Raw genomic sequence first — 56,646 nt, 5'->3', positions numbered from 1 at the left:
CGCGGCCGGCTGCCGTACCAGTTCATCGACCAGCCCGGCATGGTCGCGATCCAGACGCGGCAGGGCGCCAAGACGCCTGTCGAGGTGTCGGCCGAGATCCTGGCCACGCTGCGTTTCCGCGCCGAAGACACCTTCAATGACGATGTGTTTGGCGCCGTGATCACTGTGCCGGCGTATTTCGACGACGCCCAGCGCCAAGCCACCAAGGACGCGGCCCAGCTCGCGGGCCTGAACGTGCTGCGGCTGATCAACGAGCCCACTGCGGCCGCGGTCGCGTACGGGTTGGACCACGGCAGCGAAGGCCTCTACGCCGTCTACGACCTGGGCGGCGGCACCTTCGACATCTCGCTGCTGCGCCTGACGCGCGGCGTGTTCGAGGTGGTCGGCACCGGGGGGGACGCTGCGCTGGGCGGCGACGATTTCGACCATGCGATTGCCGACTGGGCCGTGGCCCAGGCTGGCCTGACGCTCGCCAGCGCGCATGACAAACGCAGCCTGCTGGTCGCCAGCCGCGCTGCCAAGGAAGCGCTGACCGATGCGGCTGAGACCACGCTGCGGGTCGTGCTGTCTGGCACCGAGCTGACGCTGCCGCTGAGCCGCGAGCAGTTCGAGGCACTGACCAGGCCGCTGCTGGACCGCACGCTGTCTGCGGTGCGCAAGGTGCTGCGCGATGCCAAGCTGAGCCGGGACGAGGTGCAAGGCGTCGTGCTGGTGGGCGGTGCCACGCGCATGCCGGCGGTGCGCGAAGCCGTCGGCGCGCATTTCGGCCGCCCGCCGCTGGTCGACCTGAACCCTGACGAAGTGGTCGCGCTGGGCGCCGCGATCCAGGCCAATGCGCTGGCCGGCAATGCCCGGGACGGTGACGAGCTGCTGCTGCTGGACGTGATTCCGCTGTCGCTGGGCCTGGAGACCATGGGCGGCCTGACCGAGCGCATCATCGAGCGCAACACCACCATTCCCGTGGCCAAGGCGCAGGACTTCACCACCTTCAAGGACGGCCAGACCGCGATGGCGCTGCACGTGGTGCAGGGCGAGCGCGAATTGGTCTCCGAATGCCGCTCGCTGGCCCGCTTCGAGTTGCGCGGCATTCCGCCCATGGTGGCCGGCGCGGCGCGCATCCGCGTGACCTTCCAGGTCGATGCGGACGGGCTGCTGGGCGTCAGCGCGAAGGAGTTGATCTCCGGTGTCGAAGCGGCTGTGCAGGTCAAGCCCAGCTATGGCCTGGCCGACGACCAGATCGCGAAGATGCTGCAGGACGGCTTTGCCAGCGCCGAGACCGACATGCGCGCCCGTGCGCTGCGCGAGGCCAAGGTCGAGGCCGAGCGCATGCGCCTGGCCACGCTGGCCGCGATGGCGGCCGATGGCGACCTGCTGAGCCAGGCAGAAGGCGCCGAACTGCAGCGGCTGCTGGCTGCCTTGGCCGAAATCGCCGCTGGCGACGATGCTGACCGCATCACCCAGGCCGTCGAGGCGCTGGCCGAAGGCACCGAGGCATTTGCCGCTGCGCGCATGAACCGCGGCATCCAGGCCGCGTTGACTGGCCGCAGCCTGGACACGCTCTGAACACCGCGCAGCACCGCCGGCTGAACACTTTCAAGACACCATGCCCATCATCCGCATCCTTCCTCACGCCGAGCTGTGCCCGCAGGGCGCCGAGATCACCGCGCCCGAAGGCACCTCGATCTGCGAAGCCTTGCTGGACCATGACATCGAGATCGAGCATGCCTGCGAGATGAGTGCCGCCTGCACCACCTGCCACGTGGTCGTGAAACAGGGCTTCAACTCGCTGGGCGAGATCGACGAGATCGAGGAGGACCTGCTGGACAAGGCCTGGGGCCTGCAGCCGACCTCGCGACTGTCCTGCCAGGCGATGCTGGCCAAGGAAGACGTGACGATCGAGATTCCGAAGTACACGATCAACCATGCACGCGAACGGCACTGAGCCGACAGGCGTGATGGCGGCGCTTGAGTCGCCGCGAACGCCGGCATTGCGCCAGCGCGGCGACTGAGCGGTTCGGATCAAAAAGGACGCTGGCCGGGCAGGGCGTCATGCCCTTCGGCGAAAGTCCTCAGCTGACGCGGCTGTGCCCGATGTGGAAGGGCCAGCTCACTTTCCAGCGGCTGGGCTTGGGCGGCTCGGCTTCCCGGTCTTCCAGCAATTCGCGGGATTGCAGGTACTGCAGCAGGTTTCGCACTTCCGTGGTCGACACGCCGCTGCACTTCTGCAGGTGCGGCTCGGTCACATGGCGCTGTGACAGCTCGCTCACCATGCGGCGGTAAGCGGTGCGACGAAATTCGGCCGGAAGATCCGGCCAAGCAACAAGCTTGTATTCCTTCATGGCCCCAACAACCTTTGTTTTTGAATCTGCAACGACGTGCGCACTTATGGTGCGGCGCTGACCATTCTCTACAAACTTCGTGAAAATGCACAGTCCCGCGCCAGATCATCTGAAAAATATTTCTGTCTCGACTGAGGCTTGCCGTGTCCATCACCATCCTGGGTTTTGAATCCTCCTGCGACGAAACCGGTGTCGCCTTGGTGACTTGTTCGCCAGGGCAGGTGCCGGTGCTGCGGGCCCACGCCTTGTACAGCCAGGTGCAAATGCATCAGGCTTATGGCGGCGTGGTTCCGGAACTGGCGTCGCGCGACCATGTGCGGCGTGCATTGCCGCTGGCGCGCGAAGTGCTGGCCAAGGCCGGGGCCGAGCTGGCTGAGGTGGACATCGTGGCCTACACGCAAGGGCCAGGCTTGGCGGGGGCTTTGCTGGTGGGTGCTGGCGTGGCCAGCGCGCTGGGCGCGGCGCTGGGCAAGCCGACGCTGGGTGTGCACCATCTGGAAGGCCACCTGTTGTCGCCCTTCCTGTCGGCCGATCCGCCGGAATTTCCCTTTGTGGCCTTGCTGGTTTCAGGTGGCCATACGCAATTGATGCGGGTGGATGGCGTCGGTCAGTATGGCTTGCTGGGCGAAACCATTGACGACGCAGCCGGCGAGGCCTTCGACAAATCCGCCAAGCTGCTGGGCCTGGGTTACCCCGGGGGGCCGGCCTTGTCTCGGCTGGCACAGCAAGGCGATGACCAGGCCTTTGACCTGCCGCGGCCTTTGCTGCACCAGCCCAACCTGGACTTTTCGTTTGCCGGGCTGAAGACGGCGGTGATGATCGCGCTGCGCAAGCTCGGGCCAGTACCCAGCGAACAGCAAAAGGCGGATCTGGCGGCCAGCACCGAGGCGGCCATCGTCGAGGTGCTGGTGCGCAAGTCGCTGCGGGCGCTGAAGGAAAGCGGGCTGCAGCGGCTGGTGGTGGCAGGTGGCGTGGGCGCCAATTCGCGCTTGCGGCGCGATCTGAACGCCGTGGCCATGCGCCGCGGGCTGCGCGTGCACTACCCGGAGCTGGAACTGTGCACCGACAACGGCGCGATGATCGCAATGGCCGCGGCGATGCGTCTGCAGGCCGGGCTGGCCCGGCCCAACTGCGACTATCGCTTCGAGGTCAGGCCGCGCTGGGAACTCGGCGCAGCCTGAGGATCCTCAAATTCAGCTGACGGTCAGCTGCGAGGCTTCGGTCGGCTGGCGCTTTTGCAGCGTCAGGGTCAACACGCCGGCCTCCAGCTTGGCTTGCGAGCTGGTCTGGTCGATCTCGACCGGCAGCACAAAGCTGCGCGCAAAGTTGGCCAGGGTGCGCTCGCGGTAGATCACGCGCACACCTTCTTCGGCCGCAGGCGCGGCCGGCAGCGGCGCTTCGATGCGCACGCGGCGGCCTTCGACGGCGATCTTGATGTCTTCCTTGCGCACGCCGGGCAGGTCCAGCTGCACGCTGTAGGCCTTGTCGGATTCGCTCACGTCCAGCGCTGGGCTGAGGGTGTTGTCCTGGTTTTGTGTCGTCATGCCCAGCAGGCGGTTCAAGGTGTCATCGACCACGCGGTCAATGCCGCGGCCCAGTGGCGAGGTGCGGGCGGTGGTGCGGGTCAGCGGAACGAGCAGCATGTGAAACTCCTGAAAGATCAATGAAATTCGGGCTGTCTGGCTGCGCCGGGAATCGGCGGGCTCACGTCCCTTGTGGCTGCAGTTGGCAGCGGCCGAATGCATTTCAAGGCCTTGCACGGCGCGGCAAAAATATGCCGCCAACCAGCTTGAAACAAGGCCTTGCGCCGCCATCGCGAGCCGATCGGGGCGCCCTGGACGCCAGGTGCCCGGCTGGCAAGTGCGAACACGCTTGCGGTGTCCCATCGGGCGGGAAATCGTTTCGGGCTATAATCTTTGGCTTCCGCCTTTTGTGGCGACTGACGTGCAAAGCTTTGGGGCTGAAGTCGTTGGTTGCCGGAGGACCGGATGCATCGCACGGCGTGGGTCGGTTTCACCCGCGACCGCAAGTTAAAACCGGAAACCGTTGATCTGCTTCGCGATTGATCGAAGGCAGCGGCGGCATTCCAAAACAAAGGAAATCGCCATGTCCGTGGTTGAAATGAAGAAGTCTGACATCGTCCAGGCCCATGCTCGCGGCCCAGCCGACACCGGCTCGCCTGAAGTCCAGGTGGCCCTGCTGACTGCTCGCATCAACGAGCTGACTCCCCACTTCAAGACCCACGCGAAAGACCATCATGGCCGCCGTGGCCTGCTGAAGATGGTCAATTCGCGCAAGAGCCTGCTGGCCTACCTGAAGGCCAAGGACGCCGACCGTTACACCGCGCTGATCCAGAAGCTGGGCCTGCGCAAGTAATCTCCCATCAGTGACCAAGAGCCTGTCTGGAACCATCGCCAGCACAGGCTCTTTGTTTTTGGAGCCAACCGGAATCGGGGCATTGCTGTGTCATTCCAACAGGCGGCTGCAGTCCGCCGCCCGTTGGAATGGCATCCCGCCCGACGCCGTCTGACTCCCGGTCCAAAAGCGCCACCGAAAGCGTGCTAGTCCCTCTCAAGGAGACCAATAACATGAGTCTGTTCAACAAAGTCACCAAGACCTTCCAGTGGGGCCAACACCAGGTCATCATGGAAACCGGTGAAGTCGCGCGCCAATCCACCGGCGCCGTGCTGGTCAACATCGAAGACACCGTGGTACTTGCCACCGTGGTCGCCAAGAACGATCCGAAGCCGGGCCAGGATTTCTTCCCGCTGACCGTCGACTACATCGAGAAGACCTACGCTGCCGGCAAGATCCCGGGCAGCTTCTTCAAGCGTGAAGGCCGTCCGAGCGAACTCGAGACCCTGACCAGCCGCCTGATCGACCGTCCGATCCGCCCGCTGTTCCCGGAAGGCTTCTTCAACGAAGTCCAGGTCGTCATCCATGTGCTGAGCCTGAACCCTGAAGTCCAGGCCGACATCGCCGCACTGATCGCGACCAGCGCCGCACTGTCGATCTCCGGCATTCCGTTCAATGGCCCAATCGGCGCTGCACGCGTGGGCTACATCAACGGCGAATACGTGCTGAACCCGGGTCAGACCCAGTTGACCGAGTCCAAGATGGACCTGGTCGTGGCCGGCACCGAAGCCGCCGTGCTGATGGTCGAGTCCGAAGCCGACCAACTGGCCGAAGACGTGATGCTGGGTGCCGTGGTGTTTGGCCATGAGCAAAGCCAGGTCGCGATCAACGCAATCCATGCCTTGGTGCGCGAAGCCGGCAAGCCGGTGTGGAACTGGCAAGCCCCGGCGAAGAACGAGCCGTTCATCGCCAAGATCAACGAACTGGCCGAAGGTCCGCTGCGCGCCGCCTACCAGATCCGCTCCAAGCAGGCCCGCACCCAGGCTTGCCGCGACGTCACCAGCAACGTGCTGGCTTCGCTGAAGGCCGACGGCCTGGAGTTCGACAAGGTTGAAGTCGAAGGCCTGCTGTTCGAGATCGAGGCCCGCATCGTGCGCGGCCAGATCCTGGCCGGCGAGCCGCGCATCGACGGCCGCGACACCCGCACCGTGCGCGCCATCGAGATCCGCAACAGCGTGCTGCCGCGCGTGCACGGCTCTGCGCTGTTCACCCGTGGTGAAACCCAGGCGCTGGTCGCGGCCACGCTCGGCACCGAGCGTGATTCGCAGACCATCGACGCGCTGGCTGGCGAGTACAGCGAACGCTTCATGCTGCACTACAACATGCCCCCGTTCGCCACCGGCGAAACCGGCCGCGTGGGCAGCCCGAAGCGCCGCGAAATCGGCCACGGTCGCCTGGCCAAGCGCGCGCTGGTCGCCGTGCTGCCGAACAAGGAAGACTTCCCGTACACCATTCGCGTGGTCTCGGAAATCACCGAGTCCAACGGCTCCTCGTCGATGGCTTCGGTCTGCGGCGGCTGCCTGTCGATGATGGATGCGGGTGTGCCGCTGAAGGCGCACGTGGCTGGCATCGCCATGGGCCTGATCAAGGACGGCAGCCGCTTCGCGGTGCTGACCGACATCCTGGGCGATGAAGATCACCTCGGCGACATGGACTTCAAGGTGGCCGGCACGACCACTGGTGTCACTGCGCTGCAGATGGACATCAAGATCCAGGGCATCACCAAGGAAATCATGCAGGTTGCATTGGCCCAGGCCAAGGAAGCCCGCATGCACATCCTCGGCAAGATGGTCGAGGCCATGGGCACCGCCAAGACCGAGCTGTCGGAATTCGCACCGCGCCTGTACACGATGAAGATCAATCCGGAGAAGATCCGTGACGTGATCGGCAAGGGCGGCGCCACCATCCGTGCGCTGACCGAAGAGACCGGCTGCCAGATCAGCATCGAGGAAGATGGCACCATCACCATCGCCTCGACCGATGGCGACAAGGCGGCCCACGCCAAGAAGCGCATCGAAGAGATCACGGCCGAAGCCGAAATCGGCAAGGTCTACGAAGGCGCGGTCACCAAGATTCTCGACTTCGGTGCACTGATCAACATCCTGCCGGGCAAGGATGGCCTGCTGCACATCAGCCAGATCGCGCACCAGCGCGTCGAGAAGGTCACCGACTTCCTGACCGAAGGCCAAGTGGTCAAGGTCAAGGTGCTGGAGACTGACGAGAAGGGCCGCATCAAGCTGTCGATGAAGGCGCTGCAGGAACGTCCGGAAGGCATGGAAGAAGAGCGCTTTGAGCGTGCTCCGCGCCGTGAATACGGCGACCGTCCGCCGCGCAGCGACCGTGGCGACCGGCCTGACCGTCCGCGCCGCGAGCGCGCCGAGCAGCGCCCGGATGCCGTGCCCGCCGAAGGTGGCGAGGGCGAAGCCCAGCAACAACAGCAGCAACAGCAGTAAGCCAAGGCTGATGCGCGCCATCGCAATCCAAGGCTTCGGCGGCCCGGAAGTGCTGGTCGAGACCACGCGTCCCGACCCGCAGCCGGCGGCTGGTGAGTTGCTGCTGCGCGTCGGCGCATCCGGCATCAATCGACCGGACGTGCTGCAACGCAAGGGCGCTTATGCGCCACCTGCGGGCGCGTCCGACCTGCCTGGCTTGGAGGTCGCAGGCAGCATCGTCGGCGGCGACGCGGCCGAGCTGGCTGCCGCTGGCTGGCGTCTGGGTGATCGGGTTTGCGCGCTGGTGGCGGGTGGTGGTTATGCCGAGCTGTGCGTCGTGCCCATCGCGCAGTGCCTGCCGGTCCCGGCGGGCCTGAGCGACATCGAGGCGGCCACGCTGCCCGAGACCTTCTTCACCGTCTGGTCCAACGTGTTCGACCGGGCCGGCCTGCAGCCGGGCGAAAGCCTGCTGGTACAGGGCGGCACGAGCGGCATTGGCGTGACGGCGATCCAGCTGGCCAAAGCCCTGGGGGCGAAGGTGCTGGTGACGGCGGGCAGCGACGACAAGTGCGCCGCCTGCCTGAAGCTGGGTGCTGACCATGCGATCAACTACCGCACTTCCGACTTTGCAGCTGAAGCGCGGCGCCTGACCGATGGCCGTGGCGTGGACGTGGTGCTGGACATGGTGGCGGGCGACTACGTCGCGCGCGAGATCTCCTGCCTGGCCGACGATGGTCGCATTGCGATCATCGCGGTGCAGGGTGGCGTGAAGGCCGAGTTCAACGCCGGCGCCTTGCTGAGCCGGCGCCTGACCATCACCGGCTCGACGCTGCGGCCACGCTCGGTGGCCTTCAAGGGCCGCATTGCCGCGGCGCTGCGCGAACGGGTTTGGCCTCTGATCGAGGCGGGGCATGTTCGACCCGTGATCGAGAAGGTGTTCCCGGCAGCCCAGGCGGCTGCGGCGCACGCGCTGATGGAGTCTGGTCAGCACGTGGGCAAGATCGTGTTGGACTGGTCGGCCTGAGGGCCGCCTTTCCTTGAGCAACAGAGAGACGAACACACAATGCGACGCAAACTCGTGGTGGGCAACTGGAAGATGCACGGCAGCCATCAGGCCAATGCCGAACTGCTGGCCGGCATCCGTGCTGCCGGGCCGTTCGGCTGCGACCTGGCGGTCTGCGTGCCGTTTCCGTACCTGTCCGAAACCGCGGTGACGCTGGCCGCCAGCGACCTTCGCTGGGGCGCGCAGGATTGCTCGGCGCATGCGCAGGGTGCCTACACCGGCGAAGTGTCTGCGGCCATGCTGCACGAGTTCGGTTGCCGCTACGTGATCGTTGGCCACTCCGAGCGCCGCGGCTATCACGCCGAGGGCGACCAACTTGTGGCCGACAAAGCCAAGGCAGCGCTGGCGCATGGCATCACGCCCATCGTCTGCGTGGGCGAGACCCTGGCGCAGCGCGAGGCTGGCGAAACCGATGCGGTGGTCAAGCGCCAGCTGTCGGCCGTGATCCACACGCTGGGCCACTGCGCTGGCGAGATGGTCGTGGCTTACGAGCCGGTCTGGGCGATCGGCACCGGCCGCACCGCCACGCCGGAACAGGCCCAGGCGGTGCATGCGCTGCTACGCACCCAGTTGCAGGCTGCCACTGCGCATGCCGACACGATGACGCTGCTGTACGGCGGCAGCGTCAAGCCTGACAACGCCAGCACGCTGTTCGGCCAGCCGGACATCGACGGCGGGCTGATCGGCGGCGCTGCGCTGAAGGCTGCCGACTTTGTCGCCATCTGCCGTGCGGCGGGCTGACCCGGCACAAGCCCGGCCCACGCTGAAGAAGAATCAAGTCATTCCTGGAGTTTTTCCCAAATGCATATCTGGTTGAACCTGTTGGTGGTGTTGCAGATGGTTGCCGCCATCGTGATGATCGGTCTGGTGCTGGTGCAGCACGGCAAGGGTGCCGACATGGGCGCATCGTTCGGCTCCGGCGCGTCCGGCAGCCTGTTTGGTGCGACCGGCAGTGCGAACTTCCTGTCGCGCACCACGGCCGTCTGCGCCTCGGTCTTCTTTGTCGCCACGCTTGGCCTGGCCTTCATGTCCAACAGCGTGGGCCGTGCCACCCCGGTGGAGGGTGCCAGCGTACTGGAGCGTGCTGCACCCGCCGCACCGAGCGCGCCGCAGATCCCGACGGGCGAGTCTTCGGCCAGCGTGCCTGCTGCGGCAGCACCGGCCAGCGTGGCTGCCAGCGGCGCGAACTGAGTTGGTGCGAAGCAGGCGAAAACCCTAGGAAGCCCTTTTATTTCGGGCTAGAATCTGAGGCTGGTCAAGGCGCTATTCCTCACGCGCAGTGATCAATGAATCAGGCTTTGGGCATTCGTTCTCGGGCTGTGGTTCAGAAGAAGTTTCAGGGCTGCTGGGCCAGCAGCACTTGGCCTGAAAGGGCCGGGTGAGCAAGTCCGAAAGCTGCCGGTGGTGCGCAACAGACAGTTGACTGGCTGTTAAGCGCCGCGGTGACGAACAAGATGTGCCGACGTGGTGAAATTGGTAGACACGCTATCTTGAGGGGGTAGTGGCGAAAGCTGTGCGAGTTCGAGTCTCGCCGTCGGCACCAAGAAGTTTTTCGGCAAGGCCTTCATCCGGCGCCTTGCCGGGCGCCCTGGTAAAACAGGGGACAAACTGGGCGCGCTAGGTTCTGCTTTTCTGGTTCTTGCCAGAGGGCGAGAGCGGCGCGCTTTTTTGTTGCCGGATGAGACTTTTGATGACTGCTGGGAACCCGCCGACCATGGACCTGCAACCGTATTTGCCCGTCATCCTTTTCATTCTGGTCGGAGTCGGCGTCGGCGTTGCGCCGCAGCTGCTCGGCTTCCTGCTCGGGCCCAACCGCCCGGACGCGGAGAAAAACTCGCCCTACGAGTGCGGCTTCGAGGCCTTCGAAGACGCCCGCATGAAGTTCGACGTGCGCTACTACCTGGTGGCCATCCTCTTCATCCTGTTTGACCTGGAAATTGCCTTCCTGTTCCCGTGGGCGGTGTCGCTGCGCGACATCGGCGCGTCAGGCTTCTGGGCCATGATGGTCTTCCTGACCATCCTGGTCGTGGGCTTTGCCTACGAATGGAAAAAAGGCGCCCTCGATTGGGAATGAGGGGCACCACCCCTGGCCAGTTTTTTGGGGCAGGGCGCGTGGCGCCGCTGACCTCGCTGCGAGAGGCACACAAGCATGGGTATTGAAGGCGTTTTCAAAGAGGGCTTTGTCACCACCTCGGTGGACACCCTCGTCAACTGGTCCAAGACCGGTTCCTTGTGGCCGATGACCTTTGGTCTGGCCTGCTGCGCCGTGGAAATGATGCACGCCGGTGCGGCGCGCTACGACATCGACCGCTTCGGCATGCTGTTCCGGCCCAGCCCGCGGCAGTCCGACCTGATGATCGTCGCCGGCACGCTGTGCAACAAGATGGCACCGGCGCTGCGCAAGGTCTATGACCAGATGGCCGAGCCGCGCTGGGTGCTCTCGATGGGTTCCTGCGCCAACGGCGGCGGCTACTACCACTACAGCTACTCGGTCGTGCGCGGCTGCGATCGCATCGTGCCGGTCGACGTCTACGTGCCGGGCTGCCCGCCCACGGCCGAGGCACTGCTCTACGGCATCCTGCAACTGCAGGCCAAGATCCGCCGCGAAAACACCATCGCCCGCTGAAGTCAGCAGGCAAGGCATCCCATGACGCAGAAACTCGATACCCTGCAAGCGGCGCTCGAATCGGTGCTGGGCGGGCGCATTGCGCGCCTCCAGCGCGAGCGCGGCGAGCTGACCCTCACCGTCAAGGCGGCAGACTACGCCGACGTGGCCACCACGCTGCGCGACCATCCGCAACTGAAGTTCGAACAACTGATCGACCTGTGCGGCCTGGACATGTCCTCGTACAAGGACCTGCCTTGGGACGGCCTGCGCTACTGCACCGTCTCGCACCTGCTGTCGGTCACGCTGAACTGGCGCCTGCGCCTGAAGGTTTACGCGCCTGACGACGACGTGCCGGTGGTGGCTTCGCTGACGCCGATCTGGAGCTCGGCGAACTGGTTCGAGCGCGAGTCCTTCGACATGTACGGGATCATCTACGAAGGTCACAACGACTTGCGTCGCATCCTGACCGACTATGGCTTCATCGGCCACCCGATGCGCAAGGACTTCCCGGTGTCGGGCCATGTCGAGATGCGCTACGACGCCGAGAGCCGCCGCGTGATCTACCAGCCGGTCACGATCGAGCCACGCGAAATCACGCCCCGCGTGATCCGTGAAGACAACTACGGCGGCCTGCACTGAGTCCGGGAACGTCATGGCAGAAATCAAGAACTACACCCTGAACTTCGGTCCGCAGCATCCATCCGCCCACGGCGTGTTGCGCCTGGTGCTGGAGCTGGACGGCGAAGTCATCCAGCGCGCCGACCCGCACATCGGCCTGCTGCACCGTGCCACCGAGAAGCTGGCCGAGACCAAGACCTTCATCCAGTCCTTGCCCTACATGGACCGGCTGGACTACGTCTCGATGATGTGCAACGAGCACTCGTATTGCCTGGCGATCGAGAAGCTGATGGGCATTGATGTGCCGATCCGTGCGCAGTACATCCGCGTGATGTTCGACGAGATCACGCGGCTGCTGAACCACCTGATGTGGCTGGGCGCGCACGGCATGGACTGCGGTGCGATGAACATGCTGATCTACTGCTTCCGCGAGCGGGAAGATCTGTTCGACATGTACGAGGCCGTCTCCGGTGCGCGCATGCACGCGGCCTACTACCGGCCGGGTGGCGTCTACCGCGACCTGCCGGACAGCATGCCGCAGTACAAGGTCAGCAAGATCAAGAACGAGCGTGCCATCAAGGCGCTGAACGAGAACCGCCAAGGCTCGTTGCTCGACTTCATCGACGACTTCTGCAAGCGTTTCCCGAAGAACGTCGATGACTACGAAACCCTGCTGACCGACAACCGGATCTGGAAGCAGCGCACGGTCGGCATCGGCATCGTCACGCCCGAGCGCGCGATGAACCTCGGCTTCTCCGGCCCGATGCTGCGGGGTTCGGGCATCGCCTGGGACTTGCGCAAGAAGCAGCCGTACGACGCCTACGCCAAGATGGATTTCGACATCCCCGTTGGCGTCAACGGCGACACCTACGACCGCTACCTGGTGCGCGTGGCCGAGATGCGCCAGTCCAACCGCATCATCCAGCAGTGCGTGGAATGGCTGCGCAAGAACCCTGGCCCTGTCATCACCGACAACCACAAGGTCGCGCCGCCTTCGCGCCTGGACATGAAGTCCAGCATGGAAGAGTTGATCCACCACTTCAAGCTCTTTACCGAAGGCTTCCACGTGCCCGAAGGCGAGGCGTATGCCGCTGTCGAGCACCCGAAGGGCGAGTTCGGCATCTACCTGGTGAGTGACGGCGCGAACAAGCCCTACCGCCTGAAGATTCGCGCGCCCGGCTTCCCGCACCTGGCGGCACTGGACGAAATGGCCCGTGGCCACATGATTGCCGACGCCGTTGCGGTGATCGGCACCATGGACATCGTGTTTGGCGAGATCGATCGATGATGACTGACACCGTCACCCACCAGGCGTCTGCGGCTTCGCTGAGCGAAGCGACGCAGGCGCGATTCGCGCGTGAAGTCGCGAAGTACCCGAAGGAACAGGCGCAGTCGGCCGTGATGGCCTGCCTGTCCATCGTGCAGCAGGAGCAGGGCTGGGTTTCGACCGAGGCCGAGGCGGCGATCGCTGTCTACCTGGGCATGCCTGCGATGGCGGTGCACGAGGTCACGACCTTCTACAACATGTACAACCAGCAGCCGGTGGGGAAGTTCAAGCTGAACGTCTGCACCAACCTGCCGTGCCAGCTGCGCAACGGCCAGGGCGCGCTGGAGCATCTGTGCAAGTCGCTGAACGTCGAGGACGGTGGCACCACTGCCGACGGCCTGTTCACCGTGGCCAAGTGCGAATGCCTGGGCGCCTGCGCCGACGCGCCGGTGATGCTGGTCAACGACCGGCAGATGCTGAGCTACATGAGCAACGACAAGCTCGACGAAATGGTCGCGATGATGCGCACCGAAGCTGGAAAGGCGGCCTGAACCATGGCACTCGATCTTTCCCGTTTCCAGACCACCGGCAGTGCGACCTGCTTCCATGACCGCCACATTGGCGCCCAGATCTATGCCGGCCTGAACGGCAGCAACTGGGGCCTGGCGGACTACCAGGCACGCGGCGGCTACCAGGCCTTGCGCAAGATCCTTGGCGTGGACGGCGGCGAGCCGATGACCCAGGACCAGGTGATCGCCGAGGTCAAGGGTTCCGGCCTGCGCGGCCGTGGCGGCGCGGGTTTCCCGACCGGCCTGAAGTGGAGCTTCATGCCGCGCGCGTTCCCGGGCCAGAAGTACCTGGTCTGCAACTCGGACGAAGGCGAGCCGGGGACCTGCAAGGACCGCGACATCCTGATGTACAACCCCCACATCGTCATCGAAGGCATGGCGATTGCTGCCTACGCGATGGGCATCTCGGTGGGCTACAACTACATCCACGGCGAGATCTTCGAGGTCTACGACCGCTTCGAAGCCGCGCTGGAAGAAGCTCGCGCCGCTGGCCTGCTGGGCGACAACATCCTGGGCAGCAAGCACAGCTTCCAGCTGCATGCTTTCCACGGCTTTGGTGCCTACATCTGCGGCGAGGAAACTGCGCTGCTGGAGTCGCTGGAAGGCAAGAAGGGCCAGCCGCGCTTCAAGCCGCCGTTCCCGGCCAGCTTCGGTCTGTACGGCAAGCCGACCACGATCAACAACACCGAGACTTTCGCAGCGGTGCCCTGGATCATCCGCAATGGCGGCCAGGCCTACCTCGAATGCGGCAAGCCGAACAACGGCGGCACCAAGATCTACTCGATGGTCGGCGACGTCGAACGTCCCGGCAACTACGAGATCCCCATGGGCACGCCGTTCTCCAAGCTGCTGGAGCTTGCCGGTGGCGTCAAGGGCGGCAAGAAGCTGAAGGCCGTGATTCCCGGTGGGTCGTCGGCCCCGGTGCTGCCGGCTCACATCATGATGGAGTGCACGATGGACTATGACTCCATCGCCAAGGCCGGCTCGATGCTGGGCTCGGGGGCAGTCATCGTGATGGACGAGACCCGCTGCATGGTCAAGAGCCTGGAGCGCCTGGCCTACTTCTACGCCCACGAGTCTTGCGGCCAGTGCACGCCGTGCCGCGAAGGCACCGGTTGGCTGCACCGCCTGGTCCACCGCGTGGAACATGGCGAGGGCAGGGCCGATGACCTGGCGCTGCTGGACAACGTGGCCGAGAACATCATGGGCCGCACCATCTGCGCGCTCGGCGATGCGGCTGCCATGCCGGTGCGCGGCATGCTCAAGCACTTCCGGGACGAATTCGTCCACCACGTCGACCACAAGACCTGCACGGTCCCGTCCTACGTCTGACCGGGGCAAACCCAACATGCTCGAAATCGAACTCGACGGCAAGAAGGTCTCGGTGCCGGAAGGCAGCATGGTGATGCATGCAGCCGACGCTGCCGGCACCTACATCCCGCACTTCTGCTACCACAAGAAACTGTCCATCGCGGCCAACTGCCGCATGTGCCTGGTGGACGTGGAGAAGGCGCCCAAGCCGATGCCGGCCTGCGCCACGCCAGTCACGCAAGGCATGATTGTCCGCACCAAGAGCGACAAGGCCCTGAAGGCCCAGCGCTCGGTGATGGAGTTCCTGCTGATCAACCATCCGCTGGACTGCCCCATCTGCGACCAGGGCGGCGAATGCCAGCTGCAGGACCTGGCCGTCGGCTACGGCGGTTCTTCCTCGCGCTACGAGGAAGAGAAGCGCGTCGTCTTCCCGAAGGACGTCGGCCCGCTGATCTCGATGGCCGAGATGAGCCGCTGCATCCACTGCACTCGCTGCGTGCGCTTCGGCCAGGAAATGGCCGGCGTGATGGAGCTGGGCATGCAGCATCGCGGCGAGCATTCGGAAATCACGACCTTCGTCGGCCAGACGATCGACTCCGAGCTGTCGGGCAACATGATCGACATCTGCCCGGTCGGCGCGCTGACCAGCAAGCCTTTCCGCTACAGCGCCCGGACCTGGGAACTGTCGCGCCGCAAGAGCGTCAGCCCACATGACTCCACCGGTGCCAACCTGATCGTCCAGGTCAAGAACCACCAGGTGCTGCGCATCGTGCCGCTGGAGAACGACGACGTCAACGAATGCTGGATCGCCGACCGCGACCGCTTCAGCTACGAGGCTGTCAACAGCCCGTCGCGCCTGACCACGCCGATGATCAAGCAAGGCGGCGAGTGGGTCAGCGTCGACTGGAATACCGCGCTGGGTTACGTCGCCGACGGCCTGAAGCGCGTGAAGGGTGAGTTCGGCGTGTCCGGCATCGGCGCGCTCGGCTCGGCCCACAGCACCGTCGAAGAGCTGCATCTGCTGGCCAAGCTGGTCCGCGGCCTGGGCAGCGACAACATCGACCACCGCCTGCGCCATGCCGACTTCACGGCAGGCGAGGGCACGCGCTGGCTCGGTGCCTCGATTGCCTCACTGTCCTCGCTGGACCGCGTGCTGGTCGTCGGCTCCTTCCTGCGCAAGGACCATCCGCTGTTCGCGCAGCGCATCCGCCAGGCCGCGCGCCGCGGCGCGCAGGTGTTCAGCCTGAATGCCGCGCAGGACGACTGGGCGCTGACGCTGACCGGCCGCCTGGCCGCCGCGCCTGATGCCTGGGCCCAGTCGCTGGCCGACATTGCCGGCTACATCGCCAGCGCCAATGGCGTGGCGGCTCCGGCCAACGCAATGGTCTCGGCCGAAGCCGAAGCGATTGCGCAGGCCTTGCTGACCGGGTCGCAAAAAGCCATTTTGCTGGGCAACGCCGCCGCGCAGCACCCGCAAGCGGCCACGCTGCTGTCGCTGGCCAACTGGATTGCCGCGCAAACCGGCGCCAGCGTCGGCTACCTGGGCGAGGCCGCGAACAGTGTCGGCGCGCAGCTGGTGGGCGCGCAGCCGCGCAACGGCGGCCTGAACGCCGGCCAGATGCTGTCGCAACCGATGAAGGCGCTGCTGCTGCTGAACGTCGAGCCGGTGCTGGACGCGGCCGATGCAGCCGCTGCCCGTGCCGCGATGCAGGCCTCCGGCCTTGTCGTGGCACTGACGCCGTTCAAGGACGCCGCGGTCGACAACGCCGACGTGCTGCTGCCGATCTCGCCGTTCACCGAAACCGCCGGCAGCTACGTCAACGCCGAAGGACGCCTGCAGGCCTTCCACGGCGTCGTCAAATCGCTGGGCGACAGCCGGCCGGGCTGGAAGGTGTTGCGCGTGCTGGGCAACCTGCTGGGCCTGGAAGGTTTCTCCCAGGAGACGGTCGAGGAAGTGCGCCACGAAGCGCTGGGCAATGTGGCCTCGCTGGCGGAGCGCCTGTCCAACGCCAGCAAGGCATCTGCCACGCCGCTCGCACCCGCTGCGGCCGGCCTGCAGCGCCTGGCTGACGTGCCGATCTACAGCACCGACAGCTTGGTGCGCCGTGCCACCTCACTGCAGCTGACGGCTGACGCCAAGCCGCCGGTTGCCAGCCTGCCCGCCGCGCTGTGGGCCGAGCTCGGCCTGCGCGAGGGCGCCAAGGTGCGCGTGACGCAGGGCAGCGCCTCGGTGCTGCTGCCGGCCAAGCTGGACGCCAGCCTCGCCGCAGGCACGGTGCGCGTGCCGGCAGGCCATCCGGACACGGCCGGCCTCGGCGCGATGTTCGGCTCCCTCACGGTCGCCGCGGCCTGAAAGCCACGCAGGAACCAACGCTCATGATCGACAACTTCAACCAAGCCGGACTGGCGCTGATGGGCGGCGTGCTCTGGCCCATCGTCTGGTCCCTGATCAAGATCATCGTGGTGATGCTGCCGCTGCTCGGCTGCGTCGCCTACCTGACGCTGTGGGAGCGCAAGGCCATTGGCTGGACGCAGATCCGTCCGGGCCCGAACCGGGTGGGCCCGTTCGGCCTGCTGACGCCGATTGCCGACGCGGTCAAGCTGATCTTCAAGGAAATCATCCGCCCGACGGCGGCCAGCAAGGGCCTGTTCTTCATCGGCCCCATCATGACCATCATGCCGGCGCTGGCCGCATGGGCCGTGGTGCCGTTCGGTCCGGAAGTGGTGCTGGCCGACGTCAATGCTGGCCTGTTGTTCCTGATGGCCATCACCTCGATGGAGGTCTATGGCGTGATCATCGCCGGCTGGGCCTCGAACTCGAAGTACGCCTTCCTCGGCGCGCTGCGCGCTTCAGCGCAGATGGTGTCCTATGAAATCGCGATGGGCTTCGCGCTGGTCATCGTGCTGATGGTCTCGGGCAGCCTGAACATGACCGACATCGTGATGCAGCAGGGCCGTGGCCGCATGGCAGACATGGGCGTCGGCTTCCTGTCGTGGAACTGGTTGCCGCTGCTGCCGGTGTTCTTCGTGTACTTCATCTCCGGCCTGGCCGAGACCAACCGCCACCCGTTCGACGTGGTGGAGGGCGAGTCGGAAATCGTCGCCGGCCACATGATCGAGTACTCGGGCATGTCGTTCGCGATGTTCTTCCTGGCGGAATACGCGAACATGATCCTGGTCTCGATGCTGACCGTGCTGCTGTTCCTCGGCGGCTGGCTCAGCCCGGTGAGCTTCTTGCCCAACGGCTGGGGCTGGCTGGCCGTCAAGGTCTTCGTGGTCGTCACGATGTTCCTCTGGGTCCGCTCCACCTTCCCGCGCTTCCGCTACGACCAGATCATGCGTCTGGGCTGGAAGATCTTCATCCCTGTCACGCTGGTGTGGCTGGTCGTCGTGGGTCTGTGGATCCAGTCGCCGCTGAACATCTGGCCATAAAGGGAGCGAGCACACATGTCTACTTTTGCCGCCATCAAGGACCTCTTCACCAGCTTCCTGCTGCTGGAGTTGTGGAAAGGCCTGGCCGTCACCGGCCGGCACTTCTTCTCGCGCAACATCACGGTGCAGTTTCCCGAGGAAAAGACCCCGGCCTCGCCACGTTTCCGCGGCCTGCATGCGCTGCGCCGCTATGAGAACGGCGAAGAGCGCTGCATTGCCTGCAAGCTCTGCGAAGCCGTTTGCCCGGCGATGGCCATCACCATCGAGTCCGACGTGCGCGCCGACGGCAGCCGCCGCACCACGCGCTACGACATCGACCTGACCAAGTGCATCTTCTGCGGCTTCTGCGAAGAGAGCTGTCCGGTGGACTCCATCGTCGAGACGCACATCTTCGAATACCACGGCGAAAAGCGCGGCGACCTGTACTTCACCAAGGACATGCTGCTGGCCGTGGGCGACCGCTACGAAAAAGAGATCGCCGCCAACAAGGAGGCCGACGCCAAGTACCGCTGAGCCCGGCAGCCGGTTTCGTCCGGCCTGCGGGTTCGGCGTGCCCTCACGGCGCGCAACAACATGAACACCACCTCCGCCCTGTTCTACCTCTTCTCAGCCGTGCTGCTGGTGTCGGCCTTCATGGTCATCACCGCACGCAGCACCGTGCATTCGGCCCTCTACCTGGTGCTCGCCTTCTTCAACGCTTCGTGCGTGTGGATGCTGCTGCGCGCCGAGTTCCTGGCCATCACGCTGGTGCTGGTCTACGTCGGTGCCGTGATGGTGCTGTTCCTCTTCGTCGTGATGATGCTGGACATCAGCACCGACAAGCTGCGCGAAGGGTTCTGGAGCCACTTCCCGCTGGCCGGCTTTGTCGGCGTGCTGATCGCGCTCGAGATGTACCTGGTGATGAAGAGCGGCTTCAACCTGCCGGCCGCCAAGGCCATGCCTGAAGCGGTGATGAAGCTGGGCAACACCCGCGCACTGGGCGTCGAGATCTACACCCAGTACCTGTACCCGCTGCAGGTCGCCGCAGTGCTGCTGCTGGTGGCCATGATCGCCGCCATCGCGCTGACCATGCGCCAGCGCAAGGACAGCCGTTCGCAGAACCCGTCGGAGCAGGTGCGCGTCAAGGCCGCAGACCGCTTCCGAATTGTCAAGATGGACGCGGTCATCGAAGCACCGTCGGTTCCCAAGACGCCTGAAGGAGACAAGGCATGAGCGCCGGCATCACGCTGTACCACTACCTGACGCTGGGCGGCTTCCTGTTCGCGCTGTCGGTCGTGGGCATCTTCATGAACCGTCGCAACCTGATCGTGCTGCTGATGGCGATCGAGCTGATGCTGCTGGCGGTGAACATGAACTTCGTCGCCTTCTCGCACTACCTTGGCAACATGGACGGCCAGGTCTTCGTGTTCTTCATCCTCACCGTCGCGGCGGCCGAGTCGGCCATCGGCCTGGCCATCCTCGTCGTGCTGTTCCGCAACCGCTCCACCATCGCGGTGGACGAACTGGACACCCTGAAGGGTTGAGTCGCACCACGGAGTCCAGAAGAACATGTCAACACAACTCTCACAGAACCTGCTGCTGGCGGTGCCACTGGCGCCGCTGGTCGGCTCCATCATTGCCGGCCTGTTCGGCAAGGCCGTCGGCCGGCGTGGCTCGCACGTCCTGACCATCCTCGGCGTGCTGGTCGCTTTCCTGATCTCGGCCAGCGTGCTGAAGTCGGTGGCGATCGACGGTGCCCGCTTCAACGCGACGATCTACGAGTGGATGAACGTCGGTGGCCTGAAGATGGAAGTCGGCTTCCTGATCGACGGCCTGACCGCGATGATGATGTGCGTGGTGACCTTCGTGTCGCTGATGGTGCACATCTACACCATCGGCTACATGGAAGAGGATCCGGGCTACCAGCGCTTCTTCTCGTACATCTCGCTGTTCACCTTCTCGATGCTCATGCTGGTGATGAGCAACAACTTCCTGCAGCTGTTCTTCGGCTGGGAAGCGGTGGGCCTGGTGTCGTACCTGCTGATCGGCTTCTGGTTCAAGAAGCCCACGGCCGTGTTCGCCAACATGAAGGCCTTCCTGGTCAACCGCGTGGGCGACTTCGGCTTCATCCTGGGCATTGGCCTGCTGCTGGCCTATGGCGGCTCGCTGAACTATGCCGAGGTGTTCGCCAAGTCCGGCGAGCTGGCCAAGCTGGGCTTCCCCGGTACCGACTGGGGCATGCTGACGGTCGCCTGCATCTGCCTGTTCATCGGCGCGATGGGCAAGTCTGCGCAGTTCCCGCTGCACGTCTGGCTGCCGGACTCGATGGAAGGCCCGACCCCGATCTCGGCGCTGATCCACGCGGCCACGATGGTGACCGCCGGCATCTTCATGGTCACGCGCATGTCGCCGCTGTTCGAGCTGTCGGACACCGCGCTGAATTTCGTGCTGGTCATCGGCTCGATCACCGCGCTGTTCATGGGCTTCCTGGGCATCATCCAGACCGACATCAAGCGCGTCGTTGCGTACTCCACGCTTTCACAGCTGGGCTACATGACGGTGGCGCTGGGCGTCTCGGCCTACAACGTGGCGGTCTTCCACCTGATGACGCATGCCTTCTTCAAGGCACTGCTATTCCTCGGCGCCGGTTCGGTGATCATCGGCATGCACCATGACCAGGACATCCGCAACATGGGCGGCCTGCGCAAGTACATGCCCATCACCTGGATCACCTCGCTGCTGGGTTCGCTGGCGCTGATCGGCACGCCGTTCTTCGCCGGCTTCTACTCGAAGGATTCGATCATCGAGGCGGTGGCCGCGAGCCACCTGCCCGGTGCAGGCTTCGCGCAGTTCGCCGTGACTGCCGGTGTGTTCGTCACCGCCTTCTACAGCTTCCGGATGTACTTCCTGGTTTTCCATGGCAAGGAACACTTCCACCACAAGCCGTTCCCCGGCGAACACGATCACCACGACGAGCATGACGACCATGGCCACGGCCATGCGCACACGCCGCATGAGTCGCCGTGGGTCGTCACCGCGCCGCTGGTGCTGCTGGCCATCCCGTCGGTGGTGATCGGGTGGATGACCATCCAGCCGATGCTGTATGGCGACTTCCTGAAGGATGCGATCTTCGTGAATCCCGAGGCGCACCATGCGATGGAGTCGCTGGCCGAGGAATTCCACGGCGCTGCGGCCATGGGCGTGCATGCCTTCACCTCGCTGCCGTTCTGGCTGGCGCTGGCCGGTGTGGTGACGGCCTATGTTTTCTACATGGTCAGCCCAGCCATTCCGGCGGCGATCGGCCGGGCACTGTCGCCGGTCATCCGCGTGCTGGAGAACAAGTACTACATGGACTGGTTCAACGAGAACGTGCTGGCCGCGGGCGCCCGCCTGCTGGGCGTGGGCCTGTGGAAGGGCGGCGACATCGCGCTGATCGATGGCGTGCTGGTCAACGGCTCGGCGCGTGCGGTGGGCGGCTTTGCCTCCATCGTGCGCACGGTGCAAACGGGCTACCTTTCCTGGTATGCCCTGGTGATGGTCCTGGGCGTCTTCGGTCTGATGACCTGGCAGCTGTGGCCCTATCTGATGAGCCTGATCGGCCATTGAACGAGGGCGGAGAACAAGAATGGGTCTTTTGAGCGTTGCCATCTGGCTGCCGATTGCTTTCGGCGCCTTGTTGTTGGCTGTGGGGCGGGAGCAGAACGCGAATGCGGCGCGTTGGATCGCGCTGGTCGGTGCGATCCTGAGCTTCCTGGTCACGCTGCCGCTGATCACCGGCTTCGACACCGGCACTGCAGCGATGCAGTTCGTCGAGAACGCCGGCTGGATCGAGCGTTTCCACGTTCGCTACCACCTGAGTGTCGACGGCCTGTCGGTCTGGTTCGTGCTGCTGACGGCTTTCATCACCATCATCGTGGTGATCGCAGCCTGGGAGGTCATCACCGAACGGGCGCACCAGTACCTGGGTGCCTTCCTGATCCTGTCCGGCCTGATGGTCGGCGTGTTCAGCGCAATGGACGGCTTGCTGTTCTACGTGTTCTTCGAGGCCACGCTGATCCCGATGTACATCATCATCGGCATCTGGGGCGGCCCGCGGCGCGTCTACGCAGCCTTCAAGTTCTTCCTCTACACGCTGCTCGGTTCGCTGTTGATGCTGATCGCGCTGACCTACCTTTACTTCCAGTCGGGTGGCAGCTTCGAGATCCAGCAATGGCACAAGCTGCCGCTGCCGATGGACGCGCAGACGCTGCTGTTCTTCGCCTTCTTCGCGGCTTTCTCGGTCAAGGTGCCGATGTGGCCGGTGCACACCTGGCTGCCGGACGCCCACGTGGAGGCGCCGACCGGTGGTTCCGTGGTGCTGGCCGCCATCATGCTGAAGCTGGGTGCCTACGGCTTCCTGCGCTTCTCGCTGCCCATCGCCCCTGACGCCGCACATCACTACGCCTGGCTGATGATCGCGCTGTCGTTGATCGCGGTGATCTACATCGGCCTGGTGGCGATGGTCCAGCAGGACATGAAGAAGCTGGTCGCCTATTCGTCCATCGCCCACATGGGCTTCGTCACGCTGGGCTTCTTCATCTTCAACGAGCTGGGTGTCTCCGGCGCCATCGTGCAGATGATCTCGCACGGCTTCGTGTCTGGCGCGATGTTCCTGTGCATTGGCGTTTTGTACGACCGTGTGCACTCGCGGGAGATCGCCGCCTACGGTGGCGTGGTCAACACGATGCCGAAGTTCGCCGCCTTTGCGCTGCTGTTTGCCATGGCCAACTGCGGCCTGCCCGGCACGGCGGGCTTCATCGGCGAGTGGATGGTGATCCTGGGCGCCGTGGGCTTCAACTTCTGGATCGGCGCACTGTCTGCCACGGCGCTGATCTTCGGTGCGGCCTACACGCTGTGGATGTACAAGCGCGTCTACTTCGGCGAAGTGGCCAACGACCACGTGCGCGAACTGACCGACATCAATGCCCGCGAATTCCTGATGCTGGCGCTGCTGGCCGTGGCCGTGCTGGCCATGGGCCTGTACCCCAAGCCCTTCACCGACGTGATGCATGTCTCCGTGACCGAGCTGCTCAAGCACGTGGCTGTCTCCAAACTGCCTTGATGCGCCGGGAATGCACACCATGACTCAAATGAACTGGCTCGTCGTCTACCCTGAAATCCTGCTGCTGATTGCGGCTTGCGTGGTCGCGCTGGTGGACCTCGGCGTCACCGAGCCACGCCGGCGGCTGACCTTCTGGCTGACCCAGGCCTCGCTGGCCGGCGTGGCAGTGATGCACGCGGTGGCCCTGAAGAACGGCCTGGGCACTGAAGGTGCCGCGGCTTCGGTCTACGCGATGCAAGGCCTGGTCGTGTCCGACCCGATGGGCCATTTGCTGGCCCTGTGCGCGGCGCTGGCCATGATGCTGACCATTGCCTACGCCCAGCCCTACAACGGCTCGCGCGAACTGCAGAAGGGCGAGTTCTTCTCGCTGTCGATGTTCGTGCTGCTGGGCATCTCGGTGATGATCTCGGCCAACAACTTCCTGGTCATCTACGTGGGCCTGGAACTGATGAGCCTGTCGTTGTATGCGCTGGCCGCCTTGCGGCGTGACCACGGCGTGTCCACCGAAGCCGCAATGAAGTACTTCGTGCTCGGCGCGCTGGCCAGCGGTTTCCTGCTGTACGGCATGTCGATGATGTACGGCGCCACCGGCTCGCTGCAGATCGACGAAGTCTTCGACGTCATCAGCAAGGGTGGCGTCAACAGCACCGTGCTGACCTTCGGTGTGGTGTTCATCGTTGCCGGCCTGGCCTTCAAGCTGGGTGTGGTGCCGTTCCACATGTGGGTGCCGGACGTCTACCAGGGCACGCCGACTTCGGTCACGCTGCTGATCAGCGGCGCGCCCAAGCTGGCCGCCTTCGCGATCACGCTGCGCGTGCTGGTCGAAGGCCTGAGCGGCCTGGCGCAGGACTGGCAGGAAATGCTGATCGTGCTGTCGGTGCTGTCGATGGCACTGGGCAACCTGGCCGCCGTGGCGCAAACCAACCTGAAGCGCATGCTGGCCTACTCGGCCATCGCGCAGCTGGGCTTCATGCTGCTGGGCTTCACGCCCACGGTGATCCAGGGCGACACGGCTTCCGCTGCCAACGGCTACAGCTCGGCGCTGTTCTACATCATCACCTACGTGATGACGACGCTGGCCACCTTCGGCCTGATCATGTTCCTGAGCCGTGAAGGCTTCGAGAGCGAAGAGGTCAACGACCTGGCAGGCCTGGCCAGGCGCAAGCCCTGGCTGGCCGGCGTGATGACTGTGCTGATGTTCTCGCTGGCAGGCGTGCCGCCGATGGTGGGCTTCTACGCCAAGTTCGCGGTGGTGCAGGCCCTGGTCAGCACCAATGTGCATGGCTACATCGTGCTGGCCATCGTCGCGGTGCTGCTGTCGCTGATCGGCGCGTTCTACTACCTGCGCATTGTCAAAGTCATGTACTTCGACCCGCCCAAGGATGCGACGCCTGTCGCATCGCAAGGCGGTGTGGGCGTGCTGCTGGCCTGCAATGGTGCTGCTGCGCTGGTGCTGGGCCTGCTGCCGGACGGCCTGATGGGCCTGTGCCGCGACGTGATCCTGGCCGCGCTGGCCGGGTGAGCCTCAACAGCCGCACCCGATGACGCAGACAGCAGCCGTCTGGCTGGTGCTGGTGGTGGCGATCATCGCCGCCAACCTGCCATTTTTCAGCGAGCGCATGCTGGTCGTCGGCCCGCGGCTCGCGCCCAAGGCTTTTGCCTGGCGCCTGCTGGAGCTGCTGATCCTGTGGGGCTTGACGCTGGCGCTTGGTTTTGCGCTGGAAGCGCAGCTCGGGCAGCGTTCACCGCAGCAGTGGGAGTTTTTCGTTGCCACCGGCTGCCTGTTCCTGACGCTGGCCTCGCCGGGCTTTGTCTGGCGCCAGCTGCGCAAACCGGCCAAGCCCGCCTCCTTGACCGCCAAGGAACTGCACGATGGCGTTGCCTGACGGGACCGGGGATTCGCAGCACGCCGCACCCGAGGCGCACCTGGTCGAACGCACGCTGTCGAGCAAACAGGCTTACGTCGGCCACTTCCTCGACGTTCGCGCCGACAAGATCGCGCTGCCCGATGGCGGCGAGGCTTCACGCGAATACATCGTGCACCCTGGTGCCGTGGTCATCGTGCCGATGCTGGACGATGGCCGGCTGGTGCTGGAGCGTCAGTACCGCTACCCGCTGCAGCAGGTGCTGCTGGAATTCCCGGCCGGCAAGCTGGACCCGGGCGAGTCGCGTGTTGTCGCTGCGATGCGCGAGCTGGCCGAGGAAACCGGTTACCGAGCGGCCGAATGGGCTTGCGCCGGCGTGCTGCACAACGCGGCCGCCTATTCCAACGAGTTCATCGAGATATGGTTCGCCCGCGGCCTGACGCTGGGCGAGCGCCAACTGGACTACGGCGAGCTGATCGACCTGTGCCTGATGCAGGAGTCCGAGTTGGACTCCCTGGCCGCGCGCGGCGAACTGACCGACGCCAAGACGCTGATCTGCCTGTTGTGGTTGCAAAAGTGGCGTTCCGGCCAATGGACTTTGGACTGGCAACCCACTGCGAAGCTGGCCAGCTGCCCATAATGCGCAGATGAAGGTGTGGAACCTCCGCTGCGCAGGCGGACATGGATTTGAAGGCTGGTTCGGTTCGGAGCAGGATTTCGTCGACCAGCAGCAAAACGGTCTGCTCAGCTGTCCGATGTGTGGCGATGCCCAGGTCGAACGCCTGCCCAGCGCGCCGCGCCTGAACCTGTCCGGCGCCAAGCCACCCAAGCCCTCCCGGGCGGTCACCGAGAAGACCCAGCCGTTACCCGAAGCCACGCCTGAAGCGTCCGGTGGGGGCATGGCGCAGCAGCAGCTCACGATCTCCCCCGAAGGCTTGGCAGCACTGCAAACTGCCTGGATGGGCATGGTGCAGCAGGTGCTGAGCAAGACCGAAGACGTCGGCGAGCGTTTCCCGGAAGAAGCCAGGCGCATGCACTACGGCGAGACCGAAAGCCGCAGCATCCGCGGCCAGGCCACGGCGGAACAGCGTGCCGAGCTGAGCGACGAAGGCATCGAGGTGCTGGCGCTGCCGGTGCCTGAAGGTTTGGCCGGCCCGCGTCACTGAGCGCCAACCGGGGCTGCGCTACAGCATGCGCCCCGGGTTCAGCCGCCCGTGCGGGTCCAGCGCCTGTTTGATCGCCCGCATCAGCCCCAGCGCCACCGGCGACTTGTAAAGCGGCAAGGTGTCGCGCTTGAGCGCGCCAATGCCGTGTTCGGCCGAGATCGAGCCGCCGTGGCGCTTCACCGCGTCGTACACCAGCGTGTTGACCGCCGGCTCGTGCGTGGCGAGGAACGCTGCAGCCGAGCCGCCCTCGGGGGCCTGCACGTTGTAATGCAGGTTGCCGTCGCCCAGGTGGCCGAAGTTGACCAGCCGCGCACCGGGCACCAGCCGGGCCAGCGCGGCGTCGGTCTCGGCCACGAAATCAGGAATCGCCGAGACGGGCAGGGCGATGTCGTGCTTGATGTTCAGGCCTTCCTCGGCCTGTGCTAGCGGAATGGATTCGCGCAGGTGCCACAGCGCCGAGGACTGGGCCAGGCTTTCGGCCACCACCGCGTCGTCCACCAGCCCTTGTTCCATCGCCTCGCCCAGCAGCGCTTCGAGCGCTCCGCGGGCCTGGCTTTCGTCCTGACCGGAAAGCTCCAGCAGCACGGCCCAGGCGGCGTTCGGCAACGGCCGTGGCAGCTGCGGGAAATGCGTCGCCACGAGTTGCAGCGCAAATGCCGACATCAGCTCGAAGCCCGTGAGCCCGGCGTCCAGCCGCTGGCGGGCCAGCGTCAGCAAGTCCACCGCAGCCGGCACGTCGGCACAGGCGGCCAGCGCCGTCATGCGCGCTGCAGGTTTAGGAAACAGCTTCAGCGTGGCGCCGGTGATGATGCCCAGCGTGCCTTCGCTGCCAATGAACATGTCACGCAAGTCGTAGCCGGTGTTGTCCTTGCGCAGGCCGGACAGCCCGTCCCATATGTCGCCTTCCGCGGTGACCACTTCCAGCCCCAGGCACAGCTCGCGTGCATTGCCGTAGCGAAGCACCTGGGTGCCACCGGCGTTGGTCGCCAAGTTGCCGCCAATCGTGCAGCTGCCTTCGGCCGCGAGGCTGAGCGGGAACAGCAGGCCGGCGGCGTCCGCGGCCTGTTGCACCGCCTGCAGCACGCAGCCAGCGTCCACGGTCATCGTCAGGTTTGCGCTGTCCAGCTGGCGTACACGCTGCATGCGGCCCAGGCTCAGCAGCACCTGCGTGCCACTGTCGTCCGGCACACCGCCACCGACCAGGCCGGTGTTGCCGCCTTGCGGCACCAGCGCAGCGCCATGTGCCGCACAGGCCTTCACGACTGCGGCGACCTGGGCGGTGTCCACCGGCCGCACCACCGCCAGCGCCTTGCCGCGGTAGCGCTTGCGCCAGTCCAGTTCCCAGGCGCTCAGGTCGCCCTCGAACAGCACGTGACTGCTGCCGACGATCTCGGCCAGTTGTGCGAGCAAGGCTTCCTGTTTCATGCGGCTTGCTCGCTGGCAAGGTTCTTCAGCCTGGCCTGGTTCAGCCGCCAGCGCACCTGCAGTGCACAGGCCACGAACAGCAGCAGGCACAACAGCACTTCCAGCGTGGCCAGCCATTGGCCGATGCCGTGTTCGCTGGTCGCGCGCACCAGGCCTTCGGTGCAATACAGCCAGACCAAGAGGCTCAGCCAGCGGTAGGTGTAGAGCCGGTGGCGCAGCAGGCCGGGCAGCGGCGCCAGCAGCGGCAGCACCTTCAGCGCCAGCAAGCCGCTGCCGGTGCGGGCCAGCCACAGCTCCCAGGCCAGGCCCAGCACGATCAGTCCCAGCAGGCTGCCCAGGGCCAGCGCGCGGCTCGCGCGCACCACCTGATCGGGCGCCTGTGGCGCGGAGGAAAACGACGCATCGGACATGGCTGGCATCATAGTCGCCATGATTTCCAAAACTGCCCTGCGCGGGCACTGGCAGGCCGGCGTGGCGGCCACGCTGGAGGCGCTTCGCACGTGGCCCTGGTATGACACCTTGCGCACGCTGCGCGAGCGTTTCCGCGAGGACCGCCTGGGCCTGAGCGCCGGCAGCCTGACCTTCACGACACTGATCGCGCTGGTGCCGCTGGTCACGGTGATGCTGGCCTTGTTCACCGCCTTCCCGATGTTCGGCAAGTTCCAGGACTCGCTGCAGAAGTACTTCCTGCAGACCCTCGTGCCGGACGCGATCGCCAAGCCGGTGCTGGGTGCGCTGACGCAGTTCGCCGCCAAGGCCAACCGCCTGGGCAGCGCCAGCCTGGCGGTGCTGCTGTTCAGCGCCTTGTCGCTGATGCTGACCATCGACCGCACGCTCAACGGCATCTGGCGCGTGCGCAAGCCGCGGCCCATCGCACAGCGCGTGCTGGTCTACTGGGCCGCCATCACGCTGGGGCCGCTGATGCTGGGCATCAGCCTGAGCCTGACCTCGTACGCGCTGACAGAATCGCGCGGCATGGTCAGCGCAATTCCGGGTGGCCTGAAGCTGGTGCTGGACATCATCGAGTTCTGCCTGCTGGCGATGGCGATGGCCGCACTGTTCCGCTACGTGCCCAACACGGAGGTGAGGTGGCGGCATGCAATGTCAGGGGGCCTGTTCGTCGCCATCGGCTTTGAGGTCGCCAAGCGGGCGATGGCCTGGTACGTAGGCTCCGTGGCAACTTTCTCGGCGATCTACGGCGCGTTCGCCACTGCGCCGATCTTCCTTCTCTGGCTTTACCTCGGCTGGGTCATCGTGCTGATGGGCGCAGTGATCGCAGCCTACGCGCCCAGCTTGCAGATGCGCCTGGTACACACGCCACGCCGGCCTGGCCGCATGTTCGCGCTGGCCATGCGGGTGTTGCAGACCCTGTTGGACGCGCGAGCAGGGCAGGGCCACGGTGTGTCGCTGGCCGCGCTGGCCGAAAGCCTGAAGACCGACCCTCTGCAGATCGAACCGGTGCTGGAAACCTTGATCTCGCTGGATGTGATTGCGCGGCTGGATGAGCAAAACCCGCCTCAGGGCGCGCGCTACGTGCTGCTGTGCGACCCGGAGCGCACCTCCGCCAGCGGCATGATCAACGAGCTGCTGCTCGGGCCTGCAGACAGCGTGCAGGCCTTCCGCGAGAGGGCCGGGTTGGACCAGCTCAAGGTGGCAGATCTGCTGCGGCGCTAGGCGGGGCCGTGCCGGGTCGCCCCAATTGGTCCTGCCAACCCACCTGGCGGGTGGCCTTGCGTACTGGCAAGGCTGGGTGCACCGGTTCAGGCTGGGTGTAGCACGACCAGCAGGCCCAGCGCCGGCGAATCGCCTGGATTGCGAATCGCATGCGGCTGGTCCACCGCGTAGCGCGCCGTCTCGCCCTCTGCCAACTCGGCCCGGCTGTCGCCGGCTTCCACCGTCAGGTTGCCTGACAGTACCGTCAAGTGCTCGCGCGAGCCTGGCTCATGCGGCTCGGAGGCCAACGCGCCGCCTGGCTGCACCGTCAGGTGATACCACTCGAACTGGCCGGCCAGTTCGATGGGGCCGAGGATGCGCAGCTCGCAGGAGCCGTCCGGGCTGCGCATGGCGGGCGTGGAATGCGCCGGCATGGTGACGATGCTGGGCAGCTCCGGCTTGTCGCCGCTCAGCAGCTCGGCCATGGTCACGCCCAGTGCGTTGGCCAGCCGCCAGACCACGGCCACCGTGGGGTTGGCCTGGTTGCGCTCGATCTGTGACAGCATCGATTTGGACACGCCCGCCTGCCGCGACAGCTCGTCCAGCGACAGCGCTCGCGCCTGGCGCAGGCCGGCCAGCGTGGCGCCCACGCGTGGCGGTTCTGGTGACAGGCGAGAGGACATGCTGCTGGGCTTTCGGCTGGCTTTTTCGGTCGAACAGGTCTTGACGCCGCTCACTGGCGTACACGATACTGCATTTATGTTCGATATATCGAACGTTGAATTCCGCAGTGAACACGCATTGTGCTGCAAGACAAGGACATGACCATGGCCAGCGCCACCGATTTCTACGCCCACCTGCGCACGGAGCTGCAAGGCATCCGGGATGCCGGCCTGTACAAGGCTGAGCGCATCATCGCCACACCCCAGGGTGCAGAGGTGCGCACCACCGATGGCCGCGAGGTCATCAACCTGTGTGCCAACAACTACCTGGGCCTGTCCAGCCATCCGCAGGTGATCGAGGCCGCGCACGAAGCGCTGCGCACGCATGGCTACGGCCTGTCATCGGTGCGCTTCATCTGCGGCACGCAGGACCTGCACAAGAGCCTGGAAGCCCGCCTGGCCCGCTTCCTCGGCACCGAAGACACCATCCTCTACGCCGCGGCATTCGACGCCAACGGCGGCCTGTTCGAGCCGCTGCTGGGCGAGGACGACGCCATCATCAGCGACGAGCTGAACCACGCGTCCATCATCGACGGCATCCGCCTGTGCAAGGCCAAGCGCTTCCGCTACAAGCACAACGACATGGCCGACTTGGCGCGTTGCCTGCAGGAGGCCGAAGCGGCAGGTGCCCGCTTCAAGCTGGTCTTCACCGACGGCGTGTTCTCGATGGACGGCACGGTCGCGAAGCTAGCCGAGATGCGCGAGCTGTGCGACCAGCACGGTGCGCTGCTGGGCATCGACGAATGCCATGCCAGCGGCTTCATGGGCGCGACCGGCCGCGGCACGCACGAACACCGCGGTGTGTTCGGCAAGGTCGACATCATCACCGGCACGCTGGGCAAGGCGTTGGGTGGTGCCTCCGGCGGCTTCACCAGCGGCAAGAAGGAAGTCATCGAGCTGCTGCGCCAGCGCTCGCGGCCTTACCTGTTCTCCAACACCGTGGCGCCCAGCATCGTCGGCGCGTCCATCGCGGTGCTGGACCTGCTGGAAGCCTCCACCGCGCTGCGCGACAAACTGGCCGACAACACCGCGTATTTCCGTGAAGCCATCCAGGCCGCGGGTTTCGAGATCAAGCCGGGCGACCACGCCATCGTGCCCATCATGGTCTACGACGCGGTCGTGGCGCAGAAGCTGGCCGCGCGGCTGCTGGAACTGGGCGTCTACGTCGTCGGCTTCTTCTTTCCGGTCGTGCCCAAGGGCCAGGCCCGCATCCGTGTGCAGATGAGCGCGGCGCATGACCGCCACCACCTGGAGCGCGCTGTGGCCGCTTTCGCCCAAGCGGGCCGTGAACTGGGACTGGTGAAATGAGCGGGACTCCAAAGATCCTGATCATCGGCGCCAACGGCCAGATCGGCACCGAGCTGGCCGAAGCGCTGGCCGCACGCCACGGCAATGGCGCGGTGATCACCAGCGACCTGTCGCCCAAGGGCCGCGTGCCTGGCTTGACGCACGAGGCGCTGGACGTGACCGACGCCGCGGCGCTGACGCAGATCGCCGAGCGCCACGGCATCACCCAGGTCTACCACCTGGCTGCTGCCCTCTCGGCGCGCGGCGAGCAGCATCCGATGTGGGCCTGGGACCTGAACATGAAGGGCCTGCTGAACGTGCTGGAACTCGCCCGCACGCACAAGCTGGACAAGGTCTTCTGGCCCAGCTCCATCGCCGCGTTTGGCCCGACCACGCCGCGCGACCACACGCCGCAGAAGACCGTGATGGAGCCGACGACGGTCTACGGCATTTCCAAGCTGGCCGGCGAAGGCTGGTGCGCCTGGTACCACCGCATGCACGGCGTGGACGTGCGCAGCATCCGCTATCCCGGCCTGATCAGCTGGAAGACCCCGCCCGGGGGCGGCACCACCGACTACGCAGTGGAGATCTTCCACGAGGCGCTCAAGGCCAATCGCTACACCAGCTTCCTCGGTGCAGAGACCGCGCTGCCGATGATGTACATGGACGACGCGATACGCGCCACGCTGGAGCTGATGGGCGCGCCCGCAGAGCGGGTCAAGGAGCGCCACGCCTACAACCTGGGTGGCATCAGCTTCACGCCAGCCCAGATCGCCGAAGCCATCCGCGCCGAACTGCCGGGCTTCGAGATCGGCTACGCGCCGGACTTCCGCCAGGCGATCGCCGACAGCTGGCCACGCTCCATCGACGACAGCACCGCGCAGGCCGACTGGGGCTGGCAGGCCGAGTTCGACCTGAGGGCGATGGTCAAGGAAATGCTGACCCAGCTGCGCCCGCTGCTGGCGGCCTGAAGCCGCCGCAGGCAAAACGACAAAGCCGCGCACGGGGAGCGGCTTTCTTCATTTCAGAGCGAGACTTTTCCGCGCCAGATGTCGAAGTACATCCGCCAGTCGCCGATGAAACTGTAGAGCGGGCGTTTGAAGCTGGCCGGTTTGTTCTTCTCGAACACGAAGTGGCCGATCCAGGCGCAGCCGTAGCCGCACAGCAGGCCAAAGAACAGCCAGCGCAGCTGACCCGTCATCAGCAGGCCGTAGAGGCAGCCCAGGCCCAGCGTGGAACCAATGAAATGCAGCTGCCGGCAGGTCCGGTTGCTGTGCTCGCTCAGGTAGAAAGGGTAGAACTCGCCGAAGCTGTGGAAGCTGGCCGGGTTGACGGCGTCGCCGCCAGTCGGCGGATGGGCGGAGGCCTGGGACATCGCATGCTCCTTCAGCGCAAGGCGCTGCGAAGCACATTCAACACCCCATCGGGCTGCTCCTGCATCAGGGAATGTCCGCCGGGCAGCCGGTGCACATGCGCCTTCAGCGCAGCGGCCAACTCGCGCGTGGCCCTGGGCGGGGTCATCTGGTCGGCATCACCCAAGATGAAGTCCACCGGGCAGCGCACTTCGGCCGCTGCTTCCAGCCCACGCCGGTAGGCGTTGCAGCACTGGAAGTCGTGCAGGAAGACGTTGGCCTCGGGCTGGCTGGCCTGCACCCGAGCCATCAGCGCCAGGCCCGCGCCGTGCAGCCAACTGCCGGGACCGGGGTAGCTCGGCTTGCTGGCCAGGTTGGACAGCGCAAACGCATTGACCATCGCCATGCCCTTGGCCGGCGTGTCGCGTGCGGCACTCAGCAGCGCGTCCGAGACCTGCATCGGGTACGCGGTGGCCATCATCGCCAGCCGGCCGATGCGGTCGGCGCCGCGCGCCGCGGTTTCCAGTGCGATCAGCGAGCCCATGCTGTGGCCCGCGACCAGCGTGTCCTCGCGCCTGGCGCCAGCGGCGTCCAGCAGCGCGAGCGTCCAGTCCGCCATCGTCTCCACGCTGTCCAGCAGCGGGCCTTCGGAGCGGCAATGGCCGGGCAGGTCCGGCGCCAGCACGCTGTGGCCATGGTGTGCGAACCAGCGCGCCAGCAGCGTCCACACGCTGTGGTCGTTCAGCGCGCCGTGCAGGAAGACCACGCAGGGCAGGGTGGGTTCGAAGGGCTTGCCGCCGGTGTAGGCATAGGCGCGGCGGCCCTGGACGGTGAGTTCCATCAGGCGCCTGCCTTTTCTGCAGCTTTCAGTGCACGCTTCAGGTCGTCGATCAGGTCGGCCGCGTCTTCCAGGCCGATGGACAGCCGGATCGTGCCGGCCGTGATGCCGGCCTTGGCCAGTGCGGCGTCGTCCATGCGGAAATGGGTGGTCGAGGCCGGGTGGATCACCAGCGAGCGGCAGTCGCCCACGTTGGCCAGGTGGGAAAACAGCTTCAGCGCCTCGATGAAGGCAATGCCTTGGTTGCGCGTGCCTTTCAGGTTGAAGCTGAACACCGCGCCGCAGCCGCGTGGCAGCAGCTGTTTCGCCAGCGCCTGGCTGGGATGGCCGTCCAGCTCCGGGTAGCCCACGTGTTCGACCATCGGGTGCGCCGCGAGGAACTGCACGACGGCGCGGGTGTTTTCGACGTGCCGCGCCATGCGCAGCGGCAGCGTCTCCAGCCCCTGCAGCAGCAGCCACGCGGTGTGCGGGCTCATGCAGGCGCCGAAGTCGCGCAGGCCTTCGCGGCGTGCGCGCAGCAGGAAAGCGCCCACGGTGCTTTCCTCCGCGAACACCACGTCGTGAAAGCCGTGGTACGGCTCGCACAGCGTGTCGAACAGGCCGTGCTTCGCGTGCGCCGCCGTCCAGTCGAAGCGACCTGAATCGACCAGCACGCCGCCGACCACCGTGCCGTGCCCGCCAATGAACTTGGTGGCCGAGTGAAACAGCAGGTCAGCGCCGTGTGCAAAGGGCTTCAGCAACCATGGCGGCGTGAAGGTCGAGTCGACCAGCAACGGCAGGCCGGCGGAGTGCGCAATGCCGCTCACAGCCGGAATGTCCAGCACGTCCAGCCCCGGGTTGCCAAGCGTCTCGCCGAACAGCAGCCGGGTGTTGGGGCGGATGGCAGCCTGCCAGCCGGCCAGGTCGCCGGGTTGCACGAAGGTGGTCGCTATGCCGAAGCGGCGCAGCGTGTAGTCCAGCAGGTTGTGCGAGCCGCCATACAGCGCGGCGCTGGCCACCAGGTGCGAGCCGGTGCCGCACAGGGTCATGATGGCCAGGCTCAACGCGGCCTGGCCACTGGCGGTGGCAATGGCGCCCACGCCGCCTTCCAGCGCCGCCATGCGCTCCTCGAAGACAGCGGTGGTTGGATTCGAGATGCGGCTGTAGACGTGGCCGGAGCGCTCCATGTTGAACAGCGAGGCCGCGTGCTCGCTGGACTCGAAGACAAACGAGGTGCTGAGGCACAGCGGCACCGCGCGGGCGCCTGTCGCCGGGTCCGGCTGGGCGCCTGCGTGCACCGCGAGCGTGTCGAATCCGGGGTCTGAGATGCCTGGCGGCATAGGTTCTTTCGCCATGTAGGATGGCGCCGGATTGTGTGCTATGTTGGTTACCTCAAGGTCAGAGGAAGTACCAGCGGAGCGAGAGGAGCCAAATGAAAGTCACCGACATCCTGCGCGTGAAAGGCAACACCCTGTTCACGATTTCGCCCGACCAGCCGCTGGCTCAGGCCGTTCAGACCATGGCCGAACACGACATTGGCTCGCTGGTCGTCATGGACCATGGCGACCTGACCGGCATGCTGACTTTCCGTGAGGTGATCGCTGCCATTGTTTCCAACGACATGGCCATCGGCACGCGCCTGGTACGCAGCGTGATGGACGACGCGCCGCTGACCTGCACGCCCGAGACCGAGATCGACGAGGTTCGCCGCATGATGCTGGGCCGCCATGCCCGCTACATGCCGGTGCTCAATGGCAAGACGCTGATGGGCGTGGTTTCGTTCTACGACGTGGCCAAGAGCGTGGTGGACGCGCAGGACTTTGAGAACCGCATGCTCAAGGCCTACATCCGCGACTGGCCCGTCGAGGAAGAGGCCGCACCCGGCACCCAGCCGAGCTGAAGCAGCCGTCGCCTCCCGCCACCAGCCACGGAGGGCGCTCAGCCCGCAACCGTGGTGTCGGTGATCGCCGGCAGCGGGCTTGTTGCCGGCTTGTCGGCGCTTTCCCCTGCCCGCTGGCGCTGCCCATGGATCCATGCCAGCGCATCTGCCGGCGGTTGCGGCCGGCAGTAGCGGTAGCCCTGCACCATGTCGCAGCCGTGGGCACGCAGGAAATCAGCCTGGGCATCGGTTTCCACGCCTTCGGCAATCGTCGTCAGCCGCAGCGCATGGGCCATCTGGATGATGGCCTGCACGATGGCGCGGTCGTCGGCATCGGTGGTGATGTCGCGCACAAAGGACTGGTCGATCTTCAGCGTGTGGATGGGGAAGCGCTTGAGGTGGTTCAGCGACGAGAAGCCGGTGCCGAAGTCGTCGATCGACAGGCGCACGCCCAGTGCATGCAGCCGGTCCATCATCGCGCAGGCGGCCTGCGGGTTGCCGGCGGCCACGCTTTCGGTCAGTTCCAGTTCCAGGTACTCGGGCGGCAGTCCGGCTTCCTCCAGCACCGCCTGTACCAGCTCGGGCAGGCCAGGGTCGCGGAACTGCAGCGCTGACAGGTTCACCGCCACCACACAGGGCGCCAGGCCCTCGCGCACCCAGTCTGCCATCTGTCGCACGGCCGTGCGCAGCACCCAGGTGCCGATGGCCAGGATCTGCCCGCTGCTCTCGGCCAGCGGAATGAATTCGCCGGGCGAGACCATGCCCAGCTCCGGGTGCTGCCAGCGGATCAGCGCCTCGACGCCGATCACCTGGCCGGCAATCTCGCCACTGCGGGTGACCGCCAACTGCGGCTGGTAGTGCAGGCGCAGTTCGTCGCGCTCTTCGGCGCGGCGCAGGGCCGCTTCCAGCTGCATCTGCCGCACCGAGCGCTGCTGCATTTCGGTCGTGTAGAAACACCACTGGCCGCGGCCCTCTTGCTTGGCGCGGTACATCGCCGTATCGGCGCAGCGCATCAAGGCCTCGGCGCCTTCGGCATCGTTCGGGTAGACCGCCACGCCCATGGAGAGCGTGAGGCTCAGCTCCTGGCCGACCGACTCGCCTGCGGCATTGCGCAGGTCGCCCACGTGGCAAGGCTGGGCCAGCCGCTCGACCAGCTTGGTCGCCACCTGTTGCGCGCCATCTGCCGGCGTGCCGGGCAGCAGCACCGCGAACTGGTCGCCGCCGAGGCGGGCCACGGTGTCCACGTCGCGCAGGCTGTCGCGCAGCCGGCGGGCCACTTCCAGCAGCACTGCGTCGCCGGCGCTGTGGCCGAAATGGTCGTTGATGTCGCGCAGCCGGTTCAGGTCCAGGAACAGCAGCGACAGCGTGTCGCCGTTGCGCCTGGCGGTATGCAGCGCCTGCACCAGGCGGTCGGTCAGCAGGTGGCGATTCGGCAGGTCGGTCAGCGTGTCGAAATGCACCTGGCGCAGCAGCTTCTGCTCCGTCTGCTGGCTCTGCGTGATGTCGTTGACGATGGCGATCAGGTGGCTGGTGCGGCCGCCGGGGTCCAGCCGATGGGCCAGCGAAACCCAGGCTGCCAATGGTGTGCCGTCCTTGCGCAAGGTGCGCAACTCGCCGCGCCAGTGGCCGCACCTGGCCAGGCTGCGGTGCATGCGCGCGGCCAGCCGTGGGTCGTCCATGCCGGCCTTCAGCGCGGCCGGGAACTGGCCCTGGATCTCCTCGGCACCGTAGCCGGTGATCTTGCAGAACGCCGGGTTGACTGACAACACGACGCCGTGCGCGTCGGTGATCAGGATGCCTTCGTGGGTCTGCTCCAGCACCGAGCCGGCCAGCATCAGTTTGTCCTCGGCCTGGCGGCGCACCGTCACGTCGCGTGCTTCCAGCAGCAGATGGCGGGCGCCGCCATTGGGGCCTGTGGGCACCTGGCGCAGAGAAAGATCGGCCAGCCGGGTGCCGGCAGCGCCGTGGTCCAGGCGCAGCTCGAGCCGGCAGGTGGCGCCTGCTGCGGCCTGGGCCACAGCCTGGCGCAGCCGCTCGGCCTGCCCGGGCTCGGCGCCCCAGGCCGGGTGCAGCCAGATCGGTGCACGGGTCAGCGCTTCGGCGCTGTCGCCCATCCACTGATGGGCGACCTGGTTCATGCGGCGCACGCGGCCGTCTGCGGTCATCAAGGCGATCAGCTGCGGGCTGTGGTCCAGCATCGCGCGGCTCAGCGTGTCTTCCTGTTCGTGCCGGCGTGCCAGGCTGCACATGCGCCAGGCCAGCGCCAGCAGGCCCAGCAGCACGGCGGCCTGCACCAGCGCCCAGAGCGGGAGCGGCTGCGGCACCGCCTGCGCCCCGTTGCGGAGGGCCGGGGCTGCCCACGCGCAGGCACTGCCGAAGACCGCGGCAACGCTCCCGGCGGCGGCCAGCAGGCGGCGCGAAAGGAGGTGGGGCAGGGCGGAAACAGGCATGAGCAAGGACGGACGCACGCGAAGCATCGGGATGGCAACACTTTCGCCGAGTTCGGTCCAGGGCAATGGGCCGAGCCGGCGGCGAAAACCGGTGCTGTTTCACGCTGAAGCCGGCTGCAGGCGGGCCTGGCCCGTAAAATCGAGGCCTTTCCCCACCTTGCATCGTGTGCGGGCCTGCTGGCCGGCCACGACCTTCGCATGTCCGGCAGCACCCTCGGCGAACTCTTCCGTGTCACCAATTTCGGCGAAAGCCACGGCCCGGCCATTGGCTGCGTGATCGACGGCTGCCCGCCTGGCATGCTGCTGTCCGAGGCCGACATCCAGCCCGAGCTGGATCGCCGCCGCCCGGGCACCTCGCGCCACGTCACCCAGCGCAACGAGGCCGATGCGGTGGAAATCCTCTCAGGCGTGTACGAAGGCCGGACCACTGGCACGCCGATCTGCCTGTTGATCCGCAACACCGACCAGCGCAGCAAGGACTACGGCAACATCGCCCAGACCTTCCGCCCCGGCCATGCCGACTACACCTATTGGCACAAGTACGGCATCCGCGACCCGCGGGGCGGTGGCCGCAGCTCGGCCCGCTTGACGGCACCGACCGTGGCCGCCGGCGCGGTGGCCCGCAAATGGCTGGCCGAACAGCATGGTGTGTCGCTGCGCGGCTGCATGACGGCGATTGGCGAGATCGACATTCCGCGCGACGACTGGACCCAGGTCGACCAGAACCCGTTTTTCGCTGCCACCGCGAGCAAGACGGCCGAGCTGGAGGCCTACATGGACGCGCTGCGCAAGTCGGGCGACTCGGTCGGCGCGCGGCTGTATGTGGAAGCCAGCGGCGTGCCGGTGGGCCTGGGCGAGCCGCTGTATGACCGGCTCGATGCGGACATTGCCCACGCGATGATGGGGCTTAACGCGGTCAAGGGCGTTGAGGTCGGTGCCGGTTTCGACAGCGTGCGCCAACGCGGCAGCGAGCATGGCGACGAGCTGACGCCCGAAGGCTTTGCCAGCAACCATGCCGGCGGCGTGCTGGGTGGCATCTCCACCGGGCAGGACATCACGGTGAACCTGGCGATCAAGCCGACCAGTTCGATCCGCACGCCGCGCCGCTCGATCGACCTGGCCGGCACGCCGGCCACTGTCGAGACCTTCGGCCGCCACGATCCTTGCGTCGGCATCCGCACCACGCCGATTGCCGAGGCGCTGCTGGCGCTGGTGCTGATCGACCACGTCATGCGCCACCGCGCGCAGTGTGGCGACGTGCACGTCGCCACACCGGACATCGCCCGCGGCTGAACTCGGGGGCGACCGGCCAGAAAAAACGGCGCCTGATCCAGGCGCCGTTTTGCGTTTGGAGGGCAGGCCGCCATGGCCTGCGTGCTTCAGACCGGTTGGCGGTAGTCGACCGTCTTCGGCCCGGTGATGCGATGGAACACCCACACCAGGCAGCGCCAGCTGAAGCGCAGCCAGGTCAGGGTCGCCAGAGTCTCCAGGAAGGTCACGATGCCGGCAAAGATGACCGGCCAGCGAGCCGCCCGCGCATGGAACTTCAGTCCGGCGTTGGCCGTCTTCAGCTCGATGGTGTCGTACAGGCAGGGCACGACCAGCAGCGTCAGGAAGGTCGAGGTGATGGTGCCGCCGATGATGGCCACGGCCATCGGCCGGTAGAACTCGCCGCCTTCGCCGACCCCGATGGCCACCGGCAGCATGCCGGCGATCAGCGCGAAAGTGGTCATCAGGATGGGCCGCAGCCGCCGCTGGCCGGCAATGTGCAGTGCATCCTCGCGGGCCATGCCTTCGGCTTCGCGCGCCCGCGCGGCGTCCAGCAGCAGGATGGCATTTTTCGCCACCAGGCCGACCAGCATGATGATGCCGATGAAGCTCATCAGGTTCAGCGTGCTGTGCGACAGCAGCAGTGCCAGCACCACGCCGATGGAGGTGCCCGGCAGCGACAGCATCACCGGGATCGGCGCGGTGAACGAACCGAACTGGATCACCAGCACCAGGTACATCAGCGCAATGCCCATGATCAGCGCGAACAGCATGCGCGAGAACACTTCCTGCTGGTCCTTGGAGGCACCGGCCAGTTCCAGGCCGTAGCCATTGGGGAAGGTGATGGACTTGGCCAGCTTCAACGCGTCGGCCGTGACTTCGCCGGACGAACGGCCTTGTGCATTGGCCGTGACGGCCATCATGCGCTTGGTGTCCGAGTGCTGGATCTGCGACGGGCCCTTGCCGGTCGAGATCGTCGCGATCTGGTCCAGCGGCACCACCATGCTGCTGTTGCCCACGGCCACCGGCAGGCGCTCGATGTTGCTGGCGTCCACCCGGTCGTTGGGGTGCAGGCGCACCGCGACATCGCGGGTTTCGCCTGTCGGGTCCACCCAGTCGCCCACCTCCACACCGGCAAACGCGACCCGCAGCGCCTGCGCCGCGTCGTTGACCGAAATGCCCAGCTGGTTGGCCAGACCACGGTCCAGCTCGATCTTCAGTTCGTTCTGCGGATCCTGCTCCGACAGCCCGATGTCCACTGCGCCGGGCACGCCGTGCAGCTTGTCCATGAAGTCGCTGGTGATGCTTTGCAGCGTGCGCGAATCGGCGCCATGGAAGCGGATCTGCACCGGCTTTTGCGCGCCGTTGTTCAGGTCTTCCAGCACCACGTATTCAGCACCGACCAGGCGCGCCACCTTCTTGCGCAGTTCCTCGGCAACCTCGACGCCCGAGCGCTTGCGCTCGGTGCTCTTGCCGATGTCCACGTAGATGCGGCCGCCATTGACGTTGATGTAGCTGTTGGTCGCCTTGGTCTCCGGCATGCTGCGCGCCAGCTCGGCTGCAGCCTCCAGCTTCAGCCGCGAGTATTCGAGGCTGCTGCTGGGGGGCGTGCGCACCTGGATGGCGAGCGTGCCCCAGTCGCCCGTGGGCAGGAAGCTGGAGCCGCCGAACTTGCTGAAAAGCCCCAGCGACGCCACCAGGGTCAGCAGCGCCAGGAAATAGATCCACGCGCGGTGGTGCAAGGCCCAGTCGATGACCTTGCCGTAGCGGCTGGCCTGGTGGTCGAACCAGTGGTTGAAGCTGGCCAACACCTTGCTGATGCCACGCTTGGGCGCGTCATGGTGTCCGGGCGGGTCGCCCCAGAAGGCCGACAGCATCGGGTCCAGCGTGAACGAGATGAACAGGCTGACGATCACCGAGGCGACGACCGTCAAGCCGAACGGGCGGAACCACTGGCCCGAGATGCCCGGCATGAAAGCCACCGGCACGAAGACGGCGACGATGGAAAACGTGGTCGCGGCGACCGCCAGGCCGATCTCGGCCGTGCCGTTCAGCGCCGCGGTGCGCCTGTCCTCGCCCATTTCCATGTGGCGCACGATGTTCTCGCGCACCACGATCGCATCATCGATCAACACCCCGATGGCCAGCGACAGGCCCAGCAGGCTCATGAAGTTCAGCGTGAAGCCGCACAGCCAGACGGCGATGAAGGCGGCGATCACCGAGGTCGGCAGGCTGAGCGCGGTGATCAGCGTCGAGCGCCAGGAGTTCAGGAACATGTAGACCACGAAGATGGTCAGGCCGGCGCCGAAGATCAGCGCGTGAACGACGTTGTTCAGGCTGTTCTCCGCGTCCTTGCCGCCGTCCTGTGTCACTTCGAGCTTGGTGCCTTCGGGCAGGGTCTTGTTGATCTCGCCCACCAGCTTGCGCACTTCGTTGGCCACGCCCACGGTGCTCGAGTCCCGTGCGCGGGTGACCGAGATGCCGACGTTGTTGCGGCCGTTTCGCATTGAGTGGGTCACCAGCTCGGCAAAGCCGTCGTTGATCTCGGCCACCTGGCCCAGGCGCACCGTCTGGTCCGCGCTGCGCTTGATGACGACCTGCTCGAAGCCGGCCGGTGACTCGATGCGGCCGACCAGCCGGATGCTCTGGTCTTCCAGCGTGCCGCGCACCTTGCCGACCGGCGCGGTGGCGTTCTGCACCCGCAGCGCGTTGACGACGTCGGCCACCGAGACATTGAACTCGCGCAGCTTCTCGGCATGCAGCAGCACCGACAGCTCGCGCTGCAGCCCGCCATTGATCTCCACCACCGCCACGCCGGACACGCCGCGGAAGCGGTCCGCCAGGTCGTCGTCCGCCAGCTGCGAGATCTGGGCATGCGTCATCGTGGATGACGACAGGGCCATCTGCATGATGGGCTGGGCGCCGGGGTCCACCCGCTCCAGCACCGGCTCGCGCATTTCGGAGGGCAGCTTGTAGCGCACCGTGGCAATCGCGTTGCGCACCTCGTCGGAGGCTTCGATCAGGTTCTTGGTGAACTCGAATTCGATGACGATCTGCGCCGAACTCTCATTCGCCGTGGAGCGAACTTCCTTGACGCCGCTGATGCTTTGCAGCGCCTTCTCGATGCGGTTGATGATTTCGCGCTCTACCGTGTCCGGCGAGGCGCCGGGGTAGTCGATGCTGATCACCAGCACCGGCGGCTCCACGTCCGGCATCTGGTTGACGCGCAGTTGCTTCAGGGCCATCAGCCCCATCGCCATCAGGCTGATGATGATGACGATGGTCGCGATCGGCCGCTTGATGCTGAAGTCGGAAAGAAACATCGGTCACCCCTTGCTGGGTTGCGAAGCGGTGGACGCGGCCGCCGCCGCACGCTCCACCTTCTGGCCGTTGACCAGCGTAGAGCCGGGGTGGCGCAGGACCTCGTCGCCGTCGGCAAGGCCGGAAGCCACCGGGTATTCGCCGCTGCGCACGTCGCGCTGGCCAACCTTCACCGGCACCTTGGCCAGCGTGTTGTTGCGCACACGCCAGACGCTGGTGGCATCGCCTTCGCGCACCAGCGAGGCTTCCGGCAGCATCAACGCGGCACTTTCGCCGGTCAGCACCCGACCCTCGGCATACAGCCCGGCCACACGCGGCTGCTTGTCGCCGGTGAGTGCCACCAGCACCTCCACCTGGCGGGTGGTGGCATTGGCCGAGGCGTCCACGCGGCGCACCTTGCCCTGGAAGTCCACGCCCGGGTAGCCGTTGATGCGGAAGACGACCTGCTGGCCGGGCTGCAGTTCGTGCACCCGGTCGGCCGAGACCAGGCCCTCGAAGCGCATGCTCGCCGGGTCGATCACCTTGATCAGCTCCTTGCCGATCTGGGCCGTGTCGCCGGCCGAGACCTTGCGGTCGCTGACCACGCCGTCGAACGGCGCCCGCACCTCGGTGCGCTGCAACTGCTGGCGGGCGGTGACCACGCGGGAGTTGGCCGCCACGCGGTCGCTTTGTGAATTGTTGCGGCGAATCTCGGCGTCCTCGGCCGCCTGGATCGAACTCATGCCCTGGGCCTGCAGCGTCTTCAGGCGCTGGTACTGGCGCTCGGCCTGCTCGAAGCTCTGGTTGGCCGCGCGCTCGGCTTCTTCGGCCGACCGCAGGCCGTCGCGGATGGAGGTGTCGTCCAGCCGGACCAGCAGGTCGCCACGCTTGACCTGTTCGCCGTTGTCGCGCACCACCTGCAGCACGACGGCGGCCACTTCGGCGCGCAGGTCGGCCTTGCGTTCGGGCTCGACCGATCCGGTGATGACCGCGCCGGAGGCCTGGGTACCGGTGCGGATGGGCCGCAGGTCTTCCGGCGCGAGCAGCAGCACCGGGCTGGACGCTGCGCCGGCCGCAGCGGTGGCCGAAGCCGGGCTTGCCGGCGCGGCCGGGCCGCTGCCTTTGTTGCAGGCGGCCAGCAGGCTGGCGGCAATCACCACGGGCAGGACGATGAGACGCATCGGTCGACTCCTCAGGATCTGTTCTGTAGGCGGGCCACGCTTCGTGGGCGGGCACCGCAAGGTGCGAAAAAAGTGGCGCGAGCTTATCTCGACCATGAAGTTTTTCCGCCCCCACTTGCGACAAATCGACGCCAGGCGGTCATGAAGCGCAGATGGGACGCGTGGACGGCAGCCGGGCTTGATGCGCCGCAGCATGCCAGCCTGCGCCGTGGCCCGGGCGGCGCCGGTGCACGAGGTCACGCCGGTCGCCGCCGTTCGTCCGTCACGGCTGCAGTTCATCAGCCGGCACAACGGCCCGTCGCGCCGGCACTTGAAGCCCGGAAACCCGGGCCTACACTGCGGCCGCTCCAGCACAGGGCTGGTCCAAACAAGCAGGTGACGACATGCAAAAGCGCAGGGTGGTGATAGGGGGTGTGGTGGCCGTGTTGGTGCTGGGCTCGGTGGGTGGGGTGGTGGCCATGCGCAAGGCCGGAGGCCATGATGACCATGCCAAGGCAGCGGAAAAGCCGCTGGCCTTCACAGCGCGCGAGGTGGTGCGCCCGCAGGCGCTGGCGCTGCCGGCCAATGTCAGCTTCTCCGGCCCGCTGGTGGCGCCGAACACGGTGGTGGTGCGCGCCAAGGCGGCCGGCACGCTGGTCAACCTGCAGGTGGCCGAAGGCAGCCGGGTGACGGCCGGCCAGCGCCTGGGGGTGATCGACCTGGCCGAGCTGAATGCCCGCATGAACGAGCGTGAGGCCAACGCCGAAGCGGCGCGCGCCACCATGGTCCAGGCCGAGCGTACGCACACCTCCAACCTGCGCCTGGCCGAGCAGCACTTCATCTCGCCCAACGCGGCCGACGCCTCCAAGGCCGCACTGGACACCGCTCGCGCCCAGTACACCGCTGCGCAGGCCCAGGTCGAGACGGTGCACATCCTGCAGCGCGACGCGGCGCTGGTGGCGCCGATCTCCGGCATCGTCGCCAAGCGGCATGCGCTGCCGGGCGAAAAGGTGGCGGCCGAGCAGCAGTTGCTGACCATCGTCGACCTGCGCACGCTGGAAATGGCGGGCAGCGTCGGCACGCATGAGGTGTCGCAGCTGCGGCCCGGCATGCAGGTGACGCTGCAGGTCGAAGGCCTGGCAGAGCCGATGCAGGGCACGCTGGCGCGCATTGCGCCTGCCGCCGAGGCCGGCACGCGCTCGATTGGCGTCACGGTCACGCTGGCCAACCCCAAGGAAGTGCTGCGGGCAGGGCAGTTCGCCAGCGCCCGGGTGATGCTGCCGGCTGGCGAACCGAAGCTGACGGTGCCGGTCACCGCCATTGCCTCTGCTTCCGGGCAGGACTACGTCTGGACGCTGGAGGCCGGCAAGCTGATGCGCCGCACCATCGTCACCGGCCGGCGGGATGCCGAGCGCGGCCTGGTCGAGGTGGCAGAAGGCCTGCCGGCCGGTGCGCAGGTGCTGGGCGCCCGCTTCGACAACCTGCGCGAAGGTGCAGCAGCGGTGATTGCCAGCGACCCGGCCAGCGCCACCGCGACGCGGGCGGCCCTGGCCGCGCCAGCCGCTTCGGTGCCGCGCGCGCTTTGAACATCCTCTGAAGGACCTGCATCATGTGGATGACCCGAGTCGCCATCAACAACCCCGTGTTTGCTGCCATGGTGATGGTGGCGCTGTGCGTGCTGGGGCTGTTTTCCTACCAGCGGCTGGGCGTGGAGCAGATGCCCGACGTTGCCCCGCCGGTGGTCTTCATCCAGATCGCCTATCCAGGTGCTTCGCCGGCCGCGGTGGAAACCGAGATCACCAAGCCGGTCGAGTCGGCCGTGAACGCCATCGCTGGCGTCAAGATGATCCGCTCCAACAGCGTGGAAGGCCGCAGCGAGACGGTGATCGAGTTCAGCCTGGACGCCGACATCAACCAGGCCACGCAGGACGTGCGCGACAAGATGTCTGCGGTCCAGGCCACGCTGCCCAAGGACGCCAAGCCCCCGTTCATCGGCCACTTCGACAACGACAACGCCCAGCCCACCGTGGTGCTGGCACTGATCGCCCATGACCGCAGCGAACGTGAACTGTCGCTGATCGCCGACCAGACGGTGGTCAAGCGCCTGGAGCGCAGCGAAGGCGTGGCCCGAGTGGTGGCCAATGGGCTGAACGTGCGCCAGGTGCGCATCGACCTGGACGCCGCCCGCCTGCGTGCCGCAGGCCTGACGCCGGCCGACGTGGCCACTGCGCTGCAGCGCGCCAATGCCGACGAACCGGTCGGACTGGTGACCAACGGCACGGCAGACGCCATCGTGCGCGTCGAAGGCCGCGTGCGGGACCCGAAGGACTTCGCCCACATCGTCGTGTCTCGCAACACCAGCGCCGGCGTGACCACGCTGGGCGACCTGGGCCAGCTGGTGGAGGCCGACCGCGAGCCGGACGCGATTTCGCGCCTGAACGGCAAGCCGGCCATCAACATCCAGGTCTTCAAGCAGAAGGACGCCAACATCGTGCGCGCCGGCGACGCGATCAAGGAAGCCGTGGCCGACATGCAGCCCGGCCTGCCGCCCGGCGTGGAGCTGAAGGTGGTCTATGCCAACAGCGACTGGGTCAAGAACTCGCTGACCGGCGTGCAGCACACGCTGATCGAAGGTGCGCTGCTCACGGTGGGCATCGTCTTCCTGTTCCTGCACAGCTGGCGCTCGACCATCATCACCGGGCTGACGCTGCCGATCTCGGTGATTGCCAGCTTCATCGCGGTCTACATGTTCGGCTTCACGCTGAACTTCATGACCATGATGGCGCTGAGCCTGTGCATCGGCCTGCTGATCGACGACGCCATCGTCGTGCGCGAGAACATCGTGCGCCATGTGGCGATGGGGCGGGACCACCACAGCGCAGCCCGCATCGGCACCGACGAGATCGGCCTGGCGGTGATGGCGACGACCTTCGCGATCTGCGCGGTGTTCGTGCCGGTGGCCTTCATGAAAGGCATCGTCGGCAAGTTCTTCTTTCCGTTTGGCATCACCGTCACGGTGGCGGTGCTGGTCAGCCTGTTCGTCAGCTTCACGCTGGACCCAATGCTGTCCTCCGTCTGGCCGGACCCACCCGGCGACCGCATCCGCAAGCTGCCGGTGATCCGCCAGCTGATCGGCGGCCTGGACTGGGCGATGGACCACCTGCACGCGATCTACGACCGCCTGATCGTCTGGTCCTTCAGCGGCCGGCGCTACCGGCTGATGCTGCCGCCGGTGCCGGCTTTCGGCCGCCCGTTCGATGCGGCAGGCCAGCGTGACAAGACACTGCCACGCCGGCTGCGCTGGGCCACGCTGACGCCGCGCGGCATCGTGGTCGGCCTGGCCGCGTTGAGCTTCGTCGGTGCGATCTTCCTGGTGCCATTCATTGGCGCCGAGACCATTCCGCAGAACGACCAGGGCTACACGCAGATCCAGGTCAAGCTGCCGGTGGGCAGCAGCCTGGCCCGCTCGGACGACAAGATCCGCCAGGTCGAGGACATCGTGCGCCGCTTCCCGGAGATCGACACCATGAGCACGACCGTGGGCGGCGAGGCCGGGCGCAATGCCGCCGAGATCGGCCTGGGCCTGAAGCCACGCAAGGAGCGCAAGCGCAGCCAGCAGGAGATCGAGGACGCGATCCGCGAGGCTCTGAAGGAAGTGCCGGGCATCGACATCGCGCTGGGCTGGAACCGGCCGATCTTCATCGCCGTGCTGGGCCCGGACCCGACCGTGCTGGACCAGATCACCAACGACCTGTCGACCAAGATCAAGCAGATCAAGGGCGTGACCGACCTGGAAACTTCGGTCAAGCCCGGTGTGCCGGCCTTTGCGGTGCGCATCAAGCCGGACGCCGTGCGCGAACTCGGCCTGTCCACCACCGACCTGGCTGCTTCGCTGCGCACCTTCGTCAACGGCGACGTGGCGACCTACTGGACCACGCCGGACGGCCAGCAGGTGGAGGTGCAGCTGCGCCTGGGCAGCGAATACCGCCAGCAGGTCGCCCAGCTGCGCCAGCTGCCGGTGGCCTATGCCAAGGACGGCACGCCGATCCCGCTGGAGCGCGTGGTCACCATCGAGCCGGTCGAAAACCCGGTGGTCATCAAGCGCCAGAACCTGGAGCGCCGGCAGGCCATCTATGCGGGGGTGGACAAGGCTTCAGGCCGCGCGGTGGGCGACGTGGGTTCGGACGTGCAGAAGCTGGTCAAGGCCACGGTGCTGCCGCCGGGCTACCGCTTCGACGTGGGCGGACAGACCAAGGAGCAAGGCGAGATTTTCGGCAACATCCTGGCCGCGCTGGGCCTGGCCGTGGTCTTCATCTACATCGTGCTGGCCAGCCAGTTCGGCAGCTTCCTGCAGCCGATCGCCATCATGGCCTCGCTGCCGCTGTCATTGATCGGCGTGATGCTGGCGTTGCTGCTCACCGGCTCGACCATCAACCTGTTTTCGATGATCGGCTTCATCATGCTGATGGGCCTGGTGACCAAAAACGCGATCCTGCTGGTCGATTTTGCGAATCACGCGGTGCGGGCCGGCAAGAGCGTGGCCGAGGCCATCCGCGAAGCCGGCTCCATCCGCCTGCGCCCCATCATCATGACGACGGCCGCGATGGTCTTCGGCATGCTGCCGCTGGCGCTGGCCTTCAACGAAGGCGGCGAACTGCAAGCCCCGATGGGCCGCGCCATCATCGGCGGCGTCATCACCTCCACGCTGCTGACGCTGCTGGTGGTGCCGGTGATCTACAGCTACCTGGTGCGGCCGGAGAAACTGCGGGCTGCGGCTCGGCGGGCGGCTGGCGACCCTGCGATGGCAACGCAAGCGCAGGTCAAGCTGCCCCTGGGTGCCGCGGCGCCAGAGCTCTGAGATTGGTGCGTGGCCCGGGCGAAGGCGCTCAGTGCCCCTTGACCCGGTACACGCCGCAGCCCAGCAGCAGCTTGGCGTCGATGGCCTGCACGAAGCTGGCCTTGGGCATCACGCTGCCGGTTTCAGGGTTGACGATGTCGTATTCCACCCAGTGGCTGCCTTCGCTGGCTTGCCATGCCTCGCGGGTGAAGCGGTCACCGTCGATGCCCGGCACGTCATGCACTCGCTTGCCGTTCATGGCCGGCTTGGCGCCGTGGGTGCGGTAGCGGCCTTCGCGGTCCACGATGAAGACATAGAGGTCGCGGTCCAGGAAGCCGCCGTCCGGCTGGCAGAAGAGCTTGGACGCGGCATCCAGGCCGCGCGAATCGATCAGTTTCATGGCCTTGGTGACCATGGCATAGGCTTCGTCCGCGCTGCCTTGCCGCAGCCGGATGGCTGCGACAGCCTCGCCAAGTGCCCCGGCCCTGGACACCAGTTCGGTCGATGCGGTTGCAGACTCCACCACCATCTCTGCGTTCTGGCGGGTGATCTCCTCCATGCCGGCAACGCTGGCGCTGACCTGGACCAGCCCCTCGCTTTGCACTGCACTTGCCTGTGCGATGGAGCGCAGGCGATGGGAGACGTCGCGTACACCGGCCACGACGGTCTGCAGCGTGCCGCTGACCGACTGGATGCTGGCGACCGAGCTGCCGACCTGGGTGGTGGAGCTGCCGATCAGCTGGCGGATTTCACCGGCCGCTGAAGCGCTGCGCTGCGCCAGCTGGCGAACTTCGGTGGCGACGACGGCAAAGCCACGGCCGGCCTCGCCGGCGCGCGCGGCTTCGACGGCGGCGTTCAGCGCGAGGATGTTGGTCTGGAACGCAATGCCGTCTATCACGCCGATGATTTCGGCCATTCGGCGGGAGCTCGCTTCCAGCTGACCCATGGCCTCCACCGAGCTGCGCATCGCATCGCCGCCGGCCTCGGTCTGATCGCGCAGGCGGTCGGTCAGGTGGTCCAGTTCGCGCGAGGCTTCGGCATTGCTGCTCACCGCCTTGCTCAGCTCGCTGACCGTGGCCATGGTCTGCTGCAGGCTGGCGGCCTGTGCGTCGGTGCGGGTGGACAGGGCGTCGCTGCTGGCGACCAGCTGCTGGCCCGCCAGGCCGACGCGCACGGCGCTGCTGCGGATCTCCGCCACCATGGACGAGAGCTGGTGGCTCATTTTTTCGACCAGTGCACCGATCTCGGCCACCTCGTCATGCCCTTCGATCCGCACCGAGTGGGCCATGTCGCCGCGCTCCATGGCCGCCACGCCCAGGCGCAAGGCATTCAGGCCGCTGATGAAGCTGGCATACAGCGAAGAGGCCAGGTAGATCCACAGCAACATGCCGAGCGCGCAGGCACCGAGCTGCAGCCAGAGGCTGTACCGCACTGCGTCGATGCGCGCGACCAGCGACGCATCGAGCTTCTCGCTGATCTCATGCTGCAGGGCGACGACTTGTTCGATCGCCTCGGTGCCGGCGGCAAAGTAGGCACCGGGGTCGCCTTCAATCGCGTCGCCAGAGAAAATCTGCTTGACCTGGCTGGCATAGGCATTCGAGCGTTGCTTGGCGGCTTCCCAGTGGCTGGGCATGGGGGCACCGGCGCGTTGCAATGCATCGACTCGGAACTGCATGTCGGCATCGATCGTTGCCAGCGCAGCCGCCCGGCCCAGCACGCGCGCCCTGTCGGCGCCGGTGGCTTCGCCGCGCTTGATCAACGCTGCGCCTTCGCCACGCATCACGCCCAGGTTCTCGGTCCAGGGAATGGTGCGCTCGACAACGATGTCCATCAGGAAGAAGGTCTGGGCCTCGGGGTCGAGCAGCAATGTGGAGCGTTCCCCCGTCAACAGCACCAACTGGCGCAGTGCATCGACGCTGGCGCTGTGCTCGGCGAACAAGGCGGTCCGGTTGGTGCCTGCCGGTGCCGGCTGCGCGAGGGTCTGCAGTGGCTGGCGCAGTGCGTCCCACTCGGTGCGCAGCGAGAAAGCGTGCAATTCGCTGACGACGGCATCCACCTCGGTCAGGCCCTGCTGCAACCGGCCGTGGCTCTCCAGCAGCGCGGCCCGGGCGCCCTCATCGCCACCGAGCACCCGGTTGCTCAGGCCGCGGTGGGCCTGGGTTTCGGCCACCAGGTCCGACAGTGCGCGCACCACGCGCACACCTTCACGCTCGGTGTTGGCAAGCTCGACCTCGGCCAGCTTCTGGCGGGCCTGGTTCACCATCACCAGCACCATGGGCACCAGCAACATGGCCGCCATCAGCCCCAGCTTGGTCGGCATGCGCAGTCGGCGCATCAGTCCAATGCCGGGCTGCAGCAGGCGTTTCATGGGCTTCATCATGGTTCTTCTCTCCTGGGCGACGGCGCGAGAGCCGATTCGGGGCTCGCGAATCTTGCCGCGGCCAGCCCCGGTGCAATGCCGGAAAAGAAGGCAGGCAAACGCCTTGCTCGCCGCATTCAGCGGCCCAGGAAGAGCCCGCCAGGGCCGCGCCATGACGTATGCGGAAGCAGACTTCCGCGCGGTGATTTGACGCGGGCTCAGCGCACCAGCGCGTCCAGCACCTCGTGGCAGGCGCCCATGTTGTGATAGTCGACCTTGCCCGCGGGGCTCTTGTCGTCGCTGATCTTGCGGTTCTCGGCGCTCAGGATGCGGAACCAGGCGCCGTGCGTGTGGTCCACGAAATCGGCCCAGGCGTGGCCCCACAGCCGGTCGTACCAGTCCCAGTAGGCACCGTCATGGGTGCGCTGGGCCAGCACCGCAGCAGCGGCCAGCGATTCGGCCTGCACCCAGTGGTATTTCTCGGCGTCACACACCAGCAGGTGCCGGTCGGTGGAGGGGTTGCCGGCCGGCGCCAGGCCGTAGACCAGGCCGCCGTGGGCACGGTCCCAGCCCTGCAGCGTGGCCACGCCAAACAGCTCCTTGGCCCGTTGCAGCATCCAGCTGCTGTCGTCTTCCGGTTCGCCGAGGTTGCGCTCCAGCTGAAGCAACAGCTTGGCCCATTCGGTCTGGTGGCCGACCTGGAAGCCCCAGGGCCGGAAGATGTTGGTCTTGTCGTGGCGGTTGTATTCCCAGTCGGGCGACCAGTCGGCGTGGTAATGCTCCCAGATCAGGCCGCCGGCATGTTCGGCCAGACGCTGGGTGACCGACTGGGCCAGTTCGGCGGCACGCAGCAGGAACTGCGGCGCCTCGGTTGCCTCGTAGGCGGCCAGCATGGCTTCGCAGGCATGCATGTTGGCGTTCTGGCCCCGGTAGGGCGAAAGCACCCAGTCCGGCGTGGCTTCGTCGGCATACAGCTTGGCGGCAGGCTCCCAGAAGCGCCTTTCCATCAGCTCCGCGGTCTCGAACAGGCCGGTGCGGGCCTCTTCGATGCCTGCACGCAGCGCCTGTGCATGCGCCAGCAGCACAAAGGCCAGGCCGTAGCAATGGTTGGTCGCGTCCAGCACCTTCTTCTGGCCGCTGTCCCAGTGCAGCAGCCAGGCGTAGCCGCCGGTGGTGGGGTCGCGGTGCACGTCCTGCACGAAGCGCAGCGCGTGGCGGGCGTTGGCCAGCCATTCGGCGGCGCGCGCATGCCCGGGGAAGCGCCTGGCCATGGTCGCATGCGTGATGACGAAGCGCGTGCTGCTGACCAGGTGGCGGGTGTACGGGTCATAGACCCGGCCGTCGTCCTTGTAGAACTGGTAAAGGCCGCCGCTGGGGTCCACACAGCGGTCGTCATAGAAGGTCTGCGTCTGCAGCAGGTGTTCCTCCAGGAACTCGGCGCGACGGAAGTCGGGATCTTGCTTCATGGGGTGATGCTAAGTCGGCAAAGGGTGCCAAGCCAAGCCCGTTCCCATGTCCTCGGCACCCCCAGGACGTGGGGCGCAGGGCCACGTCGTTGGCGAGCTCAGGCCAGCCGTTGTTCGCTCTTGGCGTCGAACAGATGGGCGGACAGCGGGGACCATTGCAGCGCAACGGCGTCGCCGACGCGCTGCACCACCTTGCCCGGCACGCGAGCGGTCAACACGCCCAGTGCGGTCTCGACCAGCGCATAGGTTTCCGGGCCGGTGGGCTCCAGCATGCTGATGCGGCCGGGCAGGGCGCCGGTTTGATCGGCGCTGACCAGCGCGATGTCTTCCGGGCGGATGCCGTAGCTGACTTCGTTGGCCGCGCCGGCCGAGATCGAGGCGCGCTGCACCTCGGCCAGCGGCAGGGCCACGCCGCTGGCGGCCAGGCCGGCGGCCGCGCGCTGGGCCGTCATCAGGTTCATGGCCGGGGAGCCGATGAACTCGGCGACGAAGCGGGTCGCCGGGCGGCTGTAGATGTCGTCCGGGGTGCCGAACTGCTGCACCTGGCCGTCCTTCATCACCGCGATGCGGTCGCCCAGCGTCATGGCCTCGACCTGGTCGTGGGTCACGTACACGGTGGTGGTCTGGGTCTTCTGATGCAGGCGCTTGATCTCGGCGCGCATTTCCACACGCAGCTTGGCGTCCAGGTTGGAGAGCGGTTCGTCGAACAGGAACAGCTTGGGGTTGCGTGCCAGGGCGCGGCCCATCGCCACGCGCTGGCGCTGGCCGCCGGAGAGTTGGCCGGGCTTGCGGTCCAGCAGGTGGCCGATCTGCAGCATGCTGGCCACGCGTTGCACCGCGGCTTCGCGTTCGGCCTTGGGCACCTTGCGCATCTCCAGCGCGAAGGCGATGTTCTGCGCCACGCTCATGTTCGGGTAGAGCGCGTAGCTCTGGAACACCATCGCGATGTCGCGGTCCTTGCTGGGCAGGTGGGTGATGTCACGGTCGCCCAGCAGGATCTTGCCGGTGGTCGGCACGTCCAGGCCGGCGATCATGTTCAGCAGCGTGGATTTCCCGCAGCCCGAGGGGCCGACGAGGATCAGGAATTCGCCGGCTTCGATGTCGATGTCGATGCCCTTGAGGATCTCGACGTTGCCGAAGGTCTTGCGGACCTGTTCAATGGTGAGTGCGCCCATGATGTGCTCTTTTCCTTCTTAGCCTTTGACGGCGCCAGCCGTCAGGCCACGCACGAAATACTTGCCCGCCACGACGTAGACGAACAGCGTGGGCAGCGCAGCAATCAGCGCGGCAGCCATGTCGACGTTGTATTCCTTGACGGAACTGGTGGTGTTGGCGAGGTTGTTCAGACCCACGGTGATGGGCTTGCTGTCCGCGCCGGAGAAGACGACGCCGTACAGGAAGTCGTTCCAGATGTTGGTGAACTGCCAGATCAGCGTCACGACCAGGATGGGCGTGGACAGCGGCAGCACGATGCGCCAGAAGATCTGCCAGAAGTTCGCGCCATCGAGCATCGCGGCCTTGACCAGTTCGTCGGGCAGGCCCACGTAATAGTTGCGGAAGAACAGCGTGGTCGACGGGATGCCCGCCAGCACGTGGATCAGCACCAGGCCCCAGATCGAGCTGGCAATGCCCAGCCAGCCCAGGATCTGGCTCATCGGGAGCAGCACGACCTGCATCGGCATGAACACGCCGAACAGCATCAGCGCGAACATCAGCTCGCTGCCGCGGAAACGCCACTTGGACAGCACGTAGCCGTTCAGCGAGCCGATCAGGGTGGAGATGCTGACAGCCGGCACCACCATCATCACCGAGTTCATGAAAAACGGCTTCAGGCCGCCGCAATCGGTGCCGGTGCAGGCGCCGGACCAGGCCTTGGCCCAGGCATCCAGCGTCGGCGACAGGGGCAGCGACAGCAGCGTGCCGTTGCGGATCTCGTCCATGCTCTTCAGCGCGGTCGAGAGCATCACGTACAGGGGGGTCAGGAAGAACAGGGCGAACAGCCCGAGCGCCGTGAAGAGCGCGATGCGGCCCCACGACAGGCGCGGGGCGAGAGAGGACGGCGCGCTCATTTCTTGGTACGGAGTTCAGAGTACAGGTAGGGCACGACGATGGCGGCCACCGTCGCGAGCATGATGGTCGCGCTGGCGGCGCCCAGGCCGATCTGGCCGCGCGAGAAAGCCATCGTGTACATGAAGGTCGCCGGCAGGTCGGTGGCGTAGCCGGGGCCGCCAGCGGTCAGCGCCATCACCAGGTCGAAGCTCTTGATCGCGAGGTGGCTGACGACCATCAGCGTGGAGAAGAAGACCGGACGCAGGGTCGGGATGATGATGCGCCAGTAGATGCGTGGCAGGCTCGCACCGTCGACCTGGGCGGCCTTGATGATGGAGTCGTCGATGCTGCGCAGGCCGGCGAGGAAGAGCGCCATCACGAAGCCTGCCGATTGCCAGATGCCGGCAATGGCAACGCAGTAGATGGCCTTGTCTGGGTCGACCAGCCAGCCGAATTCGAAATTGGTGAAGCCCCATTCGCGCATCAGGTGCTCGATGCCGAGGCCGGGATTCAGGATCCACTTCCACGCGGTGCCGGTGACGATGAAGGACAACGCCATCGGGTACAGGTAGATGGTGCGCAGCACGCCTTCGGCACGCACCTTCTGGTCCAGCAGGATGGCCAGCAGCAGGCCCAGGGCCATGCCGCCGAAGATGAACAGCCCGCCGAAGATGCCCAGGTTCTTCAGCGCCACCCACCAGCGGTCGTTGTCGAACAGCTTGACGTACTGCTCCAGGCCAACGAAGTCGTAATTGGGCAGCAGGCGGGAAGCGGAGAGCGAGAGATAGCCGTTCCAGGCGATCAGCCCATAGATGAAGAAGAACGACAGCACAAACGACGGTGCGATGACCAGTTTGGGCAGCCAGGGTGTGCGCAGGGCGGATGGGGCTGACATGGAGACGGACAGTAGGTCAGAAAAACGACCGCGCCAATGGCGCGGTCGAAAACGGCTTGGAAGAACTTCAGCTGACCAAGCCGCCCGGAGACCGGTGAGCGCCGTTGCCGGCGCTCACCGCATCACGCTTACTTGGTCTTGGCAGCGCTGGCGATCTTGTCCATCGCTTCCTTGGCAGTCATCTTGTCGGTGTTCCAGAACTGGCTCACGGCGTCCTTGATGGCACCTTCGGCAGCCGACGGCACGGCCATGCCGTGGGCAATCGACGGCACCAGCGCGCCGGTCTTGGCGGTGGAGACGAAGTCAGCCGACGAGGTCTTGGCGCACTCGTCGAACTTGTCCATCTTCACGCCCAGGCGAACCGGGATCGAGCCCTTGTTCAGGCTGAAGGTTTCCTGGAATTCGGGCGACATGATGGCCACGGCCAGGTCCTTCTGGGCCTTGATGTTGGCTTCGTTCTTCAGCTTGAACATCGCGAAGGAGTCGATGTTGAAGGTGTAGGACTTGGCGGTGCCGGGGGCTGCGCTGCAGGAGAAGTCCTTGCCCGGCACCTTGCCGGCTGCCAGGAATTCGCCCTTGGCCCAGTCGCCCATGATCTGCATGCCGGCTTCGCCCTTGATGACCATCGCAGTCGCCAGGTTCCAGTCACGGCCTGGGGCGTTCTTGTCGGTGTAGTCCTTGACCTTCTTGAAGGTCGTCAGGACCTTCTCCATGGTCGGGCTGCTCAGCGTCTTCGGGTCCAGTTGCACCAGGGCTTTCTTGTAGAAGTCCACGCCGCCGACGCCCAGAGCCACGGCTTCGAAGGTGGTGAAGTCCTGCCAGTTCTGGCCACCGTGCGCGACCGGGATCACGCCAGCCTTCTTCAGGCCTTCGGCGGCGACGAAGAACTCGTCCCAGGTGGTCGGCACTTTGACGCCGGCCTTCTTGAAGACTTCAGGGTTGGACCACAGCCAGTTCACGCGGTGCACGTTGACCGGGGCGGCAATGTAGTGGCCCTGGTACTTCATGACGTCGCTGACGACCTTGGGCAGCACGGCGTCCCAGTTCTCGGCCTTGGCGACGTCGTCCATGTTGGCCAGCACGCCTTCAGCGGCCCACTCCTGCAGCGACGGGCCCTTGATCTGGGCGGCGGCCGGGGCATTGCCCGAAACCACGCGCGACTTCAGCACCGTCATGGCGGAATCGCCGCCGCCACCGGCGACTGCGAAGTCCTTCCAGGTGTCGCCCTTGGCTTGCAGCGTGGCCTTCAGTGAGGACACGGCCTTGGCTTCGCCGCCACTGGTCCACCAGTGCAGCACTTCAACTTCACCCGCTTGAGCGGCGGTGGCCACGACGCAGGCGCAGGCCAGCACGACGGCGCTCAGGGGCATTGCACGAAAGCTATTCATCAGACTCTCCAATTTGCGAAGGGCCCGTGCTGCATCCTCACTCAGCAGCACGGGCCTGGAAACAGGGTTCACGCGAGGTTCAGCACGGCCTCGAAACCCGGATCAGAACCACCATTCGATCTGGGCGCCGAAGCTGTTGCCCGAGGTCTTGTCGTCGAAGGCGGTCTGGCCGG

At 66.1% G+C, this 56,646-nt stretch carries 49 protein-coding genes and 1 tRNA gene (1 of these 50 only partly in view); 33 read left to right on the top strand and 17 right to left on the bottom strand.

Going from position 1 to position 56,646, the window contains the following annotated elements; translation table 11 throughout:
* Together hscA and fdx are read left to right on the top strand one after the other, a co-directional pair.
* Positions 1-1,563 carry the 3' portion of a Fe-S protein assembly chaperone HscA gene (hscA, locus tag LRH25_RS28655; RefSeq protein ID WP_141284678.1) on the top strand. The gene continues 297 nt to the left of window position 1, outside the view, so 1,563 of the gene's 1,860 nt are visible here — the last part of the coding sequence; its start codon lies beyond the left edge, outside the window; the stop codon is at positions 1,561-1,563.
* A 40-nt stretch (positions 1,564-1,603) separates the two neighbouring features.
* Entirely contained in the window at positions 1,604-1,942 is a 339-nt protein-coding gene (gene fdx, locus LRH25_RS28650; RefSeq protein ID WP_141284680.1) for an ISC system 2Fe-2S type ferredoxin, read from the top strand.
* Positions 1,943-2,069: 127 nt separating this feature from the next.
* On the opposite strand, the gene LRH25_RS28645 is transcribed toward fdx, so the two are convergent.
* Positions 2,070-2,267, bottom strand: a complete 198-nt coding sequence (locus LRH25_RS28645) for a hypothetical protein (protein ID WP_231012989.1) — start codon at positions 2,265-2,267, stop codon at positions 2,070-2,072.
* A gap of 215 nt (positions 2,268-2,482) precedes the next feature.
* Between LRH25_RS28645 and tsaD the strand changes: the two genes are divergently transcribed.
* Positions 2,483-3,520 (top strand): tRNA (adenosine(37)-N6)-threonylcarbamoyltransferase complex transferase subunit TsaD, encoded by a 1,038-nt coding sequence (gene tsaD / locus LRH25_RS28640; RefSeq protein ID WP_141284684.1) that lies wholly within the window; start codon positions 2,483-2,485, stop codon positions 3,518-3,520.
* A gap of 12 nt (positions 3,521-3,532) precedes the next feature.
* Here tsaD and LRH25_RS28635 read toward each other — a convergent pair whose 3' ends face one another.
* A complete protein-coding gene (locus LRH25_RS28635; protein WP_170200710.1) occupies positions 3,533-3,982 on the bottom strand; it encodes an Hsp20/alpha crystallin family protein in 450 nt (149 codons plus the stop codon).
* A gap of 463 nt (positions 3,983-4,445) precedes the next feature.
* Here LRH25_RS28635 and rpsO point away from each other — a divergent pair, with 463 nt between their 5' ends.
* The 23 genes from rpsO (at position 4,446) to LRH25_RS28520 (ending at position 26,165) form a co-directional block, all read left to right on the top strand.
* Positions 4,446-4,715 (top strand): 30S ribosomal protein S15, encoded by a 270-nt coding sequence (rpsO, locus tag LRH25_RS28630; protein WP_141284687.1) that lies wholly within the window; start codon positions 4,446-4,448, stop codon positions 4,713-4,715.
* Between the two features lie 212 nt (positions 4,716-4,927).
* A complete protein-coding gene (gene pnp / locus LRH25_RS28625; RefSeq protein ID WP_141284689.1) occupies positions 4,928-7,207 on the top strand; it encodes a polyribonucleotide nucleotidyltransferase in 2,280 nt (759 codons plus the stop codon).
* A gap of 10 nt (positions 7,208-7,217) precedes the next feature.
* Positions 7,218-8,210 (top strand): NAD(P)H-quinone oxidoreductase, encoded by a 993-nt coding sequence (locus tag LRH25_RS28620; RefSeq protein ID WP_141284691.1) that lies wholly within the window; start codon positions 7,218-7,220, stop codon positions 8,208-8,210.
* Between the two features lie 39 nt (positions 8,211-8,249).
* Positions 8,250-8,990 carry a triose-phosphate isomerase gene (gene tpiA / locus LRH25_RS28615; protein ID WP_141284693.1) on the top strand — a complete coding sequence of 247 codons (741 nt, stop codon included), beginning with the start codon at positions 8,250-8,252 and terminating at the stop codon, positions 8,988-8,990.
* A 60-nt stretch (positions 8,991-9,050) separates the two neighbouring features.
* Positions 9,051-9,440, top strand: coding sequence for a preprotein translocase subunit SecG (gene secG / locus LRH25_RS28610; protein ID WP_141284695.1), 390 nt, complete (start codon positions 9,051-9,053; stop codon positions 9,438-9,440).
* A gap of 267 nt (positions 9,441-9,707) precedes the next feature.
* A tRNA-Leu gene (locus LRH25_RS28605) sits at positions 9,708-9,792 on the top strand.
* Positions 9,793-9,963: 171 nt separating this feature from the next.
* Positions 9,964-10,323, top strand: a complete 360-nt coding sequence (locus LRH25_RS28600; RefSeq protein ID WP_141284717.1) for an NADH-quinone oxidoreductase subunit A — start codon at positions 9,964-9,966, stop codon at positions 10,321-10,323.
* Positions 10,324-10,398: 75 nt separating this feature from the next.
* Positions 10,399-10,875, top strand: a complete 477-nt coding sequence (locus LRH25_RS28595; RefSeq protein WP_141284697.1) for a NuoB/complex I 20 kDa subunit family protein — start codon at positions 10,399-10,401, stop codon at positions 10,873-10,875.
* Between the two features lie 21 nt (positions 10,876-10,896).
* A complete protein-coding gene (locus LRH25_RS28590) occupies positions 10,897-11,496 on the top strand; it encodes an NADH-quinone oxidoreductase subunit C (RefSeq protein WP_141284699.1) in 600 nt (199 codons plus the stop codon).
* Between the two features lie 13 nt (positions 11,497-11,509).
* Complete coding sequence (locus tag LRH25_RS28585; RefSeq protein ID WP_141284701.1) at positions 11,510-12,763, top strand: NADH-quinone oxidoreductase subunit D; 1,254 nt, start codon at positions 11,510-11,512, stop codon at positions 12,761-12,763.
* Positions 12,760-13,293, top strand: coding sequence for an NADH-quinone oxidoreductase subunit NuoE family protein (locus tag LRH25_RS28580; protein WP_375140553.1), 534 nt, complete (start codon positions 12,760-12,762; stop codon positions 13,291-13,293). The genes LRH25_RS28585 and LRH25_RS28580 overlap by 4 nt, the downstream gene beginning before the upstream one ends.
* 3 nt (positions 13,294-13,296) lie before the next feature.
* Positions 13,297-14,643 (top strand): NADH-quinone oxidoreductase subunit NuoF, encoded by a 1,347-nt coding sequence (nuoF, locus tag LRH25_RS28575; RefSeq protein ID WP_141284704.1) that lies wholly within the window; start codon positions 13,297-13,299, stop codon positions 14,641-14,643.
* A gap of 16 nt (positions 14,644-14,659) precedes the next feature.
* On the top strand, positions 14,660-16,975 hold the full coding sequence (gene nuoG / locus LRH25_RS28570; protein WP_231012988.1) for an NADH-quinone oxidoreductase subunit NuoG: 2,316 nt from the start codon (positions 14,660-14,662) through the stop codon (positions 16,973-16,975).
* Positions 16,976-16,998: 23 nt separating this feature from the next.
* Positions 16,999-18,054: an NADH-quinone oxidoreductase subunit NuoH gene (nuoH, locus tag LRH25_RS28565; protein ID WP_141285357.1), complete on the top strand. Its 1,056-nt coding sequence runs from the start codon at positions 16,999-17,001 to the stop codon at positions 18,052-18,054.
* Between the two features lie 15 nt (positions 18,055-18,069).
* Complete coding sequence (gene nuoI, locus LRH25_RS28560; protein ID WP_141285359.1) at positions 18,070-18,567, top strand: NADH-quinone oxidoreductase subunit NuoI; 498 nt, start codon at positions 18,070-18,072, stop codon at positions 18,565-18,567.
* Positions 18,568-18,627: 60 nt separating this feature from the next.
* Complete coding sequence (locus tag LRH25_RS28555) at positions 18,628-19,266, top strand: NADH-quinone oxidoreductase subunit J (protein WP_141285361.1); 639 nt, start codon at positions 18,628-18,630, stop codon at positions 19,264-19,266.
* Positions 19,263-19,577, top strand: coding sequence for an NADH-quinone oxidoreductase subunit NuoK (gene nuoK / locus LRH25_RS28550; RefSeq protein WP_141285363.1), 315 nt, complete (start codon positions 19,263-19,265; stop codon positions 19,575-19,577). The genes LRH25_RS28555 and nuoK overlap by 4 nt, the downstream gene beginning before the upstream one ends.
* Positions 19,578-19,602: 25 nt before the next feature.
* Complete coding sequence (gene nuoL, locus LRH25_RS28545) at positions 19,603-21,639, top strand: NADH-quinone oxidoreductase subunit L (RefSeq protein ID WP_211361297.1); 2,037 nt, start codon at positions 19,603-19,605, stop codon at positions 21,637-21,639.
* Positions 21,640-21,658: 19 nt separating this feature from the next.
* Positions 21,659-23,134: an NADH-quinone oxidoreductase subunit M gene (locus LRH25_RS28540; protein WP_141285365.1), complete on the top strand. Its 1,476-nt coding sequence runs from the start codon at positions 21,659-21,661 to the stop codon at positions 23,132-23,134.
* 19 nt (positions 23,135-23,153) lie between these two features.
* Positions 23,154-24,656 carry an NADH-quinone oxidoreductase subunit NuoN gene (gene nuoN, locus LRH25_RS28535; protein ID WP_141285367.1) on the top strand — a complete coding sequence of 501 codons (1,503 nt, stop codon included), beginning with the start codon at positions 23,154-23,156 and terminating at the stop codon, positions 24,654-24,656.
* A gap of 19 nt (positions 24,657-24,675) precedes the next feature.
* Positions 24,676-25,020, top strand: coding sequence for a DUF2818 family protein (locus LRH25_RS28530; RefSeq protein ID WP_141285369.1), 345 nt, complete (start codon positions 24,676-24,678; stop codon positions 25,018-25,020).
* Entirely contained in the window at positions 25,007-25,639 is a 633-nt protein-coding gene (locus tag LRH25_RS28525; protein WP_141285371.1) for an NUDIX domain-containing protein, read from the top strand. Before LRH25_RS28530 ends, LRH25_RS28525 begins: the two co-directional genes overlap by 14 nt.
* 7 nt (positions 25,640-25,646) lie before the next feature.
* Positions 25,647-26,165 (top strand): DUF1178 family protein, encoded by a 519-nt coding sequence (locus tag LRH25_RS28520; RefSeq protein ID WP_141285373.1) that lies wholly within the window; start codon positions 25,647-25,649, stop codon positions 26,163-26,165.
* Between the two features lie 18 nt (positions 26,166-26,183).
* On the opposite strand, the gene LRH25_RS28515 is transcribed toward LRH25_RS28520, so the two are convergent.
* Positions 26,184-27,590: an FAD-binding oxidoreductase gene (locus LRH25_RS28515; RefSeq protein WP_141285375.1), complete on the bottom strand. Its 1,407-nt coding sequence runs from the start codon at positions 27,588-27,590 to the stop codon at positions 26,184-26,186.
* The gene (locus LRH25_RS28510) at positions 27,587-28,000 is read right to left on the bottom strand and encodes a DUF2069 domain-containing protein (RefSeq protein WP_231012987.1); all 414 of its coding nucleotides are present in this window, start codon (positions 27,998-28,000) and stop codon (positions 27,587-27,589) included. The genes LRH25_RS28515 and LRH25_RS28510 overlap by 4 nt, the downstream gene beginning before the upstream one ends.
* 19 nt (positions 28,001-28,019) lie before the next feature.
* Here LRH25_RS28510 and LRH25_RS28505 point away from each other — a divergent pair, with 19 nt between their 5' ends.
* Positions 28,020-29,264 (top strand): YihY family inner membrane protein, encoded by a 1,245-nt coding sequence (locus LRH25_RS28505; protein ID WP_231012986.1) that lies wholly within the window; start codon positions 28,020-28,022, stop codon positions 29,262-29,264.
* 86 nt (positions 29,265-29,350) lie between these two features.
* Here the strand turns inward: LRH25_RS28505 and LRH25_RS28500 are convergent, their stop codons facing one another.
* Entirely contained in the window at positions 29,351-29,926 is a 576-nt protein-coding gene (locus tag LRH25_RS28500) for a helix-turn-helix domain-containing protein (protein ID WP_141285381.1), read from the bottom strand.
* Positions 29,927-30,070: 144 nt separating this feature from the next.
* Here LRH25_RS28500 and kbl point away from each other — a divergent pair, with 144 nt between their 5' ends.
* Positions 30,071-31,273, top strand: coding sequence for a glycine C-acetyltransferase (kbl, locus tag LRH25_RS28495; RefSeq protein ID WP_141285383.1), 1,203 nt, complete (start codon positions 30,071-30,073; stop codon positions 31,271-31,273).
* On the top strand, positions 31,270-32,223 hold the full coding sequence (locus tag LRH25_RS28490) for an NAD-dependent epimerase/dehydratase family protein (protein WP_141285385.1): 954 nt from the start codon (positions 31,270-31,272) through the stop codon (positions 32,221-32,223). Before kbl ends, LRH25_RS28490 begins: the two co-directional genes overlap by 4 nt.
* A gap of 53 nt (positions 32,224-32,276) precedes the next feature.
* Here LRH25_RS28490 and LRH25_RS28485 read toward each other — a convergent pair whose 3' ends face one another.
* From LRH25_RS28485 to LRH25_RS28475, 3 genes are read right to left on the bottom strand one after another with little or no spacing between them, the layout of a single operon-like run.
* Positions 32,277-32,627: an Mpo1-like protein gene (locus LRH25_RS28485; protein ID WP_141285387.1), complete on the bottom strand. Its 351-nt coding sequence runs from the start codon at positions 32,625-32,627 to the stop codon at positions 32,277-32,279.
* An 11-nt stretch (positions 32,628-32,638) separates the two neighbouring features.
* Positions 32,639-33,445 (bottom strand): alpha/beta fold hydrolase, encoded by an 807-nt coding sequence (locus LRH25_RS28480; RefSeq protein ID WP_141285389.1) that lies wholly within the window; start codon positions 33,443-33,445, stop codon positions 32,639-32,641.
* Positions 33,445-34,776 (bottom strand): O-acetylhomoserine aminocarboxypropyltransferase, encoded by a 1,332-nt coding sequence (locus tag LRH25_RS28475; protein ID WP_231012985.1) that lies wholly within the window; start codon positions 34,774-34,776, stop codon positions 33,445-33,447. Before LRH25_RS28475 ends, LRH25_RS28480 begins: the two co-directional genes overlap by 1 nt.
* 77 nt (positions 34,777-34,853) lie before the next feature.
* On the opposite strand from LRH25_RS28475, the gene LRH25_RS28470 reads away from it, so the two are divergent.
* Positions 34,854-35,321: a CBS domain-containing protein gene (locus LRH25_RS28470; protein WP_141285391.1), complete on the top strand. Its 468-nt coding sequence runs from the start codon at positions 34,854-34,856 to the stop codon at positions 35,319-35,321.
* A gap of 38 nt (positions 35,322-35,359) precedes the next feature.
* On the opposite strand, the gene LRH25_RS28465 is transcribed toward LRH25_RS28470, so the two are convergent.
* The gene (locus LRH25_RS28465) at positions 35,360-37,624 is read right to left on the bottom strand and encodes a putative bifunctional diguanylate cyclase/phosphodiesterase (protein ID WP_231012984.1); all 2,265 of its coding nucleotides are present in this window, start codon (positions 37,622-37,624) and stop codon (positions 35,360-35,362) included.
* 324 nt (positions 37,625-37,948) lie between these two features.
* Here LRH25_RS28465 and aroC point away from each other — a divergent pair, with 324 nt between their 5' ends.
* The gene (gene aroC / locus LRH25_RS28460; protein ID WP_141289316.1) at positions 37,949-39,043 is read left to right on the top strand and encodes a chorismate synthase; all 1,095 of its coding nucleotides are present in this window, start codon (positions 37,949-37,951) and stop codon (positions 39,041-39,043) included.
* An 86-nt stretch (positions 39,044-39,129) separates the two neighbouring features.
* Here aroC and LRH25_RS28455 read toward each other — a convergent pair whose 3' ends face one another.
* Positions 39,130-42,342 carry an efflux RND transporter permease subunit gene (locus LRH25_RS28455; RefSeq protein WP_141289317.1) on the bottom strand — a complete coding sequence of 1,071 codons (3,213 nt, stop codon included), beginning with the start codon at positions 42,340-42,342 and terminating at the stop codon, positions 39,130-39,132.
* Between the two features lie 3 nt (positions 42,343-42,345).
* Positions 42,346-43,500, bottom strand: coding sequence for an efflux RND transporter periplasmic adaptor subunit (locus LRH25_RS28450; RefSeq protein WP_231012983.1), 1,155 nt, complete (start codon positions 43,498-43,500; stop codon positions 42,346-42,348).
* A 383-nt stretch (positions 43,501-43,883) separates the two neighbouring features.
* Here LRH25_RS28450 and LRH25_RS28445 point away from each other — a divergent pair, with 383 nt between their 5' ends.
* Both LRH25_RS28445 and LRH25_RS28440 read left to right on the top strand, forming a co-directional pair.
* Entirely contained in the window at positions 43,884-45,065 is a 1,182-nt protein-coding gene (locus tag LRH25_RS28445) for an efflux RND transporter periplasmic adaptor subunit (RefSeq protein WP_231012982.1), read from the top strand.
* Positions 45,066-45,088: 23 nt separating this feature from the next.
* A complete protein-coding gene (locus LRH25_RS28440; RefSeq protein ID WP_141288373.1) occupies positions 45,089-48,337 on the top strand; it encodes an efflux RND transporter permease subunit in 3,249 nt (1,082 codons plus the stop codon).
* Positions 48,338-48,365: 28 nt separating this feature from the next.
* Here the strand turns inward: LRH25_RS28440 and LRH25_RS28435 are convergent, their stop codons facing one another.
* The 6 genes from LRH25_RS28435 to LRH25_RS28410 all read right to left on the bottom strand — a co-directional run bounded on the left by LRH25_RS28435 (position 48,366) and on the right by LRH25_RS28410 (position 56,455).
* The gene (locus LRH25_RS28435) at positions 48,366-50,696 is read right to left on the bottom strand and encodes a methyl-accepting chemotaxis protein (protein ID WP_141288374.1); all 2,331 of its coding nucleotides are present in this window, start codon (positions 50,694-50,696) and stop codon (positions 48,366-48,368) included.
* A 197-nt stretch (positions 50,697-50,893) separates the two neighbouring features.
* Positions 50,894-52,141, bottom strand: a complete 1,248-nt coding sequence (locus LRH25_RS28430; protein WP_141288375.1) for an AGE family epimerase/isomerase — start codon at positions 52,139-52,141, stop codon at positions 50,894-50,896.
* A gap of 98 nt (positions 52,142-52,239) precedes the next feature.
* Positions 52,240-53,316 carry an ABC transporter ATP-binding protein gene (locus LRH25_RS28425; protein ID WP_231012981.1) on the bottom strand — a complete coding sequence of 359 codons (1,077 nt, stop codon included), beginning with the start codon at positions 53,314-53,316 and terminating at the stop codon, positions 52,240-52,242.
* Between the two features lie 18 nt (positions 53,317-53,334).
* Positions 53,335-54,210: a carbohydrate ABC transporter permease gene (locus tag LRH25_RS28420; protein WP_231012980.1), complete on the bottom strand. Its 876-nt coding sequence runs from the start codon at positions 54,208-54,210 to the stop codon at positions 53,335-53,337.
* On the bottom strand, positions 54,207-55,085 hold the full coding sequence (locus LRH25_RS28415; protein WP_231012979.1) for a carbohydrate ABC transporter permease: 879 nt from the start codon (positions 55,083-55,085) through the stop codon (positions 54,207-54,209). The genes LRH25_RS28420 and LRH25_RS28415 overlap by 4 nt, the downstream gene beginning before the upstream one ends.
* A gap of 128 nt (positions 55,086-55,213) precedes the next feature.
* Complete coding sequence (locus LRH25_RS28410) at positions 55,214-56,455, bottom strand: ABC transporter substrate-binding protein (protein ID WP_231013015.1); 1,242 nt, start codon at positions 56,453-56,455, stop codon at positions 55,214-55,216.
* Positions 56,456-56,646: the final 191 nt, after the last annotated feature.

Source organism: Ideonella azotifigens, assembly GCF_021043325.1.
Lineage (GTDB): Bacteria > Pseudomonadota > Gammaproteobacteria > Burkholderiales > Burkholderiaceae_C > Ideonella > Ideonella azotifigens.
This window is presented reverse-complemented; position numbering and strand designations above follow the sequence as displayed.

Bases quoted from the DNA above. Each gene is read 5' to 3' on its own strand.
- LRH25_RS28505 (WP_231012986.1), top strand. From the start codon at position 28,020: ATGATTTCCAAAACTGCCCTGCGCGGGCACTGGCAGGCCGGCGTGGCG.
- LRH25_RS28580 (WP_375140553.1), top strand. From the start codon at position 12,760: ATGATGACTGACACCGTCACCCACCAGGCGTCTGCGGCTTCGCTGAGC.
- LRH25_RS28540 (WP_141285365.1), top strand. From the start codon at position 21,659: ATGGGTCTTTTGAGCGTTGCCATCTGGCTGCCGATTGCTTTCGGCGCC.
- LRH25_RS28490 (WP_141285385.1), top strand. From the start codon at position 31,270: ATGAGCGGGACTCCAAAGATCCTGATCATCGGCGCCAACGGCCAGATC.
- LRH25_RS28530 (WP_141285369.1), top strand. From the start codon at position 24,676: ATGACGCAGACAGCAGCCGTCTGGCTGGTGCTGGTGGTGGCGATCATC.
- aroC (WP_141289316.1), top strand. From the start codon at position 37,949: ATGTCCGGCAGCACCCTCGGCGAACTCTTCCGTGTCACCAATTTCGGC.
- nuoI (WP_141285359.1), top strand. From the start codon at position 18,070: ATGTCTACTTTTGCCGCCATCAAGGACCTCTTCACCAGCTTCCTGCTG.
- LRH25_RS28410 (WP_231013015.1), bottom strand. From the start codon at position 56,455: ATGCCCCTGAGCGCCGTCGTGCTGGCCTGCGCCTGCGTCGTGGCCACC.
- LRH25_RS28470 (WP_141285391.1), top strand. From the start codon at position 34,854: ATGAAAGTCACCGACATCCTGCGCGTGAAAGGCAACACCCTGTTCACG.
- nuoN (WP_141285367.1), top strand. From the start codon at position 23,154: ATGACTCAAATGAACTGGCTCGTCGTCTACCCTGAAATCCTGCTGCTG.
- LRH25_RS28445 (WP_231012982.1), top strand. From the start codon at position 43,884: ATGCAAAAGCGCAGGGTGGTGATAGGGGGTGTGGTGGCCGTGTTGGTG.
- LRH25_RS28600 (WP_141284717.1), top strand. From the start codon at position 9,964: ATGGACCTGCAACCGTATTTGCCCGTCATCCTTTTCATTCTGGTCGGA.
- LRH25_RS28595 (WP_141284697.1), top strand. From the start codon at position 10,399: ATGGGTATTGAAGGCGTTTTCAAAGAGGGCTTTGTCACCACCTCGGTG.
- LRH25_RS28485 (WP_141285387.1), bottom strand. From the start codon at position 32,627: ATGTCCCAGGCCTCCGCCCATCCGCCGACTGGCGGCGACGCCGTCAAC.
- nuoL (WP_211361297.1), top strand. From the start codon at position 19,603: ATGTCAACACAACTCTCACAGAACCTGCTGCTGGCGGTGCCACTGGCG.
- LRH25_RS28450 (WP_231012983.1), bottom strand. From the start codon at position 43,500: ATGCGTCTCATCGTCCTGCCCGTGGTGATTGCCGCCAGCCTGCTGGCC.
- LRH25_RS28430 (WP_141288375.1), bottom strand. From the start codon at position 52,141: ATGAAGCAAGATCCCGACTTCCGTCGCGCCGAGTTCCTGGAGGAACAC.
- LRH25_RS28555 (WP_141285361.1), top strand. From the start codon at position 18,628: ATGAACACCACCTCCGCCCTGTTCTACCTCTTCTCAGCCGTGCTGCTG.
- LRH25_RS28475 (WP_231012985.1), bottom strand. From the start codon at position 34,776: ATGGCGAAAGAACCTATGCCGCCAGGCATCTCAGACCCCGGATTCGAC.
- LRH25_RS28440 (WP_141288373.1), top strand. From the start codon at position 45,089: ATGTGGATGACCCGAGTCGCCATCAACAACCCCGTGTTTGCTGCCATG.
- LRH25_RS28510 (WP_231012987.1), bottom strand. From the start codon at position 28,000: ATGTCCGATGCGTCGTTTTCCTCCGCGCCACAGGCGCCCGATCAGGTG.
- LRH25_RS28525 (WP_141285371.1), top strand. From the start codon at position 25,007: ATGGCGTTGCCTGACGGGACCGGGGATTCGCAGCACGCCGCACCCGAG.
- LRH25_RS28425 (WP_231012981.1), bottom strand. From the start codon at position 53,316: ATGGGCGCACTCACCATTGAACAGGTCCGCAAGACCTTCGGCAACGTC.
- LRH25_RS28420 (WP_231012980.1), bottom strand. From the start codon at position 54,210: ATGAGCGCGCCGTCCTCTCTCGCCCCGCGCCTGTCGTGGGGCCGCATC.
- nuoG (WP_231012988.1), top strand. From the start codon at position 14,660: ATGCTCGAAATCGAACTCGACGGCAAGAAGGTCTCGGTGCCGGAAGGC.
- fdx (WP_141284680.1), top strand. From the start codon at position 1,604: ATGCCCATCATCCGCATCCTTCCTCACGCCGAGCTGTGCCCGCAGGGC.
- pnp (WP_141284689.1), top strand. From the start codon at position 4,928: ATGAGTCTGTTCAACAAAGTCACCAAGACCTTCCAGTGGGGCCAACAC.
- LRH25_RS28500 (WP_141285381.1), bottom strand. From the start codon at position 29,926: ATGTCCTCTCGCCTGTCACCAGAACCGCCACGCGTGGGCGCCACGCTG.
- LRH25_RS28480 (WP_141285389.1), bottom strand. From the start codon at position 33,445: ATGGAACTCACCGTCCAGGGCCGCCGCGCCTATGCCTACACCGGCGGC.
- rpsO (WP_141284687.1), top strand. From the start codon at position 4,446: ATGTCCGTGGTTGAAATGAAGAAGTCTGACATCGTCCAGGCCCATGCT.
- nuoK (WP_141285363.1), top strand. From the start codon at position 19,263: ATGAGCGCCGGCATCACGCTGTACCACTACCTGACGCTGGGCGGCTTC.
- LRH25_RS28590 (WP_141284699.1), top strand. From the start codon at position 10,897: ATGACGCAGAAACTCGATACCCTGCAAGCGGCGCTCGAATCGGTGCTG.
- nuoH (WP_141285357.1), top strand. From the start codon at position 16,999: ATGATCGACAACTTCAACCAAGCCGGACTGGCGCTGATGGGCGGCGTG.
- LRH25_RS28415 (WP_231012979.1), bottom strand. From the start codon at position 55,085: ATGTCAGCCCCATCCGCCCTGCGCACACCCTGGCTGCCCAAACTGGTC.
- LRH25_RS28455 (WP_141289317.1), bottom strand. From the start codon at position 42,342: ATGTTTCTTTCCGACTTCAGCATCAAGCGGCCGATCGCGACCATCGTC.
- LRH25_RS28520 (WP_141285373.1), top strand. From the start codon at position 25,647: ATGAAGGTGTGGAACCTCCGCTGCGCAGGCGGACATGGATTTGAAGGC.
- LRH25_RS28515 (WP_141285375.1), bottom strand. From the start codon at position 27,590: ATGAAACAGGAAGCCTTGCTCGCACAACTGGCCGAGATCGTCGGCAGC.
- tpiA (WP_141284693.1), top strand. From the start codon at position 8,250: ATGCGACGCAAACTCGTGGTGGGCAACTGGAAGATGCACGGCAGCCAT.
- LRH25_RS28435 (WP_141288374.1), bottom strand. From the start codon at position 50,696: ATGATGAAGCCCATGAAACGCCTGCTGCAGCCCGGCATTGGACTGATG.
- LRH25_RS28620 (WP_141284691.1), top strand. From the start codon at position 7,218: ATGCGCGCCATCGCAATCCAAGGCTTCGGCGGCCCGGAAGTGCTGGTC.
- LRH25_RS28585 (WP_141284701.1), top strand. From the start codon at position 11,510: ATGGCAGAAATCAAGAACTACACCCTGAACTTCGGTCCGCAGCATCCA.
- nuoF (WP_141284704.1), top strand. From the start codon at position 13,297: ATGGCACTCGATCTTTCCCGTTTCCAGACCACCGGCAGTGCGACCTGC.
- LRH25_RS28635 (WP_170200710.1), bottom strand. From the start codon at position 3,982: ATGCTGCTCGTTCCGCTGACCCGCACCACCGCCCGCACCTCGCCACTG.
- secG (WP_141284695.1), top strand. From the start codon at position 9,051: ATGCATATCTGGTTGAACCTGTTGGTGGTGTTGCAGATGGTTGCCGCC.
- kbl (WP_141285383.1), top strand. From the start codon at position 30,071: ATGGCCAGCGCCACCGATTTCTACGCCCACCTGCGCACGGAGCTGCAA.